Source organism: Qipengyuania sp. BR81-2, from assembly GCF_055693895.1.
The window spans coordinates 620,001-675,197 of record NZ_CM146344.1; the positions used below are offsets into that span (position 1 = coordinate 620,001).

General features: G+C 63.9%; 54 protein-coding genes, 1 tRNA gene and 1 pseudogene (1 of these 56 cut by a window edge). 27 read left to right on the forward strand and 29 right to left on the reverse strand.

The window, feature by feature from the left end:
• A pseudogene (locus tag ACZ1G8_RS03085) lies at positions 1 to 1,526 on the forward strand (ABCB family ABC transporter ATP-binding protein/permease); it begins 296 nt to the left of the window's first position.
• A 104-nt stretch (positions 1,527 to 1,630) separates the two neighbouring features.
• On the forward strand, positions 1,631 to 3,136 hold the full coding sequence (locus tag ACZ1G8_RS03090) for a SulP family inorganic anion transporter (protein WP_472680345.1): 1,506 nt from the start codon (positions 1,631 to 1,633) through the stop codon (positions 3,134 to 3,136).
• Here the strand turns inward: ACZ1G8_RS03090 and ACZ1G8_RS03095 are convergent, their stop codons facing one another.
• The 5 genes from ACZ1G8_RS03095 to ACZ1G8_RS03115 form a co-directional block, all read right to left on the reverse strand.
• Complete coding sequence (locus ACZ1G8_RS03095; RefSeq protein ID WP_472680346.1) at positions 3,137 to 3,475, reverse strand: hypothetical protein; 339 nt, start codon at positions 3,473 to 3,475, stop codon at positions 3,137 to 3,139. It abuts the gene before it with no gap.
• Positions 3,476 to 3,477: 2 nt separating this feature from the next.
• Positions 3,478 to 3,882, reverse strand: a complete 405-nt coding sequence (locus ACZ1G8_RS03100; RefSeq protein ID WP_472680347.1) for an ACT domain-containing protein — start codon at positions 3,880 to 3,882, stop codon at positions 3,478 to 3,480.
• Positions 3,882 to 5,180 carry an ATP-dependent protease ATPase subunit HslU gene (gene hslU / locus ACZ1G8_RS03105; RefSeq protein ID WP_472680348.1) on the reverse strand — a complete coding sequence of 433 codons (1,299 nt, stop codon included), beginning with the start codon at positions 5,178 to 5,180 and terminating at the stop codon, positions 3,882 to 3,884. The genes ACZ1G8_RS03100 and hslU overlap by 1 nt, the downstream gene beginning before the upstream one ends.
• Before the next feature lie 8 nt (positions 5,181 to 5,188).
• A complete protein-coding gene (hslV, locus tag ACZ1G8_RS03110) occupies positions 5,189 to 5,749 on the reverse strand; it encodes an ATP-dependent protease subunit HslV (RefSeq protein ID WP_472680349.1) in 561 nt (186 codons plus the stop codon).
• 70 nt (positions 5,750 to 5,819) lie between these two features.
• Entirely contained in the window at positions 5,820 to 6,287 is a 468-nt protein-coding gene (locus tag ACZ1G8_RS03115) for an outer membrane protein assembly factor BamE (protein WP_472680350.1), read from the reverse strand.
• 174 nt (positions 6,288 to 6,461) lie between these two features.
• Here ACZ1G8_RS03115 and ACZ1G8_RS03120 point away from each other — a divergent pair, with 174 nt between their 5' ends.
• Positions 6,462 to 6,980 carry a ubiquinol-cytochrome C chaperone family protein gene (locus ACZ1G8_RS03120; RefSeq protein WP_472680351.1) on the forward strand — a complete coding sequence of 173 codons (519 nt, stop codon included), beginning with the start codon at positions 6,462 to 6,464 and terminating at the stop codon, positions 6,978 to 6,980.
• Positions 6,977 to 7,510, forward strand: coding sequence for a YceD family protein (locus tag ACZ1G8_RS03125; RefSeq protein ID WP_472680352.1), 534 nt, complete (start codon positions 6,977 to 6,979; stop codon positions 7,508 to 7,510). Before ACZ1G8_RS03120 ends, ACZ1G8_RS03125 begins: the two co-directional genes overlap by 4 nt.
• On the opposite strand, the gene ACZ1G8_RS03130 is transcribed toward ACZ1G8_RS03125, so the two are convergent.
• The 7 genes from ACZ1G8_RS03130 to ACZ1G8_RS03160 all read right to left on the reverse strand — a co-directional run bounded on the left by ACZ1G8_RS03130 (position 7,507) and on the right by ACZ1G8_RS03160 (position 12,225).
• Positions 7,507 to 7,749, reverse strand: a complete 243-nt coding sequence (locus ACZ1G8_RS03130) for a helix-turn-helix transcriptional regulator (protein ID WP_472680353.1) — start codon at positions 7,747 to 7,749, stop codon at positions 7,507 to 7,509. The two genes, ACZ1G8_RS03125 and ACZ1G8_RS03130, sit on opposite strands and share 4 nt — an antisense overlap.
• A complete protein-coding gene (locus tag ACZ1G8_RS03135) occupies positions 7,707 to 8,111 on the reverse strand; it encodes a hypothetical protein (protein ID WP_472680354.1) in 405 nt (134 codons plus the stop codon). Before ACZ1G8_RS03135 ends, ACZ1G8_RS03130 begins: the two co-directional genes overlap by 43 nt.
• An 82-nt stretch (positions 8,112 to 8,193) precedes the next feature.
• A complete protein-coding gene (ssb, locus tag ACZ1G8_RS03140) occupies positions 8,194 to 8,733 on the reverse strand; it encodes a single-stranded DNA-binding protein (protein ID WP_472680355.1) in 540 nt (179 codons plus the stop codon).
• A gap of 93 nt (positions 8,734 to 8,826) precedes the next feature.
• Positions 8,827 to 10,674, reverse strand: a complete 1,848-nt coding sequence (gene feoB / locus ACZ1G8_RS03145) for a ferrous iron transporter B (RefSeq protein ID WP_472680356.1) — start codon at positions 10,672 to 10,674, stop codon at positions 8,827 to 8,829.
• Entirely contained in the window at positions 10,671 to 10,910 is a 240-nt protein-coding gene (locus ACZ1G8_RS03150; protein WP_472680357.1) for a FeoA family protein, read from the reverse strand. Before ACZ1G8_RS03150 ends, feoB begins: the two co-directional genes overlap by 4 nt.
• Positions 10,911 to 10,969: 59 nt before the next feature.
• On the reverse strand, positions 10,970 to 11,641 hold the full coding sequence (locus tag ACZ1G8_RS03155; RefSeq protein ID WP_472680358.1) for a COQ9 family protein: 672 nt from the start codon (positions 11,639 to 11,641) through the stop codon (positions 10,970 to 10,972).
• A complete protein-coding gene (locus tag ACZ1G8_RS03160) occupies positions 11,641 to 12,225 on the reverse strand; it encodes an ankyrin repeat domain-containing protein (RefSeq protein WP_472680359.1) in 585 nt (194 codons plus the stop codon). The genes ACZ1G8_RS03155 and ACZ1G8_RS03160 overlap by 1 nt, the downstream gene beginning before the upstream one ends.
• A gap of 100 nt (positions 12,226 to 12,325) precedes the next feature.
• On the opposite strand from ACZ1G8_RS03160, the gene ACZ1G8_RS03165 reads away from it, so the two are divergent.
• From ACZ1G8_RS03165 to ACZ1G8_RS03190, 6 genes are read left to right on the forward strand one after another with little or no spacing between them, the layout of a single operon-like run.
• Positions 12,326 to 12,946 carry an SCO family protein gene (locus ACZ1G8_RS03165; RefSeq protein WP_472680360.1) on the forward strand — a complete coding sequence of 207 codons (621 nt, stop codon included), beginning with the start codon at positions 12,326 to 12,328 and terminating at the stop codon, positions 12,944 to 12,946.
• Positions 12,934 to 13,404 (forward strand): YcgN family cysteine cluster protein, encoded by a 471-nt coding sequence (locus ACZ1G8_RS03170; protein WP_472680361.1) that lies wholly within the window; start codon positions 12,934 to 12,936, stop codon positions 13,402 to 13,404. The genes ACZ1G8_RS03165 and ACZ1G8_RS03170 overlap by 13 nt, the downstream gene beginning before the upstream one ends.
• Positions 13,401 to 14,123: a M48 family metallopeptidase gene (locus tag ACZ1G8_RS03175; RefSeq protein ID WP_472680362.1), complete on the forward strand. Its 723-nt coding sequence runs from the start codon at positions 13,401 to 13,403 to the stop codon at positions 14,121 to 14,123. The genes ACZ1G8_RS03170 and ACZ1G8_RS03175 overlap by 4 nt, the downstream gene beginning before the upstream one ends.
• Before the next feature lie 32 nt (positions 14,124 to 14,155).
• A complete protein-coding gene (locus ACZ1G8_RS03180) occupies positions 14,156 to 14,626 on the forward strand; it encodes a hypothetical protein (protein WP_472680363.1) in 471 nt (156 codons plus the stop codon).
• Positions 14,627 to 14,636: 10 nt separating this feature from the next.
• Positions 14,637 to 15,596, forward strand: coding sequence for a bifunctional diaminohydroxyphosphoribosylaminopyrimidine deaminase/5-amino-6-(5-phosphoribosylamino)uracil reductase RibD (gene ribD, locus ACZ1G8_RS03185; protein ID WP_472680364.1), 960 nt, complete (start codon positions 14,637 to 14,639; stop codon positions 15,594 to 15,596).
• Complete coding sequence (locus tag ACZ1G8_RS03190) at positions 15,597 to 16,220, forward strand: riboflavin synthase (RefSeq protein ID WP_472680365.1); 624 nt, start codon at positions 15,597 to 15,599, stop codon at positions 16,218 to 16,220.
• Here ACZ1G8_RS03190 and ACZ1G8_RS03195 read toward each other — a convergent pair.
• From ACZ1G8_RS03195 to ACZ1G8_RS03205, 3 genes are all read right to left on the reverse strand, one after another.
• Positions 16,217 to 16,765 carry a GNAT family N-acetyltransferase gene (locus tag ACZ1G8_RS03195; RefSeq protein WP_472680366.1) on the reverse strand — a complete coding sequence of 183 codons (549 nt, stop codon included), beginning with the start codon at positions 16,763 to 16,765 and terminating at the stop codon, positions 16,217 to 16,219. The genes ACZ1G8_RS03190 and ACZ1G8_RS03195 overlap by 4 nt on opposite strands.
• 6 nt (positions 16,766 to 16,771) lie before the next feature.
• Complete coding sequence (locus ACZ1G8_RS03200; protein WP_472680367.1) at positions 16,772 to 17,953, reverse strand: amino acid aminotransferase; 1,182 nt, start codon at positions 17,951 to 17,953, stop codon at positions 16,772 to 16,774.
• A gap of 89 nt (positions 17,954 to 18,042) precedes the next feature.
• Entirely contained in the window at positions 18,043 to 18,828 is a 786-nt protein-coding gene (locus ACZ1G8_RS03205; RefSeq protein ID WP_472680368.1) for a DUF1134 domain-containing protein, read from the reverse strand.
• 231 nt (positions 18,829 to 19,059) lie between these two features.
• On the opposite strand from ACZ1G8_RS03205, the gene ACZ1G8_RS03210 reads away from it, so the two are divergent.
• Positions 19,060 to 19,151, forward strand: a tRNA-Ser gene (locus ACZ1G8_RS03210).
• A 23-nt stretch (positions 19,152 to 19,174) separates the two neighbouring features.
• Here the strand turns inward: ACZ1G8_RS03210 and ACZ1G8_RS03215 are convergent.
• From ACZ1G8_RS03215 to ACZ1G8_RS03235, 5 genes are all read right to left on the reverse strand, one after another.
• Positions 19,175 to 21,178, reverse strand: coding sequence for a TonB-dependent receptor plug domain-containing protein (locus ACZ1G8_RS03215; RefSeq protein ID WP_472680369.1), 2,004 nt, complete (start codon positions 21,176 to 21,178; stop codon positions 19,175 to 19,177).
• Between the two features lie 63 nt (positions 21,179 to 21,241).
• A complete protein-coding gene (locus ACZ1G8_RS03220) occupies positions 21,242 to 21,619 on the reverse strand; it encodes a hypothetical protein (RefSeq protein ID WP_472680370.1) in 378 nt (125 codons plus the stop codon).
• 126 nt (positions 21,620 to 21,745) lie between these two features.
• Positions 21,746 to 23,095 carry an HlyD family type I secretion periplasmic adaptor subunit gene (locus tag ACZ1G8_RS03225; RefSeq protein WP_472681177.1) on the reverse strand — a complete coding sequence of 450 codons (1,350 nt, stop codon included), beginning with the start codon at positions 23,093 to 23,095 and terminating at the stop codon, positions 21,746 to 21,748.
• Between the two features lie 2 nt (positions 23,096 to 23,097).
• The gene (locus ACZ1G8_RS03230) at positions 23,098 to 24,819 is read right to left on the reverse strand and encodes a type I secretion system permease/ATPase (RefSeq protein ID WP_472681179.1); all 1,722 of its coding nucleotides are present in this window, start codon (positions 24,817 to 24,819) and stop codon (positions 23,098 to 23,100) included.
• A gap of 5 nt (positions 24,820 to 24,824) precedes the next feature.
• Positions 24,825 to 26,261 (reverse strand): TolC family protein, encoded by a 1,437-nt coding sequence (locus ACZ1G8_RS03235; protein ID WP_472680371.1) that lies wholly within the window; start codon positions 26,259 to 26,261, stop codon positions 24,825 to 24,827.
• Between the two features lie 165 nt (positions 26,262 to 26,426).
• Between ACZ1G8_RS03235 and acs the strand changes: the two genes are divergently transcribed.
• Positions 26,427 to 28,370 carry an acetate--CoA ligase gene (gene acs, locus ACZ1G8_RS03240; protein WP_472680372.1) on the forward strand — a complete coding sequence of 648 codons (1,944 nt, stop codon included), beginning with the start codon at positions 26,427 to 26,429 and terminating at the stop codon, positions 28,368 to 28,370.
• A gap of 63 nt (positions 28,371 to 28,433) precedes the next feature.
• Here the strand turns inward: acs and ACZ1G8_RS03245 are convergent, their stop codons facing one another.
• Both ACZ1G8_RS03245 and ACZ1G8_RS03250 read right to left on the reverse strand, forming a co-directional pair.
• The gene (locus ACZ1G8_RS03245; protein WP_472680373.1) at positions 28,434 to 28,694 is read right to left on the reverse strand and encodes a hypothetical protein; all 261 of its coding nucleotides are present in this window, start codon (positions 28,692 to 28,694) and stop codon (positions 28,434 to 28,436) included.
• Positions 28,695 to 28,749: 55 nt separating this feature from the next.
• Complete coding sequence (locus ACZ1G8_RS03250; RefSeq protein WP_472680374.1) at positions 28,750 to 29,361, reverse strand: TetR/AcrR family transcriptional regulator; 612 nt, start codon at positions 29,359 to 29,361, stop codon at positions 28,750 to 28,752.
• Between the two features lie 125 nt (positions 29,362 to 29,486).
• Between ACZ1G8_RS03250 and ACZ1G8_RS03255 the strand changes: the two genes are divergently transcribed.
• The 4 genes from ACZ1G8_RS03255 (at position 29,487) to ACZ1G8_RS03270 (ending at position 35,105) form a co-directional block, all read left to right on the forward strand.
• Positions 29,487 to 31,823, forward strand: coding sequence for a TonB-dependent receptor (locus tag ACZ1G8_RS03255; protein ID WP_472680375.1), 2,337 nt, complete (start codon positions 29,487 to 29,489; stop codon positions 31,821 to 31,823).
• 96 nt (positions 31,824 to 31,919) lie between these two features.
• Positions 31,920 to 33,200: a serine--tRNA ligase gene (gene serS / locus ACZ1G8_RS03260; protein ID WP_472680376.1), complete on the forward strand. Its 1,281-nt coding sequence runs from the start codon at positions 31,920 to 31,922 to the stop codon at positions 33,198 to 33,200.
• Positions 33,197 to 33,961, forward strand: coding sequence for a 5'/3'-nucleotidase SurE (surE, locus tag ACZ1G8_RS03265; protein WP_472680377.1), 765 nt, complete (start codon positions 33,197 to 33,199; stop codon positions 33,959 to 33,961). The genes serS and surE overlap by 4 nt, the downstream gene beginning before the upstream one ends.
• 43 nt (positions 33,962 to 34,004) lie before the next feature.
• Positions 34,005 to 35,105 carry a potassium channel family protein gene (locus ACZ1G8_RS03270; RefSeq protein WP_472680378.1) on the forward strand — a complete coding sequence of 367 codons (1,101 nt, stop codon included), beginning with the start codon at positions 34,005 to 34,007 and terminating at the stop codon, positions 35,103 to 35,105.
• A 25-nt stretch (positions 35,106 to 35,130) separates the two neighbouring features.
• On the opposite strand, the gene ACZ1G8_RS03275 is transcribed toward ACZ1G8_RS03270, so the two are convergent.
• Positions 35,131 to 35,541 carry a DUF1761 domain-containing protein gene (locus ACZ1G8_RS03275; protein ID WP_472680379.1) on the reverse strand — a complete coding sequence of 137 codons (411 nt, stop codon included), beginning with the start codon at positions 35,539 to 35,541 and terminating at the stop codon, positions 35,131 to 35,133.
• A gap of 93 nt (positions 35,542 to 35,634) precedes the next feature.
• Here ACZ1G8_RS03275 and rimO point away from each other — a divergent pair, with 93 nt between their 5' ends.
• The 7 genes from rimO to eda all read left to right on the forward strand — a co-directional run bounded on the left by rimO (position 35,635) and on the right by eda (position 45,550).
• Complete coding sequence (rimO, locus tag ACZ1G8_RS03280; protein ID WP_472680380.1) at positions 35,635 to 37,008, forward strand: 30S ribosomal protein S12 methylthiotransferase RimO; 1,374 nt, start codon at positions 35,635 to 35,637, stop codon at positions 37,006 to 37,008.
• Between the two features lie 244 nt (positions 37,009 to 37,252).
• The gene (locus tag ACZ1G8_RS03285; RefSeq protein WP_472680381.1) at positions 37,253 to 39,595 is read left to right on the forward strand and encodes an EAL domain-containing protein; all 2,343 of its coding nucleotides are present in this window, start codon (positions 37,253 to 37,255) and stop codon (positions 39,593 to 39,595) included.
• Between the two features lie 226 nt (positions 39,596 to 39,821).
• Complete coding sequence (locus tag ACZ1G8_RS03290) at positions 39,822 to 40,625, forward strand: transglutaminase-like domain-containing protein (RefSeq protein WP_472680382.1); 804 nt, start codon at positions 39,822 to 39,824, stop codon at positions 40,623 to 40,625.
• 82 nt (positions 40,626 to 40,707) lie between these two features.
• Positions 40,708 to 42,156, forward strand: coding sequence for a glucose-6-phosphate dehydrogenase (gene zwf / locus ACZ1G8_RS03295; RefSeq protein ID WP_472680383.1), 1,449 nt, complete (start codon positions 40,708 to 40,710; stop codon positions 42,154 to 42,156).
• The gene (gene edd / locus ACZ1G8_RS03300; protein WP_472680384.1) at positions 42,149 to 43,963 is read left to right on the forward strand and encodes a phosphogluconate dehydratase; all 1,815 of its coding nucleotides are present in this window, start codon (positions 42,149 to 42,151) and stop codon (positions 43,961 to 43,963) included. Before zwf ends, edd begins: the two co-directional genes overlap by 8 nt.
• A gap of 4 nt (positions 43,964 to 43,967) precedes the next feature.
• A complete protein-coding gene (gene glk / locus ACZ1G8_RS03305; protein WP_221427777.1) occupies positions 43,968 to 44,939 on the forward strand; it encodes a glucokinase in 972 nt (323 codons plus the stop codon).
• On the forward strand, positions 44,936 to 45,550 hold the full coding sequence (gene eda, locus ACZ1G8_RS03310) for a bifunctional 4-hydroxy-2-oxoglutarate aldolase/2-dehydro-3-deoxy-phosphogluconate aldolase (RefSeq protein ID WP_472680385.1): 615 nt from the start codon (positions 44,936 to 44,938) through the stop codon (positions 45,548 to 45,550). Before glk ends, eda begins: the two co-directional genes overlap by 4 nt.
• Here the strand turns inward: eda and tilS are convergent.
• From tilS to ACZ1G8_RS03335, 5 genes are all read right to left on the reverse strand, one after another.
• Positions 45,547 to 46,527: a tRNA lysidine(34) synthetase TilS gene (gene tilS, locus ACZ1G8_RS03315; RefSeq protein WP_472680386.1), complete on the reverse strand. Its 981-nt coding sequence runs from the start codon at positions 46,525 to 46,527 to the stop codon at positions 45,547 to 45,549. The genes eda and tilS overlap by 4 nt on opposite strands.
• A 1-nt stretch (position 46,528) precedes the next feature.
• Positions 46,529 to 47,431, reverse strand: a complete 903-nt coding sequence (locus ACZ1G8_RS03320; protein ID WP_472681180.1) for a tetratricopeptide repeat protein — start codon at positions 47,429 to 47,431, stop codon at positions 46,529 to 46,531.
• Positions 47,432 to 47,531: 100 nt separating this feature from the next.
• Positions 47,532 to 48,362 (reverse strand): helix-turn-helix domain-containing protein, encoded by an 831-nt coding sequence (locus ACZ1G8_RS03325; RefSeq protein WP_472680387.1) that lies wholly within the window; start codon positions 48,360 to 48,362, stop codon positions 47,532 to 47,534.
• A 143-nt stretch (positions 48,363 to 48,505) separates the two neighbouring features.
• Positions 48,506 to 50,776, reverse strand: a complete 2,271-nt coding sequence (gene ptsP, locus ACZ1G8_RS03330; protein WP_472680388.1) for a phosphoenolpyruvate--protein phosphotransferase — start codon at positions 50,774 to 50,776, stop codon at positions 48,506 to 48,508.
• Positions 50,777 to 50,864: 88 nt separating this feature from the next.
• Positions 50,865 to 51,020: a DUF465 domain-containing protein gene (locus ACZ1G8_RS03335; protein ID WP_472680389.1), complete on the reverse strand. Its 156-nt coding sequence runs from the start codon at positions 51,018 to 51,020 to the stop codon at positions 50,865 to 50,867.
• Positions 51,021 to 51,169: 149 nt separating this feature from the next.
• Between ACZ1G8_RS03335 and ACZ1G8_RS03340 the strand changes: the two genes are divergently transcribed.
• Positions 51,170 to 51,379 (forward strand): YdcH family protein, encoded by a 210-nt coding sequence (locus ACZ1G8_RS03340; protein ID WP_221427771.1) that lies wholly within the window; start codon positions 51,170 to 51,172, stop codon positions 51,377 to 51,379.
• Between the two features lie 93 nt (positions 51,380 to 51,472).
• A complete protein-coding gene (locus ACZ1G8_RS03345; protein ID WP_472680390.1) occupies positions 51,473 to 51,928 on the forward strand; it encodes a DUF1465 family protein in 456 nt (151 codons plus the stop codon).
• On the opposite strand, the gene ACZ1G8_RS03350 is transcribed toward ACZ1G8_RS03345, so the two are convergent.
• Positions 51,925 to 53,388 (reverse strand): glycerol kinase, encoded by a 1,464-nt coding sequence (locus ACZ1G8_RS03350; RefSeq protein WP_472680391.1) that lies wholly within the window; start codon positions 53,386 to 53,388, stop codon positions 51,925 to 51,927. The two genes, ACZ1G8_RS03345 and ACZ1G8_RS03350, sit on opposite strands and share 4 nt — an antisense overlap.
• A gap of 48 nt (positions 53,389 to 53,436) precedes the next feature.
• On the opposite strand from ACZ1G8_RS03350, the gene ACZ1G8_RS03355 reads away from it, so the two are divergent.
• Positions 53,437 to 54,312, forward strand: a complete 876-nt coding sequence (locus ACZ1G8_RS03355; RefSeq protein WP_472680392.1) for an MBL fold metallo-hydrolase — start codon at positions 53,437 to 53,439, stop codon at positions 54,310 to 54,312.
• A 103-nt stretch (positions 54,313 to 54,415) separates the two neighbouring features.
• Positions 54,416 to 55,195, forward strand: coding sequence for a hypothetical protein (locus tag ACZ1G8_RS03360; RefSeq protein WP_472680393.1), 780 nt, complete (start codon positions 54,416 to 54,418; stop codon positions 55,193 to 55,195).
• Positions 55,196 to 55,197 lie beyond the last annotated feature (2 nt).

Genomic DNA, 55,197 nt, shown 5'->3' on the forward strand with positions numbered 1-55,197 from the left:
AAATATCGTGTTCGAGCGCGTCGGACAGGAAGCGACGCGCGCGCTGGCTGAGGATGTCTTCCACCGGCTCCACCGCCTGTCGCTGCGCTTCCACCTCTCTCGCCGCACGGGCGAGGTGACCAAGATCATCGAGCGCGGGACCAAGAGCATCGATTCCATGCTCTATTTCCTGCTGTTCAATATCGCGCCGACGGTGATCGAACTCACTGCGGTCGGGATCATCTTCTATCTCAACTTCGGCTGGGGCCTTGTTGCTGCGACCGCCTTCACTGTCGTCGCCTATATCGTGGTGACGCGGCAGATCACCGAATGGCGGACCAAGCTGCGGCGCGAGATGAACGATCTCGACGGGCAGGCACTGTCGCGCGCGGTGGATCTCGCTCCTCAATTACGAGACGGTAAAATACTTCGGGGCTGAGCGGCGCGAGGAAACGCGCTACGCTAAGTCTGCGCGCGCCTATAGCGAGGCGGCAATCAAGTCCGATGCCTCGCTCGGCATGCTCAACATTGCGCAGGCCTTCATCACCAACGCGCTGATGGCAGGCGCTATGGCCTATACCGTGTGGGGCTGGAGCCGAGGCGACCTTACGGTCGGCGACCTCGTATTCGTGAACACCTACCTCATCCAGCTCTTTCGCCCTCTCGACCTGCTCGGCTGGGTCTACCGCACGATCCGCCAGGGCCTCGTCGACATGGCGGAGATGTTCCGCCTCATCGACACGCAGGTGGAAGTCGAGGACACGCCCGGCGCCCCCGCCCTCATCGTCAATCGCCCGTCGGTCACGTTCGAGAATGTCGTCTTCGGCTACGAGAAGGAACGCACCATCCTCCACGGCCTCTCTTTCGAGGTGCCCGCAGGAAGCCACGTCGCGATCGTCGGGCCCTCGGGAGCAGGCAAGAGCACGATCGCGCGGCTCCTGTTCCGTTTCTACGATCCCGCCTCGGGTCGTATCCTGATCGACGGGCAGGATATTGCCGAAGTCCGGCAGGACAGCCTTCGCTCCCACATCGGCATCGTTCCGCAGGACAGCGTGCTGTTCAACGACACGATTGGCTACAACATCGCATATGGCCGGGAGGATGCGAGCGAGGCCGATATCGAAGCCGCGGCGCGTGCCGCCTCGATCATGCCTTTCATCGAACGACTGCCAGACGGCTTCGAAACCGAAGTCGGCGAGCGGGGTCTCAAGCTGTCGGGCGGCGAGAAGCAGCGGGTCGCCATCGCGCGAACGCTGGTGAAGAACCCGCCCATCCTCGTGCTCGACGAAGCGACGAGCGCGCTGGACAGCCGGACCGAGCAAGACATCCTGCGCACGCTCAAGCAGGTGAGCGAGGATCGCACTACGCTCGCCATCGCGCACCGCCTCTCGACCATCGCCGATGCCGACCGCATCCTCGTCCTAGACCAGGGCCGCCTTGCCGAAAGCGGCACGCATGCCGAACTGCTGCGCCTTGGCGGTCTCTATGCCGAGATGTGGGCGCGCCAGCAGGCTGAAGAAAGCGAGATCGAAGGCGCTTCCGCATAGCAATTCTCGCCGCGCGGGTTGTGTTGCACTGCACAATCGCTAAGAAGCGCGCAGACATTCCGGGCGCAGACTAGCGCCCCTTCATACATGGCTGGACAAATATCATGCCCAACCTCGGCGCGATCAAACGCGACTGGTTCTCCAACATCCGCGCAGACATCCTTGCCGGGATCGTCGTCGCGCTCGCCCTCATTCCGGAAGCGATCGGCTTCTCGATCATCGCTGGCGTGGACCCGCGCGTGGGCCTTTATGCCTCGGTAGCGATCGCCATGGTCATCGCCTTCACCGGCGGGCGCCCGGGCATGATCAGCGCAGCGACCGCTGCGGTGGCGGTAGTCGTCGTGCCGCTGGTGCGCGATCACGGGGTGGAATACCTTTTCGCAGCAACGATCCTGATGGGCATCTTCCAGGGCATCGCCGCGCTGCTGCGCCTCGACCTGCTCATGCAGTTCGTCTCGCGCTCGGTCATCACCGGCTTCGTCAACGCGCTCGCAATCCTCATCTTCATGGCCCAGCTGCCGCAGCTCGACCCCAGTGCGGCAGGCATCGGCTGGATGACCTATGCGATGGTCATCGCCGCGCTCGCGATGATCTACATCATCCCGAAGTTCACCACCGCAATTCCAAGTCCGCTGATCGCGATCATCGTTCTGACCGCACTGACTATCTGGCTCGACGCGCCGGTGAACACCGTGGCGGACATGGGCGAACTGCCCGAGGGCCTGCCCTATTTCGCGCTGCCGAATGTCCCGCTTACTTGGGAAACGCTCGCCATTATCGCCCCCTATTCGGCGACCATGGCGGCAGTCGGCCTGCTCGAATCGCTGCTCACCGCACAGATCGTCGACGACATGACGCACACCGGTTCGAACAAGCGCCGCGAGAGCGCCGGCCAAGGCGTGGCGAACATCGTCGCGGCCATGTTCGGCGGCATGGGCGGCTGCGCAATGATCGGTCAGTCGGTCATCAACGTCACGAGCGGCGGCCGCGGTCGCCTGTCGACTTTCACCGCCGGTCTCTCGCTCCTGATCCTGCTCGCCGTTCTCGGCGACCTCGTGGGCCAGGTGCCGATGCCGGCGCTGGTGGCGATCATGATCATGGTCTCGATCGGCACCTTCTCGTGGAACTCGATCCCGAACATTTCGAGACACCCGTGGCAGTCGAGCGTGGTGATGCTCGCGACTGTCGTCGTGGTGGTCGCCACCCACAACTTGGCGCTCGGCGTTCTGGCTGGCGTGATCCTGTCGGGCGTGTTCTTCACCCACAAGGTGATGACGATGTTCGAAGTGGTCCGCGAGCGCGAAGGCGATACTGCCATCTACCGCGCCAAGGGCCAGATCTTCTACGCCAGCGTCGAGCGTTTCGAGGCTGCACTAGGCCCCGAAAGCACGATGCCCGACCCGGCAGATCACGTGATCATCGATGTGCGCAAAGCCCATTTCTGGGACATCAGCGCTGTCGGCGCGCTCGATAAGGTGGTCGAACGCATGCGCCGCAACGGCCGCAGCGTGCAGGTTCGCGGGCTCAACCGAGCGAGTTCGGACCTGGTCGACAAGTTCGCGCTGACCGACAAGACCGGTGTCGAGATCGGGCTAGCGCCTCACCCCTGATCAGCGCTTTTTACGCCTGCGCCATTTGGCGGTAGCGGCACTCTCGCTGTCGGAATATTCCGGCGGAAGCTTGTGCCGCCACTTCTGCTCGTACTGTCTTGCGGACAACAGGCTGGCCGCCTTCATCAGGCGATAGCCACGCCAACCGACGAAAAGATACCATGGCGCAAGCAGCAGCTGGATGCTTGCTATCGCCCAGATCCGCTCGTCCGAGTCTGAGCCCAAGATCAGCGCGGCGAAAATTCCTGCCAGGAATGGAATGAAGATCGACCAGGGACGATTGTTGTCCGTGAGGTCGCGATCGACCCTTTTCCGCAGCTTCTGAAATTCGCCTGCCATCCTCAGCGCTGCGATGACTGCAGTTCTTGCAAAATGCGGAGAGCCTCGTCTCCCTTCGCCGCTGGCACAAAGGCATGGTCATGATGAAATGCCGCGACCATGTTGCATGCGATTCCCGCATCGGCGAGCGCGCCTGCCACGGCAGCCGTCAGCCCCACGCCTTCAAGGTCCGAATGCACCATAAGCGTAATGCGCGCGAAATCCGGGCCTTCGATGTCGAGTTCGCCTGCCAATTCGGACGGCACGATCGCCGTCACACCCTCGTCCTCACGGAACGTCCCGACCGCCGCACCCAGTAGTTGCGGCGCATTGTCGGGGCTGACGAGAACGAAGCGCCAGTGGCGCGGATCGAGCCGGGGCTCCATGGCGGCGATCATCGCCTCCCTGTCGCTCACCGGCTCGCCCATTACAGGATGTACTTGCTGAGGTCGGTATCGCCCGCAAGATCGTCGAGGCGTTCGCGCACATAGGCGGCGTCAATCGTGATCGTCTCGCCCTTGTGCTCCTCGGCTTCGAAGCTGATGTCTTCGAGCAGGCGCTCCATGACCGTCTGAAGGCGGCGGGCACCGATGTTCTCGATGCTCTCGTTCACCCGCGCGGCGATCTTCGCCACTTCGGCAATCGCATCGTCGGTGATGTCGAGCGTGACCTCTTCGGTGCCGATCAGCGCCTTGTACTGTTCGACGAGGTTTGCGCGCGTCTCGGTAAGGATGCGCACGAAGTCTTCCTCGGTCAAAGCGCGCAGCTCGACGCGGATCGGCAAACGGCCCTGCAGTTCGGGCAGCATGTCCGAAGGCTTGGCCACGTGAAACGCGCCCGATGCGATGAAGAGCACGTGGTCGGTCTTCATCGGGCCGTACTTGGTGGCAACGGTCGTGCCTTCGATCAGCGGCAGCAGGTCGCGCTGCACGCCCTCGCGGCTGACCGATCCGCCGCGCACGTCGGAGACGGCGATCTTGTCGATCTCGTCGAGGAACACGATACCGTTGGTTTCCGCATTCTCCAGCGCGACGCGGTTCACATCGTCCTGGTCCATGCGCTTCTCGGCCTCTTCCTCGACCAGCCGGTCCCACGCGTCGGGGACCTTGAGCTTGCGGCGCTTGAGGTTCGAGCGGCCCATCGCCTTGCCGAGCATGTCGGAGAGGTCGATCATGCCGACATTGGCGGGCATGCCCGGGATTTCCATGTTAGACTGCGGCTGGTCCTTCACCTCGATCTCGACCTCGGTGTCGTTCATCGCGTTCTGGACGATACGCTCGCGGAACGCCTCTCGAGTCGCCTCGCTGGCATTGTCGCCGACGAGCGCGGTGAGCAGGCGGTCCATCGCCGCTTCGCTCGCTGCTTCGCGCACTGCCTCGCGGCGGCGCTCCTTCTCGAGACGGATAGCTTCCTCGGCAAGGTCACGGGCAATCTGTTCGACGTCGCGGCCGACATAGCCGACCTCGGTGAACTTGGTCGCTTCCACCTTCACGAAGGGCGCTTCGGCCAGCTTCGCAAGACGGCGGCTGATCTCGGTCTTACCGCAACCGGTGGGGCCGATCATGAGGATGTTCTTGGGCGTCACCTCGTCGCGCAGGTCTCGGTCGAGACGTTGGCGGCGCCAGCGATTGCGCAGCGCCACGGCCACGGCGCGCTTGGCGTCCTTCTGGCCGATGATGTGTTCGTCGAGAGCGGCGACGATCGCCTTGGGGGTCAGATTGTCCATGAGTTCTTTCAGACCGTTTCGACGGTCACATTGCCATTGGTGAAGACGCAGATGTCGGCGGCTACCGCCATGGCTTTGCGCGCGATGACTTCGGGATCGTCTTCGTATTCAGCGATCGCCTTGGCTGCGGCGAGCGCGTAATTGCCGCCCGATCCGATGGCGGTGATGCCCGCTTCCGGTTCGAGCACGTCGCCATTGCCGGTGAGGACGAGAAGGCTTTCCTTGTCCGCCACGATCATTAGCGCTTCGAGATTGCGCAGGTACTTGTCCGTGCGCCAGTCCTTGGTCAGTTCGACCGCCGCGCGCAGCAGCTGTCCGCTATACTGCTCGAGCTTCTTTTCGAGCCGTTCGAACAGGGTGAAGGCATCCGCGGTAGCGCCGGCAAAACCGGCGACAACAGCACCACCCTCGCCGATCCGGCGAACCTTGCGTGCGTTGGGTTTCATCACCGTGTTGCCCATGGAGACCTGTCCGTCTCCGGCAATGACGATCCGGTCGCCCTTGCGCACGCCGATGATGGTGGTTCCGTGCCACTGGGTCAGCCCGTGGCGATTGTCTTTATCGTCCATGCCGCGGGATATGGGGTGCGCGGCAAAGGGGTCAAGAAGAAGGGTTCAGCCGGCAGCCGCCCGAACAGGATCAGCGCGGCGCGCCGCCGCCCGGAAGACCGGCCTGGCCGACCGTGCCGATATTGCCGAACAGATCCTGCAGGAAGGTGCGCTCGCGGCCCAGCGTCGGCGTCTTGTCGCCATCGGGGCTGAGATACACGACCTGGTCGAGACCGGTGCGATCGGCGGATAGAACATTGCCCGTCTCGTCGAACCTGACGGCGAGCACCTGGTGCTGCTGGATGCGCGGACGTACGAAGGGCTTACGGCCCGTTGTCGAAGACACGTAATACCAGGTCGGTTCGCCGAATTGGCTTGTGAAGGTCGGACGGCCCAGCGTCATCTCGACGCTGCGCTGGTTGTCGATTCCCGGCTGCACTGCATTCAGGAGCACGTTGTCGACCACATAGCCGCGGGTTTCGCGGATAGAGGAACAGGCGGCAGTACCGAATGCGGCCGTGGCCAGCACCGAGATGGCAAGGATTTTCGTGACCCTCATGGGAACTGCTTCAACTCCGTTTCTCCGGCACGCTTGGCCTGTGGCCAGCCGCACCCTATATGCGCGGACGACGCCCTAAACCGCTGTGCGCGCGCTTGCAACTCAGCACTGTACGAGCGTTGGTGATGGCGGCTTGAATTGCCGCTGAACGAACAGACACGGGAAGCCTACTGCATGTCCTTTTTCTCCCGCCTTTTCGGCACCCAGTCAGACCCGCGCGAACAGTGGCGGCCACTGTGGCACACCATCGTCGAACAGGCGCGCGAGCCCGACTGGTACCGCATGTGCGGTGTCGCCGACACGGTCGAGGGCCGCTTCGACATGATCACCCTCGTGCTCAGCCTCGTGATGCTGCGAATGGAAGGCGACGAGGAGCTTGCCCCGCACACCGCGCTGGTCACCGAACTCTTCGTCGAGGACATGGAAGGCCAGCTGCGCGAGGCGGGAATCGGCGATCCCACGGTGGGCAAGAAGATCGGCAATCTCATGAGCAGCATGGGCGGACGTCTCGGCACCTATCGCACGACGCTGGCCGACGAAGACCGTGTGGCGCTGGCCGAAGCGCTGAGGCGCAACGTCACCATGTCGCAGGAAGACGAGGCCGAGGCGCTGGCCGAGCGGATGATCCGCCTGCACAAGCGGTTTTCGCGTACATCCACCGAGCAACTGCGCGCCGGAGAAATTGCAGAGTGAGCGACGCGAATGAACTCAGCCGCCTAGTAAGGCGCAAGGCACTGCCCCCTAGCGAGCTGGAAATCGAGGCCAGCGAAGAAGAACGCGCGGCTCTCGCCAAGCGCTTCGGGATCACCGCTATCCACTCGCTCTCGGCCCGCGCTGCTTTCGGCGAGAAGGACGGCGCCGTGCTTGTTGACGGCTCGTTCGACGCCAAGGTCGAACAGCCCTGCGCTGTCACCCGCGATCCCCTCACCTACGACATCTCGGAAAACTTCTCGCTCCGCTTCGTGCCCGAGGGCCGGATGGGCGACTACGAGGAAGACGCCGAATTCGAGCTGTCCGAGGAGGATCTCGACGAGATCGAGTACGAGGGCGACGCTTTCGACCTGGGCGAAGCGATCGCCCAAGAACTCGGCCTCGCCATCGACCCCTACCGTGAAGGCCCCGGCGCCGACGAAGCGCGCGAGGAAGCCGGGATCGAAAGCGACGAAGAGCGCAAGACCAGCGGGCCGCTGGCCGATGCGCTGGCAGCGCTTAAGAAGGACTAAACCGCTTTCCAAGGATTGAAGAAAAGGTCCTCCACTGCAATGTCGAAAAATGCGGCAAGCCGATAGGCCATCGGAAGCGACGGATCGTATTTATCCGCCTCTATAGCGATGATTGTTTGGCGCGAGATTTCCAAGGCGTCGGCAACGTCGCTTTGCGTTAGTTCGCGGGCCTTTCGAATCTCCTTGAGGCAATTTCTCACTCGCTCGCGCCGCGGCCACGCATCCGCCAGAGAAGCCATGCTAATGCGAATCCGACACCCTGCGCAACGAACATGTATCCAGCACCCAGGCTGAGATCGCTGTGTCTTCCGGTGGTCGCAATCAGCCAGCAGATCGCGCTCAAACCCGCAAGCATGCTTCCCCAATACCAGCTGTGGGTCTGACCCTGCTTCTGGACATCGTCGAGCGCGCGCCACCATGGCAGGCCCGAAATAACGACGATCGCCATCAGCAAGAACAGCGCCGGCAGGATTATCCAAACCGGCGTTGCTACATCGTGGGCTGGCACCAGCAGACCTAGAACGACGCCTGCGGCGACCGCCACGCCGAAGCCCAGCAGGAAAAGGTTGCGAACCTTGTTGTCGTGTGAACTCGTAGCCATTCAAACGCTCCTTTGATGTAAAGACATTTGAACTTTTTTGCGTGTTTGTAAAGAGGTTTTTACATAACGTCGGCTTTTTCGATCAGAACGGGATATCGTCGTCGAGATCGTCGTAGTTCGAGCCGCCGCTCTGGCCGCCCGAGCCGCCGCCCTGGCCGCCGTTGCCACCGCCCGACGAACCGCCACCCTGGTTCCAGCCGCCACCCTGGCCGCCGCCGCCGCCACCATAGTCTCCGCCTCGTGAGCCGCCTCCGCCGCCCTGGCCGCCACCGGGGCCGTCGAGCATGGTCAGCGTGCCGTTGAAACCGCGCAGCACAACTTCGGTCGAGTAGCGGTCATTGCCCTGCTGGTCCTGCCACTTACGGGTCTGGAGCTGGCCTTCGACATAGACCTTGCTTCCCTTGCGCAGGAAGCGTTCGACCACGTTGATGAGGCCTTCGGAAAAGATCGAGACGGTGTGCCATTCGGTCCGCTCCTGGCGTTCGCCGGTGTTGCGGTCCTTCCACTGCTCGCTCGTCGCGATGCGGAGGTTGGCGACCTTGCCGCCGTTCTGGAAGCTGCGGATTTCCGGGTCTGCGCCCAGGTTTCCGATCAGCATGACTTTGTTGAGGCTACCGGCCATCGATCTCGTCCCTTCGTGATTTCTTGGCGACCGGACTAACGGCCCGCGCGAGTCGGTTCTAGGGCGCTTTCGGCTATTACCCCCAGAGCGGACCTAGAGTCCGAGGCCGACGGCTATCCAGTAGGTCGCCCCTGCCGCCAGCCACGCCAGCGCGAAAAGGTATACCACCATCACGATTGGCCACTTCCAGCCGTTCGTCTCGCGCCGCGCGACGGCGATGGTCGAAAGGCACTGCGGGGCGAATACGAACCACGCAAGGAAGGCGAGTGCGGTGGGTAGGCTCCAGAGAGCGGCGATTTGCGAAGTCACGCCCTCGGCGGCCAAGTCCTCGTCCTCGGCATCGACTGCGTAGGTTGTCGCCAGCGCCGAAACCGCCACTTCGCGGGCGGCCATGGCAGGGACGAGCGCGAGGCTCATCTCGCGGTTGAACCCGATCGGCTCGAGCACCGGGTGGATTGCATCCGCTACTGACCCGGCGAAACTCGCATCGAGCTGGCTTTCGCCCGGCTCCGCCTTCGGGAAGGAAAGCAGCAGCCACAGCGCGATCGTAGCGACGAAGATGATCGTACCGGCGCGACGCAGGAACACCCAGGCGCGCTGCCACAGGCCGATGGCAAGGTCCTTGATCCGCGGCATCTGGTAACGCGGCAGCTCCATGATGAAGCCCGAGGCGGCACCCTTGGTGACCGTGCGGCGCAGCACCAGCGCGACGACGATCGCGCCCACGATACCGGCGATATAAAGAGCGAAGAGCACGAGGCCCTGCAGCCCGATGCCCGGCCCTACTGTGGTTTGCGGAATAACTGCGGCGATGATCACCGCATAGACCGGCAGGCGCGCCGAACAGGTCATCAGCGGGGCGATCAGGATCGTCGTCAGCCGGTCCTTGGGATCTGCGATCGAACGCGTCGCCATGATGCCGGGAATGGCGCAGGCGAAGCTGGAAAGAAGCGGAATGAAGCTCTTCCCCGACAGGCCCACGCTGGCCATCAGCCGGTCCATCAGGAAGGCGGCACGCGCCATGTATCCGCTCGCTTCCATCAGCAGGATGAAGGCGAAGAGGATGATGATCTGCGGCAGGAAGACGACCACCGAGCCTACGCCCGCGAGCACGCCCTCGGTGAGGAAGTCGCGGAACAGGCTGGGCGCCAGTGCACCGGCCACGCCGTCGGTCAGGACACCGACCCCGCCTTCGAGCGCGTCGGCGAACGGCGTTGCCCAGGCGAACACGGCCTGGAAGATGACGAACAGCAGGCCGAACAGGATAACCGGGCCGAGCCAGGGGTTGAGCAGGATCCTGTCGACCCCGTTCTCGATCGTGTGGCGGGTCGACTTCGAAAGAGTGGCCCCCTTCGCCATGTGCTTTGCCGAGAGGCGCCGTTCGGGCAGGGTCAGGTGCCAGCGCTTGTGCGCTTCTTCGTCGGCATGCGTTTCCGCCTCCGCGATGGCGGCGGCAAGCTCGTTGATGCCGCGGCGGCGCACGGCCACGGTCGGGATGACCGGGACGCCCAGCGCCTCGGACAGAGCCTCGGGATCGAGCGTCAGCCCGTCACGCTCGGCGAGGTCCATCATGTTGAGTGCGACTACCGTAGGACGGCCCAATTCGAGCACTTCCTGCGCGAAGACGAGGTGTTGTTCGAGGTTGGCCGCATCGAGCACGAGCACGAGCACGTCGGGCACGGCTTCGCCTTCGAAAGTGCCTTTCACGACATCGCGGGTCACCGCCTCGTCGGGGCTGGCGGCATCGAAACTGTAGGAGCCGGGCAGGTCGAGCAGTTCGACAGGCTCGCCGCTCGGCAGCGTCATGCGCCCGGCTTTGCGCTCGACGGTGACGCCGGCGTAGTTGGCGATCTTCTGGCGTGCGCCAGTAAGCGCGTTGAACAGCGCCGACTTGCCCGAGTTGGGATTGCCGACGAGCGCTGCAGTATGCTTGCGGCTCATGCGGCCTCCACGCTGATGGCATGGGCGTGCGCGCGGCGAATGGCGATGGTCATGTTCCCTAGCCGCAGAGCGATGGGATCGCGCGTCCCGAAAACCCCGCGATGGACGATGGCGACCTCCGCCCCCTCGTCCACGCCGAGCGCCTTGAGACGCTTTGCTTCGTCTTCGGCCAGCAAGGCCCAATCCACGCCGATGATGCGCGCGCTTCGTCCGCTATCGAACCCGTCCAGAGTCATGCGCAGCGCCCTGTCAGATCGCAAAGCTTATTGCAACTGGTTATCAATAACGCAGCGAATCAGCGTGCCGGATAGCGCAGCCGGCCGAGGAAACGTGTGAGGCTGAAGCTCTCGCGCTCGGGGTTCAGCAGCTTGGCCTTGACCTTCTCGAACTTCATCACGCCTTCGATGCGGCGGTCGAGGAAGGCGCGGGTTTCTTCCTTGTCCTCGCTCTCGTCGTTAACGAAGACCGCGAGCGTCGCACCGTAGATCGATGAGAGGATCGCACGCTTGGTATAGTGGTTGTAGTCGGTCGCCGTATCGCCGGCGAGGCGCCACATCAGGTCGGCGGTCTGCCAGCCGCGCTTCGCCGAGGCGGCGGCATTCTGCGGCATGGCCATGAACGCAAGCGCGCGGCGCAGGGCCTCTTCCTGCCCGGCGACAGCATCGAGCCGGAACTGGACGAGCGCGCGAATGCGCTCGCGAATCTTCATGGGCTCGATGACATCCTCGGTGAATGCAGCGGCCATCGCGGTATCGACTGCCTCGATCCACGCGAAGATCATGTCGATCGCGCCGCCCTTGAAGGCGAGGCGCGCCACGTCGATGTCCGCGCCCATCTGCTCGGCGGCCATGACCAGGGCATCGTCACCCCAGCCGTCGAAGATCGCCGCATCGGCAATAGCAGGCGCCAGCGCGAGGCGAAGCTCGTCGAGGGTCAGGTCGGCGATGTCGGGTGTGTCCTGGTTCATCAGTTGGGGCCGTAGGTCTTTGCTTGGTCCTGCTTGCCCTTTTCGGCCTTGTCGATCGCCTCGAGCACTCCGGCACGCGCACCCATGAGCATGGCGTAGTCGCGGGCCGAGCGGCCCGAATTGTCCGTACGGTCGGGATTGCCGCCATTGACCACCAGCAATTCCACAAGCTTGAGGTCGCGGCGGTGCACCGCGCTGATCAAAGGGGTCTCGCCGGTCGTATCGGACACATCGACATCGGCGCCGCGTTTGATCAGCTGCTCGACGCCCTCGATGAAGCCGAGTTGCGCGGCGATCTGGAGCGGCACGACACCGTTCTTGTCAGCAATGTTCGGATTGGCACCGCGCTGCAGCAGGAAACGCACCCAGGTGAGGTCGCGCCGCTGGACCACCGCGTGAAGCGCCGTCTCGCCGCTGGTGATGTCGCGGGCGTTGATCGTGGTGTTGCCCGGCTGGTCGAGCAATTCGGTCGCCACGGTGCCGTCGCGGTCGCGGACCGCCTTGAGGAACTTGTAACCGTCAGATTGATGCTGCGCAGACGCCGGGCTGGCCAGCATGGCGAACAGCGCCCCCGCGATGACCATACCTCGTCTTGCCCTGTTGATGCGCACTTGCCTTGTCTCCGCTCGGATTATTCGCAGTTTCGTATGGGGCGAACCCTTGAACAGGGGCCGTTAGCAGACCATGAACCAACATGTCATGCTTCGCGTTCCAATCCTGATTTTCTCGACCCTGCTATTGGCTGCCTGCTCACAGGAAACGCAGGGACCGCAGCTTATCGAGCCTGATGGGCCGCCGCCCCTCGAAGGCGCATCGCTCGGCGGCGATTTCACGCTGACCGGCGAAGACGGCAATCCGGTAAGTTTTTCGGATTTCGACGGGCAGTATCGTACGATCTATTTCGGTTTCGCCTTCTGCCCGGACGTCTGCCCGACGGACAACCAGCGCGCGATGGCGGGCCTCAAGCGTTTCGAGGAAGATTTTCCCGAGCTCGGCGCCAAGGTCCAGCCACTCTTCGTGAGCGTCGATCCCGATCGCGACACGAGCGAGGTACTCGCCGAATTCACCGATGCCTTCCACCCGCGTCTGATCGGGATGACCGGTGAAGCAGAAGAGCTTGAGGAAGTCGCCGGCAAGTTCGGCGTGTTCTTCTCGGTTCCCGAAGACCGCGGCGACGGCGGCTACCTTGTCGACCATTCCAACCTCACGCTTCTGTTCGGGCCCGATGGCAATCCGCTTGCGACCTTGCCCACCGACCAGGGCCCCGACGCCGTGCGCGACGAGCTGGCGAAATGGGTGCGCTGAGGGAGCGCTTCTGGGAACGGCCGCTGGCCGACCTGAACCAGGCCGAATGGGAAGCATTGTGCGACGGGTGCGGCCGATGCTGCCTGCACAAGGTCGAGTACGAGGACACCGGCGAGATCGAGGAAACCAACGTCGCCTGCACGCTGCTCGATTGCCAGACGGCGCAGTGCAAGGACTATCCCAATCGCAAAGCCAAGGTGCCCGACTGCCTGCGCCTGACGCTGAAGCTGGTCGACAAGGTGCCGTGGCTCCCCGACACCTGCGCCTATCGCCGCCGCGCCGATGACCGCCCCTTGCCCCGCTGGCATTACCTGCTCAGCGGCGATCGCGAAGCGGTGATCGCGGCAGGCGTGTCGGTCGCGGGACGCGTCATCAGCGAGGACGAGGCAGGCCCGCTCGAGCACCACATCGTCGATTGGGACGATGGCGAGGACCAGTGGGAGGAGGACGCGGCATGATCGAGTGGCTGCGCGACCAAAAGATCGCGCCGGAAATCGATATCGACGGGCGCGTCCTGCCGATCGAGCTGCGCCGCCATCCGACAGCCAAGCGCCTGACCCTCAGGCTCGCTCCCGACGGCAGCGCGGTGAAGATCACCCTGCCGCGCTGGTGCGCGTCGAAGGAGGCCATCGCCTTTGCCCATGCGCGCGCGGACTGGCTCGCGAGCCAGCTCGCCAAGGTCCCCGAAAGGCGATGTCCGGTCGAAACGCGCCGCATCGATTATCGCGGACGCGAGATCGCGGTAGACTGGCGCGCCGATGCCCCGCGCAAACCCGCGCTCGATGGCGAAAGCATTGCAATCGGCGGTCCCGAGGAAACTCTGGCGATGCGCCTGCAGCGCTGGCTCGAGGCCGAAGCCTTGGAGCTCTTTACCGAGGATGCGGCCGAATACTGCGAACGCGCCGCCCTGCCCGTCGCGCCCGTGCGACTGACGCGCGCCAAGCGGCGCTGGGGCAGCTGCTCGAGCGAAGGCGTGCTGCGGCTCAACTGGCGACTGGTGCAGGCGCCCGACCATGTCCGGCGCTCGGTCGTCGCGCACGAGGTCGCTCATCTCGTGCATTTCGACCACTCGCCCGATTTCCACGCTCTGCTGGACAATATTTTCGAAGGCGAGATCGCCCGCGCCAACCGTTGGCTCTCCGCCAACGGGCGCAAGCTCTACGCAAGCTTCAGCTAGCGGAAAGCCGCAAGGCCTACTATCTAGCCACCATGCGTTATCGAACCCGGTTCAATGCCGTCGGTGGCATCAGCGATTTTGTCGAACAGTGGCGGCGCCCGACGCCGTACCGCTGGCCCATTCTCGCCGCCTCATTCCTTGTGTCCGGCAGTCTGATGTTCTGGCTGACGCAGGAGAAATACTATTATCCGCCCGAGCAGCCGGAGGTGACCTACATCACCACCTTCGCCGAGGGACGGACCGACGAGGAAATCCGCCAGTCGAACATTGAAAACCAGCGCCTCAAGGAAGAGCGCGAGGCAGAGCAGGCCCGCATCCTCGAGCGCCGGCGCGAACTCTACAAGGAAGTGGGTGCGGCCACCGGCCTCGATGTCGAGGCCATGGAAGCCCAGATCGAAGCCGACGAGGCTGCGGAAGCCGAGGCCGAGCGCCAGCGGCTTGAACAGCTGTTCGGCGAGCGCGAAGGCCAGTCGGAAGCCACGGTTGAAGCCGATAGCGAGTGATGCTGCCTGGATGAGCGCGGCTGCGCGGCTCGCCTCGCGCGGGCGCCCGCTTTCGCGCCCGAACCCCGCGGTCGGCTGCATCATCGTGAAAGATGGCCTGGTCGTCGGGCGCGGATGGACCGACAAAGGCGGCAGGCCCCATGCCGAGGCAATCGCGCTGGAGCAAGCTGGAGACAAGGCCCGCGGCGCCACGGTCTATGTGACGCTCGAACCCTGTGCCCATGCCTCAACGCGCGGCCCTGCCTGCAGCGACCTTCTGGTGGAAGCACGTCCTGCCCGCGTGGTCATCGGCGTCACCGATCCCGATCCGCGCACTGCAGGCGACGGTGCCGAGCGCCTGCGCAAGGCGGGCATAACGGTCGACCTCATCGATTCTTCCGAGGCGCGAGCGAGCCTCGATGGCTATCTCTCCCGCGCCCTTCGCGGCCGGCCGCATGTCACCTTGAAGCTCGCGATGTCGCTCGATGGCTGCATCGCGATGGAAGACGGGACCAGCCAGTGGATCACCGGTGAAGAGGCCCGCGCCCATGTTCATTCACGCCGCGCCATGAGCGATGCGATCCTCGTTGGCGGTGCGACCTGGCGGCACGACAAGCCGCGGCTCGACGTACGTCTCGAGGGCCTGGAGGATCGCAGCCCGCAGCGTGTCCTTCTCTCTCGCGGAGTTCCACCTGATGGCGTGAAGGTCATCAACGATCCTGCCCAGATCGCGCAGCTCGAGGATGTCCAGTATCTCTACGTCGAAGGCGGAGCCGGCGCTGCGGCTAGCTTCCTTGCCGCCGACCTCGTCGATCGGCTCGAAATCTATCGCGCCCCGATCCTGATCGGAAACGGCCGTCCAGCGCTTGGCGACATCGGCCTCGGCAGCCTTGCAGAAGCCCACGGACGCTGGGCGCTCGCGGAAACCCGCCAGCTTGGCAGCGACACTTTCACAGCCTATCGCCGCATCCAACAAGAGGATCAGGCTTAAATGTTCACCGGTATCGTGACCGCCATCGGCACCATCGAAAGCGTGGAAAAGCGGGGGGACACGCGCGTCAATGTGTCGTGTCCGTTCGATCCCGAGGCGATCGATATCGGCGCTTCGATCGCCTGCTCAGGCGTGTGCCTGACGGTCGTCACGCTCGAAGGCACGAAGGGCGATGCGCGCATCGGCTTCGACGTGTCCGGCGAAACGATCTCGCGCACGGTTCCCGGAATGTGGGAAGCTGGCCGCAAGCTCAATCTGGAGCCCGCGCTCAAGCTCGGTGACGAACTCGGCGGCCATCTCGTAACCGGTCACGTCGACACGGTCGGTGAAGTCGTTTCGAAGCGCGAAAAAGGCGGATCCTGGCAGTTCGCCATCCGCATCAGCCGCGCCTTCGCCCCCTTCGTGGCAGAGAAGGGCTCGATCACGGTGGACGGTGTGTCGCTGACCGTAAACGACGTGCGCGACCGCAAGGACGGGACCTGCGATTTCGGCCTCAACATCATCCCGCACACCTACGAGGTCACGACCCTCGGCAACCTTGCCGAAGGCGATCACGTCAACCTCGAGATCGATGTACTCGCGCGCTATCTCAAGCGGATGCAGAGCCTGGCGAACGCCAGCTAGGCCAGAGGGCCTTCCTGGAAATCCTCGCGGGTAATCTCGTAAACCAGGTGGACAACCCGCTTGCCCTGGTAACGCCCCAGTTCGTAGCGCTCGGTGCGCTCGGCACCGATGGCTTCCAGCGCGTTGCGCGAGCGATAGTTCGTGTCGCCGACGCGGAATTCCACGATGGCGACTTCTTCGAAGGCATGCGCGAGCATGGCCTGCTTCATTTCGGGATTTAGCCCCTTGCCCCAGCAAGAGGGCGCGAGGAAGGTCCAGCCGATCTCGACCACGTCACCTTCTTCGTCGGTTTCGACCTCGCCGTAGCGGGTGGAACCGACGATGCGCTCATCGCTCTTGCGGATGACGGCCAGCGCACCGCCTGCAGCCAGTCCTTCGTCGAAGAAGGCATCGAAGACCTCGCGCCGCCACCGGTCGTGGATCGGGTGCTGTTCCCAGACGGCGGGATCGGAGGCGACTTCAAACAGCGCCTCCCGGTCATCCTCGGTCAGCGGACGCAATTGGAGCCGCTCGGTCTCCAGCACCGGTCGCCGGTCGAGCGCCATTGCAGCCTAGGCCTTGGAGACGTCGGCCAGCGCCGCGATGAACTTCTCGGTGTTGCCCGCATGCAGGCCCGCGACGTTGATCCGGCCCGATCCCGCCATGTAGATCGCGTGGTCCTCACGAAGCCTGGCGATCTGCTCCTTGTCGAGCGGCAGCATGGCGAACAGGCCGTTCTGGTCGGCCAGCGCTGACAGGTTGAGACCGGGCGCTTCGTTGTCGGCCGCGGCCAGCCGTTCGCGGACGCGGCGCATGCGCTCGCGCATCTCGTCGAGCTCTTCGAGCCAGACCCTGGTCATGCCCTCGTCCTCGAGCAGGAGGCGGACAGCAGCACCGCCATGATCGGGCGGCATCGACCAGTTCGCGCGGGCGAGCGCGTTGGCATTGGAGGCGATCGCGTCCAGCTGCGCTGCTTCGCTCGCGATCATGTAGAATGCGCCGACGCGGTCACGGTAGAGGCCGAAATTCTTGTCGCAGCTATAGGCGAGAAGTGCCTGCGAAACCTTGGCAAGCACCGTGCGAACGCCGGCGACGTCCTCTTCCATGCCCTGCCCCAGGCCCTGGTATGCAATGTCGAGGATCGGCAGCACGCCGGTTTCCGCAAACGCGTCAGCAATCGCCTCCCACTGCTCGGCAGTGTAATCGATGCCCGTCGGATTGTGGCAGCAGCCGTGCAGCAGGACCGCATCGGCATTGCCCGCATCCCGGATCGCGCCGAGCACGGCATCGAGGTTGGCCGACCCGTCTGCATTGGCGTGGTCGAAAGGAACGATCTCGACACCGACGTCCTCGAGGATCTGTGCGTGGTTCGGCCAGCTAGGCATGCCGAGGTGAATGCGCTTCACGCCCGCCTTCGCCGCGAGTGAAACGGCAAGCCGCACCGCACCCGTTCCGCCCGGCGTCTGCATGCCCTCGATCCGGTCGGCCAGCGGGCTGTCCTTGCCGAAGATGTAGGGCATCAGCGCCTTCACGAAACCGGAATCGCCTTCGGGTCCGAGATAGCTCTTCGAATCCTGCACTTCGAGCAGCCGCTTTTCCGCCTGCTTGATCGCGCGGAAGACCGGCGTCGCACCATCGTTCGTGCGATAGACACCGACGCCGAGGTCGATCTTGTCTTCGCGCGGGTCGGCGGCATGCATCTTGATCAGCGCGAGCAGCGCGTCGGGAGCTTGGGGAGAAAGGTTTTCCAGCATGGCTGCGCTCTTTGCGCAGATATGCGAAGGGCCGCAACCTCAATCGCGGTTGCGGCCCCTCAATTGCGGCTTGTTTTCGTATGCCGAGCTTAGAACGGCAGCCACTTCTGTTTTTTCGAGAACTTCAGGTAACCGGCATTCACGCCCAGCCTGAGACCCGCGCCCACGCGGATCGGGATCAGCACGATGTCACCCTTGCGCACATAGCTCGCGTTGAGACCGCCAACTGCGTAAGCCTGACCTTCAGCTGCGGGGAAGCGCGAGTAGATTTCCTCGGTATCGTAGAGGTTGTAGACGAGCACGAAGGTGCTCCCGGCATTCGCGCCTGCATCGAGGCCGACCGAGGGACCGGTCCAGTAGACCGGCTTCTCGCCTTCGACCTTGTGGAACAGCGTGCCCGATCCGTAGCGAGCGCCGATCACGAAGGCACCGCCAGCTTCGCGTCCGACGATGTAGCCATTGGGTTCGCCCTGGTCGGCAAGGAGCTTGCGGATCATCTTGGCAACGCCCTCGGCGCCCTTGCCGAATACGCCCTCCGCAGCGCCGATGAGGTCGTCCTCGCGGTAGGTGGTGGCAGCGTTCTCGGCCTGCGGTCCGGCCGCGGCTTCGGAAGCAGCCGCCTCGGCGGACTGTTCGTTCCACTGCGGCTGGCCGATGTCTTCGGCAGGCGCTTCATAGGTGGTTTCGGCTTCGGCTGGGGGCGGCGCGGTATCGGTCACGGGCGGAAGCTCGCCGGTCGGCGCTTCGAGATCGCCGTCGATCGGCGCATCGTATGCGGCATCCGGATCGACGCTCTCGACCTGCGCGGCAAGCGGTGTTGCGGCGAGCGAGAAAGCGGCCAGTATGGCGGCGGCGAATGTTCTGGCGGTCTTCATATCGATCCCTTTGTCGAGCCTGATGCGCGAAGAGCACAAACTGCTGCGCGCTTGAGCAGAATCGCATTCCACCACTCCCGCAATGAAACGGCGATGAACCGAATCGAAAATGCGCCGAAGCGAGTCGCAGGGGCGCTCGGAAGCGCTATTCGGGATTGGACGGATTCTTCGCTTGAAGGGTGCGGGAGTGCTGGCTATAGCGCGCCCCTCGCAGCCGATAGGCATGCACGCGGAGACGTGGGTGAGTGGCTGAAACCAGCTCCCTGCTAAGGAGCCATACCTGGTAACGGGTATCGAGGGTTCGAATCCCTCCGTCTCCGCCATTTCCTTTAATCGCTGTCCCGGCCTAGAGCCCGATGCGCAGGCCCGCCCAGAAGGTGCGCGGCGTGCCGAGATCGATCGATCCACGCTGGTTGCGAGTGAAGATTTCCTCGTCGGTCAGGTTCTCGCCGCGCAGGACGAGAGCGATATCGGCAGTCAGGGGAAGTTGCGCATAGGCGCCGATCGTCGTGGCAGCAGGCAGGATATCGGTCTCGAGGTCGTCCTCGAACTGCGCACCCACATGACGCAACGTGACAGCGAGCAGCCAGTTCTCGCGCGGTGACCAGCTCGCGGTTGCTGCTCCTGCCCAACGGGGTGTCTGCGCGGGACGATTGCCATCGAATGCAGCGCCATCTTCGCGTGCTTCGGCGTCGGTATAGGCAAGTGAGCCATCGAATCGCAGCTGGCCCAACTCGAGACCGGCGCTCGCCTCGATCCCGCGCGAGCGGACCTTGTCGACGTTACGGCGCTGGCGGGTGACCGAATCGAGCGTGACATTGGCGACAGCGCCGACCACGCGGTTCTCGAAGGCCGTCAGCGACAGCTCGATCGCTTCACCGCTTGTGAAATCGATGCCTGCTTCGAAGCCCTCCAGCCGCTCGTTCTCGAGCGCGGCGTTGGCATTGGTGGTCACCGGGAAAACAACAAAGGGGCGGTAGAGTTCGTTCAGTGTCGGAAGGCGCAGGCCAGTGTACGCCGCTGCACGCAGGCGCAGGCCGCCGCCGAGATCGTACAAGGCGCCGCCGCGAAACGATTCTTCCCAACCCGACCGATCGGCGAAGCGATCCTCGACGATAATGGCGCCCGATGCATCGCGGGCAGTATAGAAACCGTGACGGATCGTGAAGCGGTCGAGGCGCGCACCGGCGGTAAGCGTCAGCGCTCCGAGTTCGAAATCATCTTCTATAAAGAAGCCGAGATCAGTGTTCGTCCCGCCCGCATTGCGGCGCTCGCGGACATTACCGGTGAATGCGCTGATTGCGGTCTCGAATAGCTCGCCTTCCGACCGGCGGTAGTCCGCGCCGATACGCAGCGTGTGGCGCGAGCCGACCGGCGGGCGCAGTTCGAACTTGCCGCCCAGTCCCGTCGATGGGGTGTTGCGCTGGTCGAGAACCGGCACGAAGCGCGTCGAACTGATGACGACATTCGTGAAGTTACGCGCCTGGACATAGCCGAGAACGTCGAATTCCCACTCGCCACGCCCGACAAGGCGCAGGCTGGCGTCCTGACCGGTACTCGAACTGGCAGCGCCATCGAATCGCAGCGTCCTGCGATCGTCATAGATAAGGCCGCGGGCCTGTAGCTCGACCTCGTCGCTGAGCGGGGCGACGCCGCGCGCCTGTACCGACCAGCTGTCGTATTCCGCCTTGGCCGAGGCCGGAACGCGGTCTGCCTCCGGCGTGGTGAAGAAACCGGGACCACGATCCCAGCGTCCCGAAATCACTCCGAAGCCGCCGCCCAATTCTCCGGCGAAATGGCCCGAAGCCTCGGTCCCGCCGCGGTCATTGGCGAGCAATTGCGCGCCGTAGGTACCGAGCGGTTCGAGACCGGCGCTTTCCAGCTCGATCGTTCCGGCAAGCGCACCGGCACCGAATGGTCCTGAGCCGCCGCCGCGCGTCACGCGGACTTGTGCGAGACGCTCGGGCGCGATCGCGGTAAAGGGAATGAAGCCGAAGAACGGATCGGCCATGGGGATACCATCGAGCAGCACCAGCGCGCGGCTCGTGGCGTTGCCACCGAGCGCTCGCAGCGTTGCGCCTTGCGCACTGGGATTCGACGAACGGCTGTCCGAGCGCCTGAATTGCTGGAAACCCGCTACCGTTCCGAGCGCATCCTCGATGCGGCCGGACGGGACCGAAACCAGCTGCTCACGATCGATTTCCTGCGTGTCGTAGGCAGATGAAGCGGGTGTCTGTGAGAGCCCCTCGCCGATTACAACGATTACCTCGTCGTCCTGCTCTTCGGCCGGTTCCTGCGCGAGGAGGGGCGATGACGCGAGGGCGAGAACTGCTGTCAGGGGGTAACGCATCGCGCGGCGATAGCAGCCGATTGCAAGCGATGCGACAGTGAGTTTTTGCGGCGCTGTATGGCCCTATTTCTCGAGCTGGCGGACGAGCGATCCGGCGAGATTCTTCCAGCTGTCGAGCGCAAGCTCGCGGTCCATGATCGAGTAGCCCATCTCGGCAAGGGTTTCGCCAGAATGAGAGATGGCGACAGCCTCTGCCTCGGTCGTCCTTGGCGCAGAAAGTACAACGCGCGCCACATCGCCGCGGCCCGCCTCGCGAAGCACGCCAACGAAGGCTTCACAGATTTCCGCGCTGCTCGCACCGGCATTCCTGTCGTCCTCGAGAACGCAGGTGATCTCGCCATCCATCGGGTAGCTCTCCTGATTTGCACTGGCCGTGCATGCCGAAAGGGCAAGGCCCGCGGCAATTGCCATGCGGATCGTCGATTTGCTTGTCGCGGCCATGTGTCAGTCCTGCCTGATGCTTTCCCGGGCGGCAAGACCGGGCTGTCCGGTATCGCCTTGTGCCACTGGTTATTGGCAGGGGCGGGATTGCCTCATGGTGAACTGCCGGGCACCCGGCAAGCGGCGTCACTCGCGAAAAGCGGTTTCCGACAGGCGCGTGATGGGTGTGAGGATGTATTGCAGGACGGTACGCTTGTCCCCGAGCAGGCTTATGTCGGCGACCATGCCGGGGCCGATAGCAAGATCCTGCCCGCCCGGACCCTCAAGCGCGTTCCGGTCGGTCGTGACACGCACTAAGTAATAGACCTCGCCCGAACTGGGGTCCTGTATCGAATCTGCCGAAATCGTGGTCACTGTCCCGTCGAGCGCCCCGTAGACCACTTGGTCGTAGGCTGTGATGCCGATTTTGGCCTCCTGCCCGATACGCACATTGCCGATGTCCTGCGGCGAGATCCGTGCCTCGACGAGGAGGCTGTCTTCGGCGGCTACCAGTTCCACCAAGGGATCGCCTGCCGTTACCGCGCTGCCGCGGGTGGTCACGAGCACGCGGCTGACCTTGCCGTCGATCGGCGCGCGAAGCGTGGTGCGCTCGAGCCGTTCCTCGAGTGCGGGCAAGGTGCTTGCCCGCGCCTCGAACTCCGCCTGTGCGACGGCAAGCTGGCTGGCCGCTTCCTCGCGCCAGTCCTGACGGATGCTGGCAAGGTTGGCCTGCGCTTCCGCCACTTGCGCCTGCGACCGACCCAGCATTGCACGTGCGCCAGCGAGGTCGCTGCGCGCGCTGGCGGCATCGGCCTCCGCACGGGTGAGCGACAGTCGCGGTTCGATACCGTTTTCGACCAGCGGTCGAATTGCAGCCAGTTCGCTTTCGGCACGGCTCAGCGCGCTCTGGCGCGAAGCGAGGGCGGCTTCCGCTTCACCCACGCTCTGGCGGGCGCGCTGCAGCTGTGCAGCGCCAGCGGAAAGCGCGCTGCGAAGGCTCGCCTGCCGCGAGGCATAGAGCGACCTCTCGATTTCCAACTGCCGTGCCGCCTCCGCATTTGCAGGCTCGGGATAGCGGGGTGCACGGCCGGTGACTTCCGCTGACAGCCGCGCAACCTTCATGTCGAGCGCCTGCGCGGTCGCGGCAGTGCTGCCGAAATCCGCACCGGTCGCGGTAGGATCGAGCCGCAACAGCGGCTGGCCCGATGCTACTTCGTCGCCGGGCTTTACGAGGATGTCTTCGAGGATCCCGCCTTCGAGGCTCGAGACCACCTGCAATTCGCTGCTCGAGATCACGCGTCCCATTCCGCGCACGGTCCTGTCGATCTCGGCGAAGGCAGCCCAGATCAGGAAAACGAGGAAGAAGATCGTGATGCCCCAGAACAGCACTTTCGATGCCGTGCCGGGTTCGATACCCGCGACGATATCCTCGAAATGGCGCTCTTCGTCCTGCACTTCGAGCAGTTCGGTTTCTTGTTTCGGCTGGCTGGGGACCATGTTCACGGCTGCCTTCCCACCTTGCCGAGCTTTTCGAGCACCTTGTCGCGCGGCCCGTCGGCCACGAGCTTGCCGCGGTCGAGGATCACGATCCGGTCGACCAGCTTGAGAAGCGGCTGGCGATGGGTGACGATGACCAGCGTGCGACCTTTCAATTCGTCTTCAAGCCGCGCGATGAGATCGGTCTCGGTCTGCGCATCCATCGCGCTGGAAGGCTCGTCCATCACCACGATCGGCGGCTTGCCGGCCAGCGCGCGGGCAATGGCAATCGACTGGCGCTGCCCGCCCGAGAGCCCCTCGCCGCGGTCGACGAGCTTGAGGTCGTAGCCGTTGGAAATGCGCGACACGAAAGTGTCGGTCCCCGATAAGCGCGCCGCGCGCAGCATTTCCTCGTCATCGATGAACGGGCGTTCGAGCACGATATTCTCGCGGATCGAACCCGAGAAAAGCGCGGGTTCCTGCAGGACCGAGCCGACCTGCGCGCGCAATGAATAGGGATCGAACTGCGCAATATCGACGCCGTCGACAAGCACCATGCCTTCCTGCGGAGGATAGAGGCCGAGCATCATGCGCGCGAGCGTCGACTTGCCCGAACCCACGCGGCCCAGCAGCGCGACATGTTCGCCCGGCTCGATCTTGAGATTGACCTTCTCCAGCGCCGGTTCGCTGCCGCCGGGATAGGTGAAGGTTACATCGCGCAGCTCGATGGCGCCCGAGGTGGATGCCATCTGGAGCGGCTCGCCAGCCGGACCTTCGACCGGACGGTCCATCAGCTCGCGCACCTGGCGATAGGCGGTCCGGGTCGCGGTGATCCGGCCCAGCAATTGTGATATCTGCGCAAGCGGCGCGATTGCCCTTCCGGCGAGGATCGAGCAGGCAATCAGCCCGCCCAGCGTCAACTGGTTGTTGGCCACCGCGAATACACCGACGATCACCACCCCGGCATAGCTGAACATACCCGCGGTCGTCGCGAAGGTGGTGCCGATCGAGGAAATGAGGCGCTGGCGCAGGCTCGTCTGCGAATGCTCGCGCACGGCCTCCTTCCAGCGGCGGCGAAGCATCTGGTTTGCGCCAGAGACCTTCACATGCTCGATACTGCCGAGCGTTTCCACCAGCACCGATTGTTTTAGCAGGCCCTGGCCTAGGTTCTTGGCTGCCGTGCGCTGGAGCGCCGGTTGGGCTGCGAGACCGACGAGGATTACCAGCGGCACCATGATGGCCGGCACGGCGACCACCCAGCCGCCGATGATTGCCACCACCAAGAGAGTGATGAGGATGAAGGGAAGGTCGACGACTGCGACGAGCGTTGCCGAAGCGAAGAAATCGCGGATCGTCTCGAGCTCGCGCATCATGCCGGTGAGCTGGCCGGTCGATCCCTTGCGCAGCTCGAGCCGCATGGCGAGCAGGCGCTGAAACGCGTCCTCGCCCACTTCCTCGTCGATGCGGGCACCGGCGAAATCCACGAAATAGGCGCGCAGCAGCTTCAGGATGAAGTCGAACAGAATGATGATGCCGAGCCCGATCGAGAGCGCCAACAGCGATCCGTAGGCCGCATTCGGCACGACGCGGTCGTAGACGGTCATCGTGAAGAGCGCGGTCGCCAGACCGAAGATGTTGATCAGTGCAGCAGCGATGGCGACCTTGGAATAGGTGCGCCAGTTGCGCCTGATCGGCTCGGCCAGCCATTCGGCCAGCCGCTTCTTCGGGATCTCGATGAGCGACATATCGCTCACAATGGCACCTCTTCTTCCTCGATCTTCAATACGTCGAGCAGGCGCCCGGTGCGCAGCAGGAGGATATAGCGCGCCTGGTCCAGCTCGGTCAGGGCGCGGATATAGGCTGTTGCGGCGTTAAGATAGACGTTCTGCGCATCGGCGACGTCGAACACGGTTCCGCGCAGCGCGCCGAAACGCGCCACGACGATATCGCGCGACTGGCGCGCTGCCTTGTAGGCCTCTTCCAGTGCGGCGACCTGCGCCTCGATCGCCTGCACGTCTGACCATGCGATATTGGCATCGCGGACCGCTTCCTGCCGGATCCGGTCGGCGACGGCATCGGCTGCCTCGGCTTCGGCGTCTGCAGCACGGGCGCGCGCCCATACGCCGCCATCGAAGATACGCCAGTTGAGATTGAGAGTACCGCGTACGTCGTAGTCGTTGCGGTCCTCTTCGAAGAGGCCGTAGCGGCCCGCGTCGATGCGGCCGGTGAGGTTGGGCAGTTTCTTCCTGTCTGCAAGGCTCGCTTCCTGGTCGCGCGCCTCGGCAAGCGCCTGCGCACTCCGGACCTCCGCGGAATTCTCCGCTGCAAGCACGGCATAGTCGCGGCTGATGCGGGTGGGATCGAGCAAGGGCGGGCGCAGCAGCCGGTCGGGAGCCGCGAAACCGCTCAATTGCTCGAAACGCGCCTCTGCGCTCGCCAACTGGCGGCGCGCTGCCGCGAGCTCGACTTCCCCCGAAGCCTTCAGTGAGGCCACACGCGCCCGGTCGCCTTCTGCAGAGACGCCGCGTTCGATCCGCGTCTCGACGGCCTGTCCGAGACCTTCCTGCGCTGCGACGAATCCCTCGGTCAGCGCGACCAGTGCCTGGAACCCGAAGACACGCGTCCATGTGATGACCATGTCGCCCGCGACTTCGCCCGCCCTCGCCTCGCGATCGAAACCTGCCGCTCTAAGGCGCGCACTGGCGGCCCGCGCATTGGCATTGAGTGCGCCGAAATCGAACAGCGGCTGCGAATAGCCGAGAGTGAAGTCGACACGCTTGGTCGGCCGCGAGCGCTCGATCAGGTTGCCTGGGTCGTTTCCGAAATTGCGGTCCAGCGTCCGGAAGCCCGACAGGCCGACATCGACGGTGGGCAAGTAGCCGCTGCGCGCTTCCAATACGCCTGCCCGCGCCACGTCCTCGCGGGCGCGCAGTTCGCGGTCGATCGGGCTCTGCTCGAGCGCGGCGACCACGATGGTGCGGAATGTCTCTGGTTCGGCGGTGGCATCGGCAAGCGCGAGCACAGGATCGCCGGAAAAGTCGATCGCCAGCGGCTTGGTCTCGGGCTCCGGCAGGACTGCGTCTTCCCCGGCCTGGATCGCCTCGTCCTGAGCGGCCAGCGGCAATGCTCCGGCAAACGCCAGCAACCCCGCGAGCGCAGACGCGCCGTTCCTCAAGACTAAAGCCATGGTTTTCATGATCCCGTCCGGTCGCCCGGCCCTAGCAGGCTATGGAGATTATGGCATTAATATATCTTGATCGGGCAGAGACGGTTTGCTCGGCGCCTCCTCACATCTTCACTTGCCCAGCGGAGCCTGTCTCGGCACGGTGGCGACAAGAGAGGAGACCAGCAGATGAGCGATGCTACCAGCGAATGGGTTCGCAAACCTTCGGCGGCCGGTGAAGGAACCGCCTGCACGCTGGAAGAATACGAGGCTATGTATGCGCGCAGCCTCGATGACAGCGATGGCTTCTGGGCCGAACAGGCTGAGCGGATCGACTGGATCGAAAAGCCGAGCAACATCGCTAACTGGAGCTATGACCCGGTCGACATCAAGTGGTTTGCCGACGGAAAGCTCAACATATGCCAAAACGCCGTCGACCGCCATGTCGAGGCAGGGCACGGCAATCGCACTGCACTAATCTTCGAACCCGACGATCCCGATGGTGCGACACGCCACATCACCTATGCCGAATTGCAGCGCGAAGTCTCTCGCATGGCGAACACGCTTCTCAAGATGGGAGTCGCCAAGGGAGATCGCGTTACGATCTACATGCCGATGGTGCCCGAAGGCGCCTACGCCATGCTCGCCTGCGCGCGGATCGGGGCGATCCATTCGGTGATCTTCGGCGGTTTCTCGCCCGATGCGATCGCCGGGCGCGTGGAAGACTGCAAGAGCGAATGGATCGTCACTGCCGACGAGGGCCTGCGCGGTTCGAAGACGATTCCGCTCAAGGCCAATGTCGACGCTGCGCTGGAGAAGGTGCCGGCCAAGGCCGTACTCGTGCTGCGCCACACCGGCGGCAACGTCGCGATGAAGGAGGGGCGCGACCACTGGTATCACGAACTGAGCTCCGACGTGTCGGATGAATGTCCCTGCGAGCCGATGGGCGCGGAAGACCCGCTCTTCATCCTCTACACCTCGGGTTCGACCGGAAAGCCCAAGGGCGTGCTGCACACAACCGGCGGCTATGCGGTCTGGACCGAGACGACCTTCCGCTACGTCTTCGATTATCGCGAGGGCGAGATCTACTGGTGCACCGCCGATATCGGCTGGGTCACCGGTCACAGCTACATCGTCTACGGCCCGCTCCTGAACGGGGCGACCGCATTGATGTTCGAGGGCGTACCCAACTACCCCGACCACGACCGCTTCTGGGCGGTGTGCGACAAGCACAAGGTCAACATTTTCTACACCGCGCCCACCGCCATCCGGGCGCTGATGCGCGAGGGCGATGCCCATGTGACCAAGCACGATCTCTCGTCGATCCGACTGCTCGGTTCGGTGGGCGAGCCGATCAATCCCGAAGCCTGGCGCTGGTATCACGATACGGTGGGCAAGGGTTCGGTCCCGATTATCGACACATGGTGGCAGACCGAAACCGGCGGCACGATGATCACCACCCTGCCCGGTGCGCACGACATGAAGCCGGGCAGCGCGGGGAAGCCCTTCTTCGGTATCTGCCCACAGCTCGTCGACAACGACGGCGGGGTACTCGAGGGCGCGGCCTCGGGAAACCTCTGCATCACGCGCAGTTGGCCCGGGCAGGCGCGAACGGTCTACGGCGACCACGAGCGCTTCGTGCAGACCTATTTCAGCACCTACAAGGGCAAGTACTTTACCGGAGACGGCTGCCGCCGCGACGAGGACGGCTATTACTGGATCACCGGCCGAGTCGACGATGTGATCAATGTCTCGGGCCACCGGATGGGCACGGCCGAGGTCGAGAGTGCGCTGGTGCTCCACGAAAAGGTGTCCGAAGCCGCGGTCGTCGGCTACCCGCACGACATCAAGGGACAGGGCATCTATTGCTACGTCACCCTCAAGGTGGGCGAGGAGCCCTCGGATGATCTGGCCTCAGAATTGCGAGCCTGGGTGCGCAAGGAGATCGGCCCGATCGCCACGCCTGATCACCTTCACTTCACCCCGGCATTGCCCAAGACGCGGAGCGGCAAGATCATGCGGCGCATCCTGCGCAAGATCGCGGAGAACGACTACGGCGCGCTCGGCGACACCTCCACGCTGGCCGATCCGAGCGTGGTCGACGCGCTGATCGAGGGCCGGCAGAACCGGTAAGCATCGCGCAAACGAGAAGGGCCGCCCCGAAGGACGGCCCTTTCATTTGTATCTGAACTGCAATCAGGCGGCTTCGCGATCCGTGACGCCTGTCGTGGTCGTGGTAGTTTCGCTGGCGGGCGCATCCTTGGAGGCGCTGCGCTTCTCCATCACCTTCTTCGCGACATAGCCGCCTGCACCCAGAGCGAGCATTGCAGGAAGGCTCATGCGGCGAAGGACGGATGCTGCGACCACGCCAAGTGCCGCGCCTCCGGCGCCGCCGAGGCCGCTGGTCTGCTTGGCGAGCTTGTCGCCAACGAATGCTCCGATAACCTTACCGATCATGTGTAAATCTCCTTTGCCCTTACAACGGCTTGGGAGGCAGCGTGTTCCGGTTCGGTCAGCTCGCGATACCGCGCGCCAGCAACGCATTGGCGCTTGAGGCAACTTCTGCGCTGCCCGGATCACCGTCACCACGCCAGATCGCATAGCGCAGGCCGAGGAAGACGTTCATGCCCATGAGCGCCCAGGCTTCCACCTCGCCGATATCGTCGCGAAAGTCGCCTTGCTCCGCCCCTGACCGCAAGCGATCGCGGATACGTTCGGCGATCGTTTCATAGTGATCCCGATAGCTGCGGGGATCGACGAATTCCGCTTCGTCGATGATGCGATAGATTTCCTTGTGCTCGGCTGCAAACTCGAGAAATCCCGCAAGCGCTGCACGCTCCATTTCGAGCGGGCGCATGTCCGGCTCGATCGCATCGCGCGCAGCGACCTTCACCGCTTCGCTCATGTCCTGCACCAGCGCGCGGAAGATCGCGTCCTTGCTGTCGAAGTAGGTGTAGAAACTGCCGAGCGCGACGCCTGCACTGCGCGTGATCGAGCTGATCGAGGCTTCATGGAAGCCGTGTTCGCCGAATTCGGTCGCCGCTGCATCGAGGAGTTTGCGCAGTGTCTTACGACCACGTTCGGTCCGCGGAACTTTCTGAGATTCCTGCTGTCCAGCCGACATCGCCACTCCCCTCCAAGCCCTTGGCTAGGCCAAATCGACAGGCAGATGCAAGAACAAACTTGAAAGGTGGTTCAGTTTTCAATATCACCCGTCGAAGAGAGTTTTTCGGGAGGGAGAAAACTACCATGCGTTTCACTCGTCGCCACCTGTCTGCCGCGCTTCTGGCCGGCACGGCTTCGCTGGCTCTTGCCACCCCCGCACAGGCACAGTCCCAAGAGGACGGCCTCAGCGATACCGAGGTCGCCGAGGAGGATGACAGCGATGTCATCATCGTGACCGCACGTCGCCGAGAGGAGCGCCTGATCGACGTTCCCGTCGCCGTGACCGCGATCAGCGGACAGGAACTCGCCGAACGCGGCGCGCTCGACATCACCGATGTCGCACAGAGCGTTCCCAACGTGACCCTCGAAGCCAGCCGCGCAACCAACTCGACGCTGTCGGCCTTCATCCGCGGTATCGGCCAGCAGGATCCCGTATCGGGCTTCGAGCAGGGCGTCGGCATCTATCTCGACGACGTCTACCTAAACCGTCCGCAGGCAGCCGTGCTCGACATTTACGACGTCGAGCGGATCGAAGTCCTGCGCGGTCCGCAGGGCACGCTCTATGGCCGCAACACCATCGGCGGCGCGGTCAAGTATGTCACCAAGCGCCTGCCGCTCGAAACCTCCATCCGTGCTCGGGCGACCTACGGCACCTACGACCAGGCCGAAGGCGTCATCACGGCATCGACCCCGCTCGGCGACATGGCCCGCATCGGCGGTTCGATTGCGCGCCTCTCGCGCGGCGGCTTCGGTGACAATCTCACCACCGGCCTCGAAAACTACAACAAGGACATCTGGGCCGGCCGCCTGAGTCTTGAAGTGGGCGGGTACGACGAGCCCGGCTTCATCCGCATCCAGGGCGACTACACGCGTGACAAGAGCAACCCGCGCGGCGGCCATCGCCTGATCCCGGGCCTGTCCTCGGGCGCTCCGGTGCTCGACAATGTCTTCGACACGCGCGGCGCGCTCAACGATCCGGAACAGGACGTGGAAAGCTACGGCGTTTCGATGCACGCCGAAATCGAGCTGAGCGATGCAATGACGCTGCGCTCGATCTCTGCATGGCGCACGGACGACAGCTTCACGCCGATCGACTTTGACGCGCTTCCGGCCGTCGACCTCGACGTGCCCGGCGCCTATTTCAACGAACAGATCAGCCAGGAATTCCAGCTGCTCTGGGATGACGGCGGAGCGCTCAGCGGCCTCGTCGGTTTCTATTACCTCGATGCGAAAGCGGACACGCTGTTCGATGTCCGCATCTTCACCACCTTCCCGGGTCTGACCGCATTCACCCGTGCGGACGTGGACACCGAAACCTATGCAGTCTTCGGTGACTTCACCTTCGACCTGACCGAGCAGTTCAGCCTCTCGGTCGGCGGTCGCTACACTTGGGACGAGCGCAGCGCGGACATCCTGCGCCAGAACTACCTCGGTGGCGGTTCGCCGATCTTCGGAGGCGCGGGCGTGCCCTTCGGCGGGCCAAGCACCGATTTCAACGGCAGCCGCGAATTCAAGAAGTTCACTCCGCGCGCTTCGATCAGCTTCATGCCGACGCCGGACCACAACATCTACGCAAGCTACTCGAAGGGCTTCAAGGGCGGCGGCTTCGACCCGCGCGGTGTGGGTGCCAACGCACCCTCGGCCGTTCCGGGCATGCCGACCGACGCCGAAGTCGCGTCCTTCCTGAGCTTCGCTCCCGAAGAGGTCGACAGCTACGAAGTCGGCTACAAGGGCAGCCTCGGCATCCTCAACATCGCTGCAGCGGCCTTCTATGCCGACTACACCGACGTGCAGATCCCCGGCTCGGTGGCCTGTACGGTGGGCGGCCTGCCGACCTTCTGCGGCGTCGTCTCGAACGCGGGCAAGGCGACCTTCAAGGGTCTCGAGCTCGAAGCCAATGCGCGCTTTGACGGCGGCTTCGGCCTGTCCGGCTCGCTCGGCTACATCGATGCGGAATACGACGAGTATATCACCAACATCGGCAGCACGCCGACCGATGTCGCGGATTTCCGCGTGGTCCAGAATACGCCGGAATTCACCGGCAGCATCACCGCCAGCTACGATGCGCAGCTGGGCGCTGGCGATCTCTACCTCGGCACCACCTTCTCCTACCGGAGCAAGACGAGCCAGTTTGAGATTCCCAACCCCTTCCTCGACCAGGACGGCTATGGCCTGCTCGATGCGAGCGCGGTCTACACGGCGCCTTCGGGCAACTGGAGCCTCGGCATCTACGGCAAGAACCTGCTCGACAAGGAATACAAGACGAGCGGCTACACCTTCGTCGCCACCGATCCGGTGACTGGCGAGATCGTGAACGGGGCCAATGGCTTCCCGATCCCGACGCTTGGCCCTGAAGGCACGCTGACTGCTTTCTACGGCAATCCGCGCCAGATATTCGCGACGCTGACCTTCAACTACTAAAGCGGGTCCTATCCCAGGACAGGCGGCGGCCGGGAAACCGGTTCGCCGCCTTTTCTGTACTGGAAAAGCATCCGCACAATCGGCATAGCGCCGCCCATGCACGATATCGCTTTCATCCGAGCCAATCCCGAAGCCTTCGATGCCGCCATGAAGCGGCGCGGCGGCGATCCCGTTGCCGACCAGATCGTCGCGCTCGACGCCAAAAAGCGCACGGCCCAGACCCGCGTCCAGGAAGCGCAGAGCCGCCGCAACGAGGCTTCCAAGGCGATCGGCCAGGCCATGGGACAGGGCGACAAGCCGAAGGCCGAAGCGCTCAAGGCCGAGGTAGCCGAGATCAAGGCAAGCATGCCCCAATGGGAAGAGGCGGAAGCTACCGCCGATGCCGCGCTCACCGACTTGCTCGCTCGCCTGCCGAACATCCCTGCGGACGACGTGCCCGAGGGCGCGGACGAAAACGACAATGTCGAGATCTCGAGCTGGGGCGACAAGCGCGATTTCGGTTTCGAGCCAAAGGAGCACGCCGATATCGGCCCCGCGCTCGGCATGGATTTCGAGACCGGCGCAGCGCTATCGGGTGCACGCTTCACCTTCCTTCGCGGCGACATGGCGCGCCTGCACCGCGCGCTCGCCCAGTTCATGCTCGACAAGCAGACGCGCGAGAATGGCTACACCGAGTGCAACCCGCCGGTACTGGTGAACGACGATGCCATGTATGGCACCGACAAGCTGCCCAAGTTCGCCGAAGACAGCTTCCAGACGACCGACGGGCGCTGGCTTGTTCCCACCTCGGAAGTCCCGCTGACCGCGTCGGTTGCAGGCCAGATCATTGATGAGCCCGCCGAGCCGATCCGCATGACCGCCCACACGCTATGCTTCCGCAGCGAAGCGGGCTCCGCGGGCCGCGACACGCGCGGTTTCATCCGCCAGCACCAGTTCGAGAAGGTCGAACTCGTCAGCATCTGCCGCCCAGAAGACAGCGAGGCCGAGCACGAGCGCATGACCAAATGCGCCGAAGGCATCCTCGAAGCGCTCGAACTGCCCTACCGCCGCATGCTCCTGTGCGTGGGCGACATGGGTTTCGGTGCGCGCAAGACCTACGATCTCGAGGTCTGGCTGCCCGGACAGGGTGCCTATCGCGAGATTTCGTCCTGCTCGAACACCGGCGAATTCCAGGCCCGCCGCATGAATGCACGCTACAAGCCCGAGGGAGAAAAGAAAACGCGCTTCGTCCACACGCTCAACGGCTCGGGCCTCGCAGTAGGCCGTACTCTGGTCGCGGTGATGGAGAACTATCAGGAGGAGGACGGAAGCGTGCGCGTGCCCGAGTGCCTCGCTCCCTATATGGGCGGCGTGACCAAGCTGGAGCCGCAATCGTGAAAATCCTCCTGACCAATGACGACGGCATCCTCGCCCCCGGCCTTGAAGTGCTGGAGGCGATCGCGCGGCAGTTCTCGGACGACATCTGGATCTGCGCGCCGGACGAGGAACAGTCGGGCATGGGCCACGCGCTCACGCTGACCAAGCCGGTGCGCCTCAGGAAGCATGGCGAGCGCCGCTTTTCGGTCACCGGCACGCCGACGGACTCGGTCACCATGGGGCTCAGGCAGGTTATGGACGGTGCGCCCGATGTGATCCTGTCCGGCGTCAACCGCGGCGCGAACCTCGGCGACGACATTACGTACTCCGGTACCGTCTCTGCCGCGATCGAAGGAGCTCTCGCGGGAATTCGTTCAATCGCACTGAGCCAGGTGATTGGTCGCGACGATGCGGGCAACAACATGTCTTTTGCCGCTGCCGAGGCTTGGGGCGCGAAGGTACTTGGACCGCTTCTCGATACACCGCTGCCCGAACGAACGCTGGTCAATGTGAACTTCCCGCCCCGCGAGCCGGACGAGGTGAAAGGCATCCGCGCCGTTGCGCAGGGATTTCACGATTATTCGCGCGGCACAGTGGTTGAGGGCCGAGATCCGCGCGGCTTCAAATACTACTGGTTCGGCCTTCAAGCGATCGAGCATACGCCCGATCACGGCACCGACCTCGAAGCGATTGCCGATGGCTATGTCTCGGTCACGCCGCTCCAGCTCGACCTCACCCACCACGCCTCGATGAAGGCGCTGGGCGAGCGCTTTGAGAAGTAAGCACTATTGACCCCGTCTCCGGCTACGCCCACCTAGGCTGCACATGAGCGAAGCGAAGCAGATCGACCGGATCGTGCCGGACAAGCAGCCGCGAAACTATCGCGGGCCGCGCTTCAAGCCGTTGCGCCGTGCAGTGAAATTGCCGGTCTGGGGCGATTTGGGCATAAGGCTCGGTGCGGCACTGTTCCTCATCTTCATCGTCATCATGGTCCATTGGTGGGATCGCGAGGGCCTCGTCGACAATCTCGATGGGGAAGTCAGCTTCCTCGACGTGATCTATTTCACCATGATCTCGATCACCACGACCGGCTTCGGCGACATCGCGCCGATCAGCGACCGGGCAAGGCTGGTCGAGGCCGTCATCGTGACCCCGATCCGTTTCGCGGTCTTCTTCATCTTCGTGGGCACGGCCTACAATTTCATCATCAAGCGCAGCTGGGAGAAATGGCGCATGGCCCGCATCCAGGAAAAGCTGTCCGACCACATCGTGGTTCTGGGCTTCGGCATCTCGGGCTCTGAAGCGGTCGACGAACTGGTCGAACGCGGCACTGACCCGTCCTGCATCGTCGTGATCGATCCGAGCGAGGACCGGCTCGCCGAGGCGGAGGCACTGGGCTGCAATGTCATGGCCGCAGACGCCACGCGTGACGAGACGCTGAAAGCGGTGCGTATTTCGCAGGCGAAGAACGTCCTTGTCTCTGCGGGCCGCGACGATACCTCGATCCTCATCGTGCTCACGGTTCGCGCGCTCGCGCCCAATGTGCCGATCAGCGTGGTGGTGCGCGCGGACGACAACGAATCCCTCGCCCGGCAGGCGGGTGCGAACAATGTCATCAACCCGGTGCGGTTCACCGGCCTGCTGCTCGCCGGCAGCGCCAAGGGCGAGCATATCGCAGACTACCTCGCCGATCTCGCCAGCGTGTCGGGCCGCGTCCAGCTGGTCGAACGCGAGATCACCGAAGACGAGTGCGGATGCGCGATCAGCGACCTGCATTCGGGCGGCCGAGGGCTGCGCATCTATCGTGACGGCCGCGCAATCGGCTTCTGGGAAGAAGAATGCCAGAACCTCCAGCCCGGCGATATCGTGGTCGAAATCGTCGCCACGCCCAACGGAGAGAGCCTGGGCGACGGCACGGGAAAGTAGCCCGCCGCCCACGGCTCGTAAGTGCTCAGCTCATGAAGGCGTGCACCAGCCCCATCGCGATGTAGAACAGCAACCAGTAACCGCCATCGATCCAGTAGAGCGGCTTCTTCGCATCCTGGAACAGGTAATTGGTCCAGAGCGCGGGCAGGATAAAGCCCAACGCCACGCCGAATGCGGTCAGCACCTTGACCATGACCGACAGTTCCTTCGCATAGCTCGCGAAAGTGTGGGCCAGCGTCCAGCTTGCCAGTAGCGCAAGCAGGAAGGTGAGACCGTAGGTCTTCGCCGGGTTGGTATTCTTCAGGTCTTCCTCGGTCTTGCCGACCGCAACCATCCAGCTCTTGCCCATCACGGGGCCGTACCAGACACCCCCCACGACGAAGCCTGCCAGCGCCGCCAGCACCACGGCCAGCCAGTTCACATCCAACAAGTCCATGATTTTCCTCCCTCTCCCAAATGCGGCCCATGCAGGTGCTAGCGTAAAGCGGCGAAGGCGTGTAGGGGCGCGCCCGAATTCACGGACATTGGCATGAACACCACCACCTCCTCGATCCCCGACCAGAAGAAGGTCGGCATGGTTTCCCTCGGCTGCCCCAAGGCGCTGGTCGACAGCGAACGCATTCTCACGCGCCTGCGCGCCGACGGCTATGCGATGAGTCCCGACTATGCCGGTGCCGACGTGGTGCTGGTGAACACCTGCGGTTTCCTCGACAGCGCGAAGGAAGAGAGCCTGCAGGCGATCGGAGAGGCAATTGCCGAGAACGGCCGCGTGATTGTGACGGGCTGCATGGGCGAGGAGGCCGATGCCATCCGTGCCGCCCACCCGCAGGTCCTCGCCGTGACGGGGGCACACCAGTACGAGCAGGTGGTCGAGGCGGTGCATGAGCATGCCCCGCCGAGCCAGGGCCCCTTCGTCGACCTTATCCCGCAACCGGACGTCAAGCTGACCCCGCGCCACTACAGCTATCTGAAGATTTCGGAGGGCTGCAATCACTCCTGCGCATTCTGCATCATCCCCGACCTGCGCGGTAAGCTCGCCAGCCGACGGATCGATGCTGTCCTGCGCGAAGCCGAAAAGCTGGTCGCGGCGGGCACGAAGGAACTGCTGGTCATCAGCCAGGACACCAGCGCCTACGGCGTCGACACGCGCCACGAGAGCCGCATGTGGAAGGGCCGCGAGGTGCGCGCACACATGACTGACCTCGCGCGCGAGCTGGGCCAGCTCGACATCGGTGGCGGCACTCCGCCGTGGGTCCGGCTTCACTATGTCTACCCCTATCCGCATGTCGATGCGGTCATTCCGCTCATGGCCGAGGGGCTACTGACGCCCTACCTCGACATCCCCTTCCAGCACGCCAGCCCCAAGGTGCTGCGCGCCATGAAGCGTCCCGCGAACGAGGCTAAGGTCCTCGAACGCCTCAAGGGCTGGCGCGAGATCTGCCCCGAGATCGCCGTACGCTCGAGCTTCGTGGTCGGCTTCCCCGGCGAGACCGAGGACGATTTCAAATACCTGCTCGACTGGCTCGAGGAAGCCCAGCTCGACCGCGTCGGTGCCTTCCGCTTCGAACCGGTCGAGGGTGCACAGGCAAACGCCCTCCCCGATCCTGTACCAGAAGAGGTCAAGGAAGAGCGCTACGCGCGGATCATGGAAGTGACCGAGCGCATCAGCGCGGCCAAGCTCGCGGCCAAGGTCGGCAAAACGATCCCGGTAATAATCGACGAAGTGGGGGAGCCGGACGAGGACGGCGACATCGGCGCGACCGGTCGCAGCCAGGCTGATGCCCCCGAAATCGATGGCGCGGTCTACCTGCGAAATGTGGCTGAAGACCTCGCAGCGGGCGATATCGTCGATGTGCAGGTCGAGGACGCCGATGCTCACGACCTTTTCGGAATTCCTGCCTGAGAGGCTAGAGGGCGCAAGTCGCGTTAACCGTCGCATCGGGAAGCGCTTGGGCGCCGCAGGTTATTGAAAAATCGGGCAACGCTTGGTCTCCGTGGCCGCTCCGCAGCCCATTGTCGGAACCGATCTGAAGCAAATTCCTACCGCGCGCTTAACCATTGAAGCGCGCGCGTTCAGGCGACTCCGCGGAAAAAAGCACCCTCGCGATAAAACATTCTTAAGTTTAATGCGCGAATAAGCGTTCCGGATGAGCAACGGAAACGCCTTTGCGGAAGGCCCCGCCTCTCTCGAAATGCACACTGGCGGCGTTTCGAAGGGGCTCCTGGGACGCCTGCGCCACCTGCTTTACGCAGGCGCTATCGCATTGGCCATGCTCGCGGCATTTTTCCTCCAGCCACTCGACCAGTTCGCCTGGGTATTCCAGTCCCGGCTCGCAAACCACGCGCCTTCGGGCGAGATGGTCTTCGTCGGCGTCCCGCGCGACACCGTCGACCCGGCACTCGACCACCGCCGCGAAGCGCTGGCCGAGACACTGCGCGAGCTGGATCGTCAGGGTGCTGGCAAGATCTATATCGATGTCGTCTTCGAGAAGGCCTCTACGCCCGAAGCCGACAAGGCACTGTCCGACGCGATTGCCGCGCTCGGACCGCGTGTGGCACTGGTCGACCATATCGAACGCTCTGCGACCTCGGGCGATCGCATCGAGCGTACGATGGACGCCATCGGCGGACAGGCCGAGCGTGTAGCATCGCGCCGGACCGCTAACTGGCTCGGCTTCGTCTGGACCAAGCAGTACGGTTATACAGTCGACGGGAAACGCCATGCTTCGCTTGCCGCGGCGCTCGCCGGTATCGACGACGCGAGGCCTGGCGAATTCCAGATCGACTACACTATCCCTGCCGAGGATTTCACCTCGATCGAAGTCGGTTCGATCGAGAACGGCGAGGAAATTCCCAATGTGGCCGGACGAACGGTCGTCATCGGTCAGGAAGAGAGCGTTTCTGACGCGCAAGTGAAGGTGCCCGGCAGCTACGGCGTTCCGCCCAGCTATGTCGCCATCTATGCCGCTGAATCGCTGCGTTCGGGCCGTACCGGTTTCCTCGACGGCCTGCGCGCGCTGACCATTTATACGTTCCTGCTTGCAGCGCTGATCATTGCCGTGCGCACGCGCAAGCGTCGCCAGGTCGGCTATTTCGCAATCGTGGTGAGCGTTCCGGCACTGCTTTACGTGGGCAGCTATATCGGCGTGCGCATGGAGCTCTCCTACTGCATCGCGCTGCTGGTGGTCTTCGGCCTCTTCCGTTCTCGGGCGCAACTCAAGGATCGCGTGGCCATGGTCGATACCGAGACCGGCCTGCCGCGCCTGCGCGCACTCGAAGTCAGTGCGCTCAAGAACAACCTCACCCACGGTCACCTCGTGGTCGCCCGCATCCACGGCTATGAACACGTTCTGCGCACGCTAGCGCGCGACCACCGCTCGCAATACATCCTCAAGCTCGTCGATCGCTTGCGCGCATCCGACAGCGACCTCGCGATCTTTTACGAGGGCCACCACCTCGCCTGGCATTCGAAAGAGGATGACACGCAGGTCCTTTCCGAGCACCTCGAGGGCCTGCGCGCGATCTTCGCCGCGCCGGTGAACGTCGCCGGCTCCTCGGTCGACGTCGGCATCAGCTTCGGCGTAGCGCGGCTCGATGGCGATCCTGCCACCCGCCTTGCATCTGCAGTAGCAGCGGCAGAAGAAAGCTCCGAGGCGCTCCAGCCGATCAAGGTTGCGGAGACCGGCTCGCGTTTCGACCAGCTGTGGGACATTTCGCTGCGCGCACGCATCGACGAAGCGATGGAAGCAGGCGAGATCTACTGCGTCTACCAGCCCAAGATCGACACCAAGCGCGGCGCAATGGTCGGCGTCGAGGCGCTGGTGCGCTGGCACGATCCGGCACGCGGTTTCATACCGCCGATGCACTTCATCGCCCAGTGCGAGAAAGCCGGGCGCATGGAACACCTCACCCGCTACGTGCTGCAGAGCGCGTGTAGCGCCGGGCGCCTGATGCACTTCCGCGGGCGCAATGTGACGATGTCTGTCAACATGTCGGCCACGTTGCTGGGCGACCTGCGCATCGTCGGCATCGTACGCAACGCACTCCAGGCCTCGGGCTTCGACCCGCGCTTCCTGATCCTCGAGGTTACCGAGACCTCGCGCATCGGCGACCTCGCGACGGCAGCAACAATACTCGAAGAACTCAAGGGCCTCGGTGTACGTATTTCGATCGATGATTTCGGGTGCGGAGCCGCGAATTTCGAAACGTTCTTCGAATTGCCCTTCGACGAGCTGAAAATCGACCGACTATTCGTGTCGAACCTGACGACTAACGCCAAGGCCAAGGCAATTGCTTCAAGTATTGTCTCGATGGGCAAGGAAGCGCGAATCATGGTTACCGCAGAAGGCGCGGAAGACGAGGAAACCCTCAGAATCCTTAACGAAATCGGCTGCAACTACGTTCAGGGCTACGTTTTGTCCCGACCGATCTCTCTAACTAACCTATTGAAATTTCAGGTTTCTGACGGAGACGCAGCGCTGGAAGCATAGTTAACGCTTTACAAACATTCTTGGTTAATGAAATAAGCATCCTGTTAACCAACAGGAGGCTTCTATGTGGAATTTCTGGGAATGGCTGATGGGCAAGTAAGCCCACACACAACGAGTTAATCAAAGGGCCCCTTAACCGGGGCCCTTTTTCGTTGGCGGTTTCGACCGCCGTTTCAGCGTCCGATTAGCCGCCGAAACATTCCTAGAACTGCTGCGTTTGGCCGACATGGCCATAGCTATCGAAACGCAGTTCTCCTTCCGCCTCCCGCGCACAAGCGATGTACTGCTCCAGTTCGAAGCAGCAGCGATCCCGGAACAGACGATCCTGTCCGCCAACACCGATCTGTCCGATAGCGACCACTGCGCACGGGTCGCCGCCCAGGATGATATCGGCGAACGTATCTGGCTGCGCGCAGGCGGAGAATTCAATGTCTCCTACAATGCCGAAGTCGCTCTCGATCGCCAGATCGCCGATCTCGGTTCGCTAAGGCGCCTGATGCCGCACGAAATGCCCGGCGAGGCGGTGCAGTACCTTTTCGACAGTCGTTATTGTCCGGCCGACCGCTTCCAGACTTTCGCTAACGACACCTTCGGTGATACCGAAGGCGGCGCGCGGATCGCCGCCATCCGCGACTGGATCGCCGACAATTATCGGTACACGCCGGGCGCATCCGGTCCGCAAACCAGTGCGCTCGACACATTCATTGAGCGCAGAGGCATTTGCCGCGACTATGCCCACACGCTGGTCGCTCTTGCGCGGGCGAGCACCATCCCTGCCCGGTACGTTGCCTGCTACGCTCCCGGCGTCGAGCCGCCAGACTTCCATGCCGTGGCCGAAGTTTTCCTCAACGACCCCGAAACCGAAGGCGGCGGCACTTGGCAACTCGTCGACGCGACCGGGATGGCCGACCCTGCGCAGACGGTGAAAATCGGTGTCGGCCGCGATGCGGCGGATGTCAGTTTCCTCACCAGCTTCGGCGCCAACCAGTTCCTGTCGAGCTCGGTTTCGGTACGATTGCTTGGCGAGTGAATAGGAATGCGGCCTATGGCGCATGCCGCGGGGCGCTGTTAGTCCCTCGTTTCAAAGGGAGAGACATGCTGATGAAGGCATCATGCAAGAGCTGACATTCAACGCCGACCGCCTGCTCCTGTTCGGGGCCACGGGCGATCTGTCGCAGCGCATGCTCCTCCCTTCGCTCTGCGCATTGAATGCCGACGGCCTGCTGGACCCGGAGCTGCGGATCGTGGCTACGGCTCGCTCGGAGATGAGCACCCAGGAGTTCCGCCAGCTGGCGCGCGAAGCGCTGGAGAAGTTCCTGCCTGAGAACCGTCGCGGCCCCATGGCCGACTTCCTCAACCGGATCAGCTATGTCGCCGTCGATGCGATGACGCCGGAAGGGTACGACGCGTTGGCCGAAGAGGTCGGCGAATATGACGGCCTCGCCATCTTCCTGTCGACCGCACCGAGCCTGTTCGAGCCGACGATCGCTGGACTGAAGCGGGTTGGCCTGACGAAGGGCAACGCCCGGATCGCGCTGGAAAAGCCGCTCGGGACGGACCTCAAGAGCAGCTGCGAGATCAATGACGCGGTCGCGCAGGCCTTCAGCGAAGACCGGATTTTCCGGATCGATCATTATCTCGGCAAGGAGACGGTGCAGAACCTTCTCGCACTGCGCTTTGCCAACATCATGCTCGAGCCGGTCTGGAATTCGAACTATGTCGAGCACGTCCAGATCACGGTCGCCGAGACGGTCGGGTTGGAATCGCGCGTGGCCTATTACGACGACAGTGGCGCGCTACGCGACATGGTCCAGAACCACATGCTCCAGCTGCTCGCGCTGGTCGCGATGGAGCCTCCCACCAGCTTCGATTCGACTGCGGTACGCGACGAGAAGGTGAAGGTGCTCCGCGCCTTGCGTCCGCTTGAGGCCAAGGAAGTCGTCACAGGCCAGTATCGCGCCGGCGCCGTCGATGGAAAGACGGTCCCCGGCTATGACGAGGAGCTCGGCAAGGAAAGCGACACAGAAACCTATGTCGCGCTGAAGGCCCATGTCGACAACTGGCGTTGGCGCGGCGTGCCTTTCTATCTGCGGCACGGCAAGCGGATGCCCGAACGCGTGACCGAGATCGTCGTGCAGTTCCGCTGCATCCCGCACTCGATTTTCGAGGGCCGCGGCGCGAAGACCGAGCCAAACCGGCTCGTGATCGGCATTCAGCCCGAAGAGAACATCCGCCTGACGATGATGGCCAAGGTCCCGGGCCTCGGCAACGAAGGCCTGCGCCTGCGGCCGGTCCCGCTCGACATCGCCATGCCCGACGCCTTCTCCGACACCGTTCGCCGGATCGCCTACGAGCGCCTGCTGCTCGATCTGATCCACGGCGACCAGACCCTGTTCGTTCGCCGCGACGAGATTGAGGCGCAGTGGGACTATATCGACCACATCCGCAAGATCTGGGCCGAGAACGACATGAAGCCGAAGACCTATGCGGCCGGCACATGGGGGCCGAGCGCCGCCGTGGCGCTTGCCGAACGCGACGGGGTGACCTGGCACGATGACTAAGCCTTTGAACGACACGATCCACCGCGTGACCCAGCGGGTCATCGAGAATTCGCGCAAGTCGCGCGGCGACTATCTCGACCTTATGGACCGCGAAGGCGAGCGACAGGTGAACCGCCACTCGCTGTCCTGTTCCAACCTCGCCCATGCCTTTGCAGGGGCAGAGGAAGACCAGGCCGCGATCAAGGCTGCACGCGGTCCTAACCTCGGCGTCGTTACCGCCTATAACGACATGCTTTCCGCCCACCAGCCCTACTACCGCTATCCCGAGCGCATGAAGATCTGGGCACGCGAGGTCGGAGCGACGGTCCAGGTGGCAGGCGGCACGCCCGCCATGTGCGACGGGGTGACGCAGGGCGAAGCCGGCATGGAGCTCTCGCTTTTCAGTCGCGATACCATCGCGCTCTCGACCGTTGTTGCGCTTAGCCACGCGATGTACGACGGCGTCGCCCTCCTCGGCATTTGCGACAAGATCGTCCCAGGCCTGGTGATGGGTGCTCTGCGCTTCGGGCACCTTCCGGCCGTCTTCGTCCCCTCTGGCCCGATGGGCACCGGCATTTCGAACAAGGAAAAGCAGCGCACCCGTCAGCTCTATGCAGAGGGCAAGGTCGGGCGCGACGAGCTGCTGGCAAGCGAAATGGGCAGCTACCATTCGCCGGGCACCTGCACCTTCTACGGCACCGCCAATTCCAACCAGATGATGATGGAGATGATGGGCCTGCACGTGCCCGGCGCGGCTTTCGTCCCACCGGGCGCGAAGCTTCGTCAGGAGCTTTCACGTGCGGCGACCCACCGCCTCGCGGCGATCGGCAAGAGCGGCGAGGATTTCCGTCCGCTGGGCCGAGTGGTGGACGAAAAGGCCATCATCAATGCCGCGATCGGACTGCTGGCCACAGGGGGCTCGACCAATCACGCCATCCACATTCCGGCCATGGCCCGCGCCGCCGGGATTAAATTCGACTGGACCGACCTGTCGGAGCTCTCCTCGGCGGTCCCGCTGGTCGCGCGCGTCTATCCCAACGGCTCGGGCGACGTGAACCATTTCCACGAAGCCGGGGGCATGGGTTACGTGATCGGCACGCTGCTAGACGAGGGTCTCGCACACGCCGACATCACGACCGTCTGGGACGGCGGTTTCGAAGCCTATTCACGCGAACCGGGCATGGATGGCGATGCGCTGACCTGGCGTGATCCGGGCCCGAGCGGCGACACCGAAATGCTCCGCCCCGCATCCGATCCGTTCCAGGCGGACGGCGGCATGCGTCTGGTCGAAGGCAATCTCGGCCGTGCGTGCTTCAAGTCCTCTGCCGTGGAACGCGAACGCTGGACCGTCGAGGCTCCGTGCCGGATCTTCGAAGACCAACCCAGCGTCAACGAGGCTTTCAAGAAGGGCGAACTCGACCGCGATGTCGTGGTCGTCGTGCGCTACCAGGGGCCGCGCGCCAACGGGATGCCAGAGCTCCACAAGCTCACTCCGGCGCTCGGCGTATTGCAGGATCGCGGCTACCGTGTCGCGCTTGTCACCGATGGCCGCATGTCCGGCGCGAGCGGCAAGGTGCCTGCAGCGATCCACTGCACGCCCGAGGCGCTTGGCGGCGGTCCGCTTTCAAGGTTGCGCGATGGCGATATCGTGAAGGTCTGTGCGGAAACCGGCACGCTTTCCACCACTGCGGACCTCGACACGCGCGAACCGGCTACGGAACCGGCTCCCGAACAGGGCATGGGCAGGGAAATCTTCGCGATGTTCCGCGCCCAGGCCGACGGTGCCGAACAAGGCGCATCGTCGATGATGGCAACGGCAGGACTATAGGCTCATGGAACTCGTCACAGTCGATATCGGTGGAACCCATGCCCGTTTCGCGATCGCCACGATCGCCGATGACGGCTCGATCTCGCTCGGAGAACCCGAGACCCTCCATACCGAAGACCACGCGAGTTTCCAGACGGCCTGGGAAGACTATCGGCAGCGTCAGGGCGGCACCCTCCCCCCGCGGGTCTCGATGGCGATTGCAGGACCGGTCGGCGGCGATGTTATCCGCTTCACCAACAACCCCTGGATCATCCGCCCAGCGATGGTGAAAGAGAAGCTCGGTGTCGAGAACTACTGCATTGTCAATGACTTCGAGGCAGTGGCGCACGCGGTCGCCCGCGTCGGCGAGGATCAGTTCATCCACCTGACCGGCCCCGACAAGCCGCTGGCTCCGACCGGTCGGCTGAGCGTGCTCGGCCCCGGTACCGGCCTTGGCGTGGCGCATCTCTACCGCGAGCCGGACGGCACCTACCGCGTTTCGGCAACCGAGGGCGGACACATCGATTTCGCGCCGCTCGACCAGATCGACGATGCGATCCTCGCACGCTTGCGCAAGCGGCATAACCGGGTCTCGGTCGAACGCGTCGTTGCAGGCCCGGCGATCTCCGACATCTACCAAACACTTGCCGCGATGGAGGGCAAACCGGTCGCCGAAGAGGACGACATCGCCATCTGGACCCGCGGGCAGGACGGCAGCGACCTCCTGGCAGCGGCGGCAGTCGACCGTTTCTGCATGTCTCTCGGCAGCGTCGCCGGGGATATCGCGCTGGCGCAGGGCGGTTTCGGAGGCGTCGTGATTGCTGGCGGTCTCGGCTACCGCATTCGCGAGACGCTGCTCAAATCCGGGTTTGCCGAGAGGTTCAAGGCCAAGGGCCGTTTCCAGGAGCTGATGGCCTCCATCCCGGTCAAGCTCATCACCCATCCCCAGCCCGGCCTGTTCGGCGCTGCGGCAGCCTTCGCAAGGGAACACGCATGACCGCCATTGCCGACATCATGAAGACCGCGCCGGTCATCCCGGTGATCGTTGTCGACAAGGTGGAACACGCTGTACCCCTCGCCCGCGCGCTGGTCGCAGGCGGGCTGCGCGTGCTCGAAGTCACGCTCCGCACCCCCGCCGCGCTCGACGCCATTCGCGCGATGAAGCAGGTCGAAGGTGCGATCGTCGGCGCTGGGACGGTGACCAACCAGCAGGAATTAGCCGACGCCATCGCTGCGGGTAGCGAGTTCATCGTTTCGCCCGGCCTCACCGAGGCGCTGGGCAAGGCCGCGATCCGCGAGGACATCCCGTTCCTGCCCGGAATCTCCAATGCAGGCGACATCATGCGCGGCCTTGATCTCGGGCTCACGCAATTCAAGTTCTTCCCTGCAATGGCCGCAGGTGGACTTCCTGCCTTGAAGGCGCTCGCCGCGCCCTTCGGCCAGTGCCGTTTCTGCCCCACGGGCGGAATCACGCTGGAGAATGCGCCCGAGTGGCTCGCTTTCGATCCGGTGCTCTGTGTTGGCGGCAGCTGGGTGGCGCCGCGCGGCGCAGTCGACGAAGCTGCGGTCGAGAAAGTGGCCCGCGAGGCAGCCCGGCTCGGCAGTTAGGCCGTCCTTCGCGGGTTCTCAGGGGCAAACGTCCACACGGGCTCATCGTTTTCGGTAGATGCCCGCGCCTGGATCCCCGCGATGTTGATCGGACGCCCATCGATGAGGTCGGCGACGATCCTCGCCGCATCGCTGCGCGAGAGCGCGATTCCGAAATCCGGGCCCATATTCGTCATCACTTCTGCAAGGAACCCGGGGCGATAGGCGCTCAAGCGCGCAAGCGGTCGATAGCGCGCCGGCGCGCCGTCTTCCTCCTTCGCCCTTGCCCACTCATCGCTCGCCAACCCTGCGACGGCGTCCTGCATCTCCGCGAGCATGCGGGCCGAGCGTGAGACTGCTTCGACGTCGATGAACTCCGAGGCGGCAAGCGCCTTGCGCATGCGGACACGGTCGAAAGCACGGTCCTCGTTCGAAGGGTCGCGCACCGGTTCGAACTCGCTGTTTGCGGCAATTTCCTCGAGCACCGAGCGCCGCCAGCCGAGCAGTGGGCGGAGCACGGCGATATCGGTTTCGGGTATGACGTTGCGACCGCGAACTCCAGAAAGTCCCGCCAGACCGCTGCCGCGATTGGCGCGCATCAGGAAGGTTTCGGTCTGGTCGTCCGCATGATGCGCCGTGCAGATCGCCGCGACACCTTCTGACTGCGCCCACCGCGCAAGGGCCGAATACCGGGCAAGCCGCGCTTCGGACTGGAGGTTCCCTTCGGCGACTTCGACCTCGAGGATCGCATATGGCACGCCGAGCGACCGGCAGATATCGGCCGCATGGCGGACCTCGTCGGCGCTTTCGGGACGCAGGCCGTGATCAACGCTCGCCGCCACGACCCGGTCCGACATCGCTGCGTGGGCAAGCAGTAGGAGCGCGAGGCTGTCCGGGCCGCCGGAAAATGCGATCCCCAGCCGAGCCTTGTCGTCATCGCCCCAAAGGGCGCGCAGATCGGTCCGGAACCGGTCGACCAGTTCCGGATCGACGGTCATATCAGCCGCAGGTGACCTTGCTACGCGCAGTGGCGTAGCGACCCTGCAGCCGGCCGGTGGCCAGCGCGGGATAGGTTTCGGCAAATTCGCTCAGTGCAATGCAGGCGCGCTGGGTGTCGTCGAGCGCGATCATCGATTCAGCGAGGAAGAGTAGGCTGTCGCCGGCACGGGCGGCGTTCTTGTCAGCCTGGTAGTTGCGCAGGAACCAAGGTGCTGCCTCGCTCGGCTTGCCATCGTCGAGATAGGCGCGGCCGAGCAGGTTGCGTCCGAAGGTCGCGCGCGGGTGATCCGGATACTTCTCGACGAAGAGCGTCAGCTGCTGCCGCGCTTCGGGGAAGAAACCCGCATCCCACAGGCGAAAGCCATAGGAGTACTCGTCATCGCCCGGATCGTCGGTCTGCGGCTTGGCGATCGCCTGGACTGCGGCGAGACGCGCGGGGTCCGGACGGGCGGCGGCAGATTGCGTTGCGGCTGGGCGGGTGGCGGAAGCAGAGGTGCCAGCCTGCGCCGGTGTTGCAACTTCGGGCGCCGCATTACCGGCCTCGAGCTTTTCAATGCGCTCTTCGAGCAGTCGGAGCGCGTTAGACCCAACCTCGTACTGGGCGGTCAGGCGCTGCAGCTGGTTTTCGAGCGCATCGAGGCGCGCAAGGATGTCGGTTACCGCAGTCGTCGAGGGCGCAGTTGTCGTCGCCGGCTGGGTGGTGGTCGCAGGTGCGGTGATCTCCGGCTCGAAGAAGCGTCCGTCGGCCCCGGGGAAGACTTTGCGCTGCAGGGCGCGGACCTCGCTCTCGAGCTTGCGGATGCGGGCGTCGGAGTTGTCCTGCGCGGCGGCAGGCATCGAGGTCGCGACGAGCGCCAGGGCGATACCGCCGAGGCCAAGCGCGCGTGCACAGCGTGCGATCATGATGGTCATGTGCTCCTTGAGGAGTGGGGGTAATACAGCGAAAACCTGCCGTAACCGGCTCAAGCTGTCGAGAGGATGAAGGTGGCTTTTCCGCCGCGGATCAGGTGTCGGTGTCCGGCGTAGCCGCAGTTTGCGCAGGCGGTATTGGCTCGCGATCCAGCAGCGCTTCCGCGCTCACCAGTACATCGCGGACAACCGTGTCCTCTTCGGTCAGCTTGGGGACCGATCGACCGCCAATCGTGATCGCCAGCGCATAAGGCCGACCCGTCCATATCTGCGGACCGTCGGCATCTTCGGGAATGGTGAAGCTGTCACCAGCTGCCATCTGAGCCTCGTAAAGACGTTCGCCATCGGCGTCGTAGAACTTGACCCAGGTGCCATCCATCTCGCTGGTGAAAACCACCGGCCCGCCAGTCGGCTGGGCTGCGGGAGCTTCCTCGGCGACCGAAGGCGTGTCGTTGGCTGCGAACTGCTCTTCCGGGGCTTCCAGCGGCGCCGGGCCAAGGCCGGGCGCGAAGTAGCTCGAGTAGAAGGCGTAGACACCGCCCAGCAGCAGGATTGCCGCGAGCGCTGCAAACCACGCAAGACCGCGCCCGGGAACACGGCCTGGATCGCCTGGCTCGAACTTGGCTGGCTTGTCGGTATCGATGCCGTCTGCCTCGGCCAGTTCGGCGCGAACCTGGTCAAGGATTTCACCCTCGTCCAGACCGAGCATGCGCGCATAGGTGCGGCTGAACCCGACAGCATAGGTGCGCGAAGGCAAGGCGCCGAAATCGCCCGCCTCGATGGTAGTGAGGTGGCGCTGGGGGATGCGGGTTTCTGCGGCGACCTGCTCGATCGACAGGCCCTTGGCCTCACGCGCTTCGCGCAAGCGATCTCCTACACGCGCAACGTGCGTTTCCTCGTGCTCGACTGAGACGTCTTCTTCCATGCGAATCCCGAATGTTTGACCCCGTGCGGGTGTTCCCGCTCCCGATTGGCGGCGACGAGAGAGTTTCCCGTGCGCCAAGTCAAGAGCGGCATTAGGCTACCCCATCGGCCTCGCAGACGAAACGCGCTGTTTAAGCGACGAAATCAGTCGATCTCGATATCGTTGTCGATCGCCCAGGCAGCGAGTGCCGCGCGCATGTCGAGCGGCGGCGATATCAACCACTGCTGCATCTGTGTAGTGAGGTCGGGCAGATAGACCTTGCGGACCAACTCCTTGATCGGACCGACCGCTGCCGGAGTGATCGAGAAGCGCGTGTAGCCGAGACCCATGAGCGCAAGCGCCTCGAGGCGGCCTCCGCCCATCTCTCCGCAGATCCCGATGCGCACATTGCTGCCGACCATCTGATTGGCGATGCGCGCGAGAAAGCGGAGGATCGACGGGCTCAGCCAGTCATAACGCTCGGCGAGTTTGGGGTTGGCCCTGTCGGCGGCGAAGAGGAACTGGGTCAGATCGTTCGTGCCGACCGAAATGAAGGACAGGCGGGGCAGGAGCTGGTCGAGCACCTCGGCAAGCGAGGGGACTTCCAGCATGCAACCATATTCGATCGATTCCGGCAGCACCTTGCGGCGATCGCGCAGGAACTGAACCTGCTCCTCGAAAATCGCCTTGGCGGCATCGAATTCCCACGGCTCGGACACCATCGGGAACATGACCGAGAGCTGCCGCCCCGAAGCCGCTTCGAGCAGGGCACGGGCCTGCGCCTTGAGCAGGCCCTCGCGCTCCAGCGAGAGGCGCAGCGCGCGCCAGCCCATCGCGGGGTTCTCGTCCTTCTCGGCAGTATCGTTGTCGAGATAGGGCACAGCCTTGTCTCCGCCGATATCGACGGTTCGGAAGATGACGGGTTTGCCGTCTGCTGCGTCGAGCACATCGCGGTAGAGCCGCATCTGCCGCTCGCGCGCGGGCAAGGTAGAGGAAACGAGGAACTGGAACTCGGTGCGGAACAGCCCGATGCCGTCCGCGCCGGTCAGTTGCAGCGCGCTCACATCGTCGCGCAGGCCAGCATTCATCATCACCGTGATGCGCGTGCCGTCGCGGGTAAAGGGTTCGACGTCGCGCAGTTCGGCATAAGTGGCCGCCCGCTCCCGGCTCTTGGCGAAACGCGCATCGAAGGCTTCGAGCAGCGGCTGCGAGGGACGCAGCGTGACCGTGCCCTTGTCGGCATCGACCAGCACCTCGTCGCCTTCCGAAACGCGCGAACGGATACGCGGGACGCGGCCGAGCACGGGAATGCCCATCGCGCGCGCAACGATCACGACATGCGCCGTAAGCGAGCCTTCTTCGAGCACGACGCCCTTGAGGCGCCGGCGGTCGTATTCGAGCAGTTCTGCGGGGCCGAGATTGCGAGCGAACAGGATCGTGTCGCGCCTCAGACCCTGCGAGGCGGCGGTTCCGAGCTGCCCCGAGACGATGCGCAGCAGCCGGTTCGAGAGATCCTCGAGATCGTGCATCCGGTCCGCAAGCAGCGGATCGTCGATTTCACGCATGCGCATGCGGGTGCGCTGCTGAACACGCTCGATCGCAGCCTCGGCGGTCAGGCCGCTGTCAATCGCCTCATTGATGCGGCGGCTCCAGCCTTCGTCGTAGGCGAACATCTTGTAGGTCTCGAGGACCTCGACATGTTCGCCGCCCTTCCCGAATTCGGGTTCGCGGCCCATCGCGTCGATCTGGTCGCGCATCTTGTCGAAGGCGCGGTAGACGCGCTGGCGTTCGGCCTCGATGTCCTCTGCGACCACCTGGTCGATCTCGACGCGTGGCTGGTGAAATACGGCCTGCCCCATGGCGAGGCCCTTGACCAGCGTCAGGCCATCAATCACCTCGCATTCGGTAGAGATCTCGTCGAAATCGAGCGCTTCCTCGTCGTCGACGAGTTCCTTGTGGGCGATCAGTTCGGACAGCACCATCGCAGTGGTCTGCAGCGCCTCGATCTCCACTTCTTCGTAGCGGCGCGGCTCGACATGCTGGACGCACAGAACGCCCACCGCGCGCTCGCGGTAGACGATGGGCACGCCGGCGAAGGAGTGGAATTTCTCCTCTCCCGTTTCGGGCCGATAGAGGAAGTCGGGATGCGCTTTGGCCTCGGCGAGGTTCAGCGTTTCGATGTTCTTGGCGATCGTGCCGGTCAGCCCTTCGCCGATACCCATGCGGGTGACGTGGACCGCCTCCGGGTTGAGACCGCGGGTAGCATAGAGTTCGAGTTCGCCATCGCGCAGCAGGTAGATCGAGCAGACCTCGCTCGTCAGGCTTTCTGCGATGATCTCGACCACGCGGTCGAGCTTGTGCTGGGCATGGTGGCGACCGGCCATGACCTCGTGCAGGCGCGTGAGGATCTGGCGGGCGGATGCGGCTGCTGACATGGTCAGCGGCTATAGCAAAAATGAAGGGGTGTGGAAGCGGGGCGGAGAGAGAAAAACCTTGCCGCCCCGCAATCTATCACGGTGCCGATCAGTTGGCGGCGATCTCTTCCTTGATCTTCAGCTTCTGCTTCTTGAGCTGCTGGATCATCGCGATGTCGGGCGCTGGCCTTGCCTGTTCGTCGTGCAGGCGGGCTTCCAGTCCTGCGTGCTTGGCTTTGAGAGCGGCGACATGGGATGATTGCATCGGATTGTCTCCTTAAGAGTTGTACGACCCCAGGAGCGACTCGTGCCTTGCGGCACGGGCCGCGAATTAACTATCAAACCACAGCTTTCCGAATTTACAAAGCCCCTCTCACGGGCCATGCGATAAAGCGAGTTACGGGAACGACGGCAGTGAACGAGCAGGAACTTCGCAAGCGCTTGGAATCGCTCAAGAGCGAGCATCGCGACCTCGATGTCGCGATTGCCGCGCTGACCGAGGCAGGTGAAGGTGGCGGCTTCGTCGACCAGCTGCAGATCGCGCGCTTGAAGAAGCGCAAGCTGCAGCTGAAGGACCGTATCTCCGCGATCGAAGACAATCTGATCCCCGACATCATCGCCTGACCAGGCCCAGCTTCCCGTCCCGTATCGGGACGCTGCCCGAAAGAGCTATCGGATCGCGGGAGCGATCATGGTAACCCGACGTTCACCATGGACATGGACCGTACGATTCACGAGCAGGTCGTCGAAGACCTCTACGCAGAAGCATTGATGCTGGCCGACGATGCGCGCGCGACATTCGACCTGCGCGACGAGGCCAGCCGCGGCAATTCACCCGACAATGTGCGGATCGCGCTCTCGGTGGAGGGGCTTCGCACTACCACCCGCGTGATGCATGTGCTCGCATGGCTCCTGAACCAACGCGCCTACCAGTCCGGAGAGCTTAGCAGGACGCAGCTGCGCCGGCACGGCACGCTTGGCGCCGAGCGTCCCTCGGACCCGGCGAATATGGAACTGCTCGAACCGGCCACCCGCATGCTCATCCGCGAGACCGAACGCCTCCATGCGCGTGTCGCTCGCCTCGACGAGGAGATGCGCGCGCAAGACGAGAATGGCAGCGAAGCGGTCAGCGCAATGCAGGACCGCATCGCGCAGGCTTTCGGCCGCGGCTAGGCCACCGAAAGTGCGCGGGCGTAGCGCGCGAGGCGGTCCCTCCTGACATCTTCCGACATTGCAGGCGTGAAGCTGCGTGCAGCCCCGCGCATCGCGCTCGCCGCCTCTTCGAGCGATGGATAGAGCCCTGCACCGACGCTCGCGCAGATCGCCGCACCAAGCGCCGTGGTCTCTACGAAATCGGGTCTCTCGACCTCGAGGTCGAGGATGTTTGCCAGGTCCTGCGCCATCCAGTCGTTCGCGCTCATCCCGCCGTCGATCTTTAGGCTCGCCCACGGCGCTCCGTCGGCTGCGAAAGCCGAGGCGAGATCATGCGTCTGGTGCGCCATGGCTTCGAGCGCGGCGCGCGCGATCTGCGCCTTGCCGCTCGCGAAGCTGAGGCCTGAGATGACGCCGCGCGCGTCGGGCTTCCAGTGCGGAGCCCCTAGGCCGGCGAGCGCCGGTACGATCACGACCTCGCCGCTATCCTCGATCGAGCGCGCAAGGTCCTCGGTCTCTCCGGCGCTTCCGATCAGGCCGAGCTGGTCGCGCAGGTACTGGACGAGGCTGCCCGCGACGAAACAGGCGCCCTCGACCGCATAGGTCCGCTGTCCTCCCGACTGGTGCAGAACCGTGCCGAGCAGGCGATTGTCGGAACGCGGGATGTCGCGGCCCTTGTTCGTGAGCACGAATGCACCCGTGCCGTAGGTCGCCTTGGTCTCGCCGAAAGACAGGCACCCCTGCCCGATGGTCGCAGATTGCTGGTCGCCGACAAGGCCGCAGACCGGGATTTCCCTTCCGAGCCATTCCGAAGAGCAATTCGCCAGCGGTCCGTGAGTGTCCACCACCTCGGGTAGCGCGGCCAGCGGAACGCCGAACAGCTCGCATAGATCTTCGTCGAACTGGGCGTCGTCGAGAGCGAGCAACAATGTCCGGCTCGCATTACTCGCATCCGACACATGGGTGCCGCCCGACAGCTTTAAGACGAGCCAGCTTTCGACCGTCCCGAAAGCCAGCGTGCCCTCTTGCGCGGCTGCGGCGACGGCATCGTCATTGTCGAGCATCCAGCGCATCTTGGTGCCGGAGAAATAGGGGTCGAGCAGCAGGCCTGTACGCTTCTGGACTTCGGCCTCGTGGCCTGCGTCCTTCAGCTTTGCGCAGAATCCCGCCGTTCGCCGGTCCTGCCAGACGATTGCGCGTGCCAGCGGTTCGCCTGTGCCGCGATCCCAGGCCACCACCGTTTCACGCTGGTTGGTGATCCCGATCGCCGCGATCTGCGAGGCACCCTCGCCCACGGCCTCGCGCATGCAGGACAGCGTCTTGTCCCAGATTTCCGCCGCGTCATGCTCCACCCAGCCGGGCTTGGGATAGTGCTGTGTCAGCTCCGCCTGCGCGACGCTTTCCATGCGTCCCTCGCGGCTGAAAACCATGGCCCTTGTCGAAGTCGTCCCCGCGTCGAGGACCAGAATTTTGTCTCCCATGCGCCCCTCCCTATCGACAAGCCGCGGTAATCGCTACAGGCTTCACCCATGGCAGGTCCTCCACCCAAACCATGGCCCACCGGCGAGGCCATGCAGCTCGAACCGCTCGTGCGCCGCGTGCTCGCGCCCAATCCCTCGCCCTATACCTATACCGGCACGCAGACCTACATCGTCGGCATCGGCGACGGCTGCGCGGTGATCGACCCCGGCCCGGACGAGAAGGCGCACCTTCTCGCTCTTGATGCGGCTATCGGCGAAGAGCATGTCTGTGCGATCATGTGCACGCATACGCACCGTGACCATTCACCCGCAGCAAAGACACTTGCCGCGCGAACAGGCGCGCCCATCGTGGGCTGCGCTCCGCTGGTTCTCGACGACAGCGGCCCGCGCGCCGATGCGAGTTTCGACCGGACCTACGAGCCAGACCGCGTGCTCGAGGATGGCGAGGCGATGACCGGCCCCGGCTGGACACTGCGCGCCGTCGCCACGCCCGGCCATGTATCGAACCACCTGTGTTTCGCTCTCGAAGAAAGCGGCGCGGTCTTCACCGGTGACCATGTGATGGGCTGGTCGACCAGCGTCGTGGTACCACCCGATGGCGACATGGCGGATTACATGGCGAGCCTCGAGAAGCTTTACGGCCGCGAGCAGGACAAGGTGTACTACCCCGCCCATGGCGAGGCGATCGAGAAGCCGCGCCAGCTGGTCCGCGGAATGATCGGCCATCGCCGCCAGCGCGAAAACCAGATCCTGCGCCATTTACGCGAAGAGCCGCACGAAGCGGCCGATTTCGTCCCCAAGATGTACAAGGGCCTGGACGAACGCCTGCACGGCGCGGCGAAGATGTCGGTTACGGCGCATCTGATCGATTTGGAAAGGCGCGGGCTGGCGACGCGCGAAGGCACAATGTGGAGCGCAGTCTAGCGCCATCCACAGCTCGGTTTGACGAGAAGGCGGAGCGGAAATAGCTTCGCCGCAAAAGAACAGACAGGTCGCGTGAATTCCGAGAGGGGGAGGAATACGGGACATGGCAACAGCCGCAGCCACGCCGCAGGATCAGGCGATCCGGGGCAATACGCGCTTTTTCACGATCATGGCTTTCGTCATGTCGTTCATCATCATTGCTGGCTTCACGCTCAATCTCGCGATGGGTCGGTCCAGCTTCGACGCACCGATCGCCTATCACCTGCACGGGGTGGTCTTCATGACCTGGCTCGGCATCTATTGCGGTCAGCATGTCACCGCCTCGAGCGGCAATTGGATCCTTCACGCCAAGTTCGGGAAGCTCGCCTATCTCTGGGTGCCCCTGATGCTGGTCTTCGGATCGGTCATCATGATTGTGGTCGCGCGCCGGACGGGCGGGCCGTTCTTCTTCCATGTGAGCGAGTTCCTGTGGAGCAACATGATGCTCCTTTGGCTGTTCGGCGGCCTCACCTTCTGGGCGCTGCGCCGCCGTCGCTATACCGGCTGGCACCGCCGATTGATGTTGTGCGGCATGGCGATCCTGACCGGCCCGGGCCTCGGGCGGTTGTTGCCGCTTCCGCTGATGATCCCCAACTCATGGCTGATCACGACGCTTGCGACGATGATCTTCCCGGTCATCGGCATGATCGCCGACAAGCGCAGCCAGGGCCGCGTCCACCCAGCCTACTGGTGGGGCCTCGGGCTCTATGTCGGCGTCTTCGCCGTTTCGATGCTGATAGCCTTTTCGCCCTTCGGGATCGCGGTGACCGAGCAGGTCATCGCCGGAACCCCGGGTGCGGAGCGGCCCATGGAAGCGTTCCTGCCTCCCGGTTTCAGCATGTAAGG

Excerpts from the sequence above, each read along its gene's own strand:
- ACZ1G8_RS03195 (WP_472680366.1), bottom strand. The coding sequence starts at position 16,765 with ATGGCGCTCGACCGGCGACCGGTGCTGGAGACCGAGCGGCTCCAATTG.
- ACZ1G8_RS03285 (WP_472680381.1), top strand. The coding sequence starts at position 37,253 with ATGAGCAACGGAAACGCCTTTGCGGAAGGCCCCGCCTCTCTCGAAATG.
- ACZ1G8_RS03090 (WP_472680345.1), top strand. The coding sequence starts at position 1,631 with ATGCCCAACCTCGGCGCGATCAAACGCGACTGGTTCTCCAACATCCGC.
- ACZ1G8_RS03130 (WP_472680353.1), bottom strand. The coding sequence starts at position 7,749 with ATGGCTTCTCTGGCGGATGCGTGGCCGCGGCGCGAGCGAGTGAGAAAT.
- feoB (WP_472680356.1), bottom strand. The coding sequence starts at position 10,674 with ATGAGCCGCAAGCATACTGCAGCGCTCGTCGGCAATCCCAACTCGGGC.
- ACZ1G8_RS03235 (WP_472680371.1), bottom strand. The coding sequence starts at position 26,261 with ATGGCTTTAGTCTTGAGGAACGGCGCGTCTGCGCTCGCGGGGTTGCTG.
- rimO (WP_472680380.1), top strand. The coding sequence starts at position 35,635 with ATGAACACCACCACCTCCTCGATCCCCGACCAGAAGAAGGTCGGCATG.
- ACZ1G8_RS03325 (WP_472680387.1), bottom strand. The coding sequence starts at position 48,362 with ATGGAAGAAGACGTCTCAGTCGAGCACGAGGAAACGCACGTTGCGCGT.
- ACZ1G8_RS03115 (WP_472680350.1), bottom strand. The coding sequence starts at position 6,287 with ATGAGGGTCACGAAAATCCTTGCCATCTCGGTGCTGGCCACGGCCGCA.
- ribD (WP_472680364.1), top strand. The coding sequence starts at position 14,637 with ATGAGCGCGGCTGCGCGGCTCGCCTCGCGCGGGCGCCCGCTTTCGCGC.
- ACZ1G8_RS03150 (WP_472680357.1), bottom strand. The coding sequence starts at position 10,910 with ATGACTCTGGACGGGTTCGATAGCGGACGAAGCGCGCGCATCATCGGC.
- ACZ1G8_RS03290 (WP_472680382.1), top strand. The coding sequence starts at position 39,822 with ATGGCCATAGCTATCGAAACGCAGTTCTCCTTCCGCCTCCCGCGCACA.
- ACZ1G8_RS03230 (WP_472681179.1), bottom strand. The coding sequence starts at position 24,819 with ATGTCGCTCATCGAGATCCCGAAGAAGCGGCTGGCCGAATGGCTGGCC.
- ACZ1G8_RS03215 (WP_472680369.1), bottom strand. The coding sequence starts at position 21,178 with ATGCGTTACCCCCTGACAGCAGTTCTCGCCCTCGCGTCATCGCCCCTC.
- ACZ1G8_RS03120 (WP_472680351.1), top strand. The coding sequence starts at position 6,462 with ATGTCCTTTTTCTCCCGCCTTTTCGGCACCCAGTCAGACCCGCGCGAA.
- eda (WP_472680385.1), top strand. The coding sequence starts at position 44,936 with ATGACCGCCATTGCCGACATCATGAAGACCGCGCCGGTCATCCCGGTG.
- ACZ1G8_RS03275 (WP_472680379.1), bottom strand. The coding sequence starts at position 35,541 with ATGGACTTGTTGGATGTGAACTGGCTGGCCGTGGTGCTGGCGGCGCTG.
- ACZ1G8_RS03095 (WP_472680346.1), bottom strand. The coding sequence starts at position 3,475 with ATGGCAGGCGAATTTCAGAAGCTGCGGAAAAGGGTCGATCGCGACCTC.
- ACZ1G8_RS03320 (WP_472681180.1), bottom strand. The coding sequence starts at position 47,431 with ATGATCGCACGCTGTGCACGCGCGCTTGGCCTCGGCGGTATCGCCCTG.
- zwf (WP_472680383.1), top strand. The coding sequence starts at position 40,708 with ATGCAAGAGCTGACATTCAACGCCGACCGCCTGCTCCTGTTCGGGGCC.
- ACZ1G8_RS03190 (WP_472680365.1), top strand. The coding sequence starts at position 15,597 with ATGTTCACCGGTATCGTGACCGCCATCGGCACCATCGAAAGCGTGGAA.
- ACZ1G8_RS03160 (WP_472680359.1), bottom strand. The coding sequence starts at position 12,225 with ATGGTCATCGCGGGGGCGCTGTTCGCCATGCTGGCCAGCCCGGCGTCT.
- ACZ1G8_RS03360 (WP_472680393.1), top strand. The coding sequence starts at position 54,416 with ATGGCAACAGCCGCAGCCACGCCGCAGGATCAGGCGATCCGGGGCAAT.
- ACZ1G8_RS03100 (WP_472680347.1), bottom strand. The coding sequence starts at position 3,882 with ATGGGCGAGCCGGTGAGCGACAGGGAGGCGATGATCGCCGCCATGGAG.
- ACZ1G8_RS03345 (WP_472680390.1), top strand. The coding sequence starts at position 51,473 with ATGGACCGTACGATTCACGAGCAGGTCGTCGAAGACCTCTACGCAGAA.
- edd (WP_472680384.1), top strand. The coding sequence starts at position 42,149 with ATGACTAAGCCTTTGAACGACACGATCCACCGCGTGACCCAGCGGGTC.
- ACZ1G8_RS03225 (WP_472681177.1), bottom strand. The coding sequence starts at position 23,095 with ATGGTCCCCAGCCAGCCGAAACAAGAAACCGAACTGCTCGAAGTGCAG.
- serS (WP_472680376.1), top strand. The coding sequence starts at position 31,920 with ATGCACGATATCGCTTTCATCCGAGCCAATCCCGAAGCCTTCGATGCC.
- glk (WP_221427777.1), top strand. The coding sequence starts at position 43,968 with ATGGAACTCGTCACAGTCGATATCGGTGGAACCCATGCCCGTTTCGCG.
- ACZ1G8_RS03165 (WP_472680360.1), top strand. The coding sequence starts at position 12,326 with ATGAACCAACATGTCATGCTTCGCGTTCCAATCCTGATTTTCTCGACC.
- ACZ1G8_RS03220 (WP_472680370.1), bottom strand. The coding sequence starts at position 21,619 with ATGGCCGCGACAAGCAAATCGACGATCCGCATGGCAATTGCCGCGGGC.
- ACZ1G8_RS03250 (WP_472680374.1), bottom strand. The coding sequence starts at position 29,361 with ATGTCGGCTGGACAGCAGGAATCTCAGAAAGTTCCGCGGACCGAACGT.
- ssb (WP_472680355.1), bottom strand. The coding sequence starts at position 8,733 with ATGGCCGGTAGCCTCAACAAAGTCATGCTGATCGGAAACCTGGGCGCA.
- ptsP (WP_472680388.1), bottom strand. The coding sequence starts at position 50,776 with ATGTCAGCAGCCGCATCCGCCCGCCAGATCCTCACGCGCCTGCACGAG.
- hslV (WP_472680349.1), bottom strand. The coding sequence starts at position 5,749 with ATGGACGATAAAGACAATCGCCACGGGCTGACCCAGTGGCACGGAACC.
- tilS (WP_472680386.1), bottom strand. The coding sequence starts at position 46,527 with ATGACCGTCGATCCGGAACTGGTCGACCGGTTCCGGACCGATCTGCGC.
- ACZ1G8_RS03135 (WP_472680354.1), bottom strand. The coding sequence starts at position 8,111 with ATGGCTACGAGTTCACACGACAACAAGGTTCGCAACCTTTTCCTGCTG.
- ACZ1G8_RS03245 (WP_472680373.1), bottom strand. The coding sequence starts at position 28,694 with ATGATCGGTAAGGTTATCGGAGCATTCGTTGGCGACAAGCTCGCCAAG.
- hslU (WP_472680348.1), bottom strand. The coding sequence starts at position 5,180 with ATGGACAATCTGACCCCCAAGGCGATCGTCGCCGCTCTCGACGAACAC.
- ACZ1G8_RS03350 (WP_472680391.1), bottom strand. The coding sequence starts at position 53,388 with ATGGGAGACAAAATTCTGGTCCTCGACGCGGGGACGACTTCGACAAGG.
- ACZ1G8_RS03355 (WP_472680392.1), top strand. The coding sequence starts at position 53,437 with ATGGCAGGTCCTCCACCCAAACCATGGCCCACCGGCGAGGCCATGCAG.
- ACZ1G8_RS03180 (WP_472680363.1), top strand. The coding sequence starts at position 14,156 with ATGCGTTATCGAACCCGGTTCAATGCCGTCGGTGGCATCAGCGATTTT.
- ACZ1G8_RS03205 (WP_472680368.1), bottom strand. The coding sequence starts at position 18,828 with ATGAAGACCGCCAGAACATTCGCCGCCGCCATACTGGCCGCTTTCTCG.
- ACZ1G8_RS03155 (WP_472680358.1), bottom strand. The coding sequence starts at position 11,641 with ATGAACCAGGACACACCCGACATCGCCGACCTGACCCTCGACGAGCTT.
- ACZ1G8_RS03255 (WP_472680375.1), top strand. The coding sequence starts at position 29,487 with ATGCGTTTCACTCGTCGCCACCTGTCTGCCGCGCTTCTGGCCGGCACG.
- ACZ1G8_RS03170 (WP_472680361.1), top strand. The coding sequence starts at position 12,934 with ATGGGTGCGCTGAGGGAGCGCTTCTGGGAACGGCCGCTGGCCGACCTG.
- ACZ1G8_RS03200 (WP_472680367.1), bottom strand. The coding sequence starts at position 17,953 with ATGCTGGAAAACCTTTCTCCCCAAGCTCCCGACGCGCTGCTCGCGCTG.
- ACZ1G8_RS03335 (WP_472680389.1), bottom strand. The coding sequence starts at position 51,020 with ATGCAATCATCCCATGTCGCCGCTCTCAAAGCCAAGCACGCAGGACTG.
- ACZ1G8_RS03270 (WP_472680378.1), top strand. The coding sequence starts at position 34,005 with ATGAGCGAAGCGAAGCAGATCGACCGGATCGTGCCGGACAAGCAGCCG.
- ACZ1G8_RS03175 (WP_472680362.1), top strand. The coding sequence starts at position 13,401 with ATGATCGAGTGGCTGCGCGACCAAAAGATCGCGCCGGAAATCGATATC.
- acs (WP_472680372.1), top strand. The coding sequence starts at position 26,427 with ATGAGCGATGCTACCAGCGAATGGGTTCGCAAACCTTCGGCGGCCGGT.